Annotated in this window: 60 protein-coding genes (2 of these 60 cut by a window edge); 17 read left to right on the top strand and 43 right to left on the bottom strand. The window is 68.6% G+C overall.

Annotated elements, in window-relative coordinates; genetic code table 11:
• Both guaA and EL337_RS06110 read right to left on the bottom strand, forming a co-directional pair.
• Positions 1–545: the beginning of a glutamine-hydrolyzing GMP synthase gene (gene guaA / locus EL337_RS06115; RefSeq protein ID WP_048630158.1), read on the bottom strand. Its footprint begins 1,015 nt before the window's first position; only the first 545 of its 1,560 coding nucleotides appear in the window; its start codon is at positions 543–545; the stop codon falls past the left edge of the window.
• A 180-nt stretch (positions 546–725) separates the two neighbouring features.
• The gene (locus EL337_RS06110; RefSeq protein ID WP_048630157.1) at positions 726–1,409 is read right to left on the bottom strand and encodes a response regulator transcription factor; all 684 of its coding nucleotides are present in this window, start codon (positions 1,407–1,409) and stop codon (positions 726–728) included.
• A gap of 372 nt (positions 1,410–1,781) precedes the next feature.
• Here EL337_RS06110 and EL337_RS06105 point away from each other — a divergent pair, with 372 nt between their 5' ends.
• Entirely contained in the window at positions 1,782–3,974 is a 2,193-nt protein-coding gene (locus EL337_RS06105) for a sensor histidine kinase (RefSeq protein WP_048630156.1), read from the top strand.
• A gap of 26 nt (positions 3,975–4,000) precedes the next feature.
• Here EL337_RS06105 and EL337_RS06100 read toward each other — a convergent pair whose 3' ends face one another.
• Positions 4,001–5,737: a GMC oxidoreductase gene (locus EL337_RS06100; protein WP_048630155.1), complete on the bottom strand. Its 1,737-nt coding sequence runs from the start codon at positions 5,735–5,737 to the stop codon at positions 4,001–4,003.
• A 135-nt stretch (positions 5,738–5,872) separates the two neighbouring features.
• Between EL337_RS06100 and EL337_RS06095 the strand changes: the two genes are divergently transcribed.
• Positions 5,873–6,406, top strand: coding sequence for a TetR/AcrR family transcriptional regulator (locus EL337_RS06095; RefSeq protein WP_197724257.1), 534 nt, complete (start codon positions 5,873–5,875; stop codon positions 6,404–6,406).
• 15 nt (positions 6,407–6,421) lie between these two features.
• On the opposite strand, the gene EL337_RS06090 is transcribed toward EL337_RS06095, so the two are convergent.
• Positions 6,422–7,570, bottom strand: a complete 1,149-nt coding sequence (locus EL337_RS06090; RefSeq protein WP_048630153.1) for a GuaB3 family IMP dehydrogenase-related protein — start codon at positions 7,568–7,570, stop codon at positions 6,422–6,424.
• A 30-nt stretch (positions 7,571–7,600) separates the two neighbouring features.
• The gene (gene guaB, locus EL337_RS06085; RefSeq protein ID WP_048630152.1) at positions 7,601–9,157 is read right to left on the bottom strand and encodes an IMP dehydrogenase; all 1,557 of its coding nucleotides are present in this window, start codon (positions 9,155–9,157) and stop codon (positions 7,601–7,603) included.
• 146 nt (positions 9,158–9,303) lie between these two features.
• Here guaB and EL337_RS06080 point away from each other — a divergent pair, with 146 nt between their 5' ends.
• On the top strand, positions 9,304–9,708 hold the full coding sequence (locus EL337_RS06080) for a DUF5319 domain-containing protein (RefSeq protein WP_048630151.1): 405 nt from the start codon (positions 9,304–9,306) through the stop codon (positions 9,706–9,708).
• A 21-nt stretch (positions 9,709–9,729) separates the two neighbouring features.
• Here EL337_RS06080 and EL337_RS06075 read toward each other — a convergent pair whose 3' ends face one another.
• From EL337_RS06075 to EL337_RS06065, 3 genes are all read right to left on the bottom strand, one after another.
• Positions 9,730–10,884, bottom strand: a complete 1,155-nt coding sequence (locus EL337_RS06075; RefSeq protein ID WP_048630833.1) for an anti-sigma-D factor RsdA — start codon at positions 10,882–10,884, stop codon at positions 9,730–9,732.
• The gene (locus tag EL337_RS06070; RefSeq protein ID WP_126316502.1) at positions 10,877–11,455 is read right to left on the bottom strand and encodes a sigma-70 family RNA polymerase sigma factor; all 579 of its coding nucleotides are present in this window, start codon (positions 11,453–11,455) and stop codon (positions 10,877–10,879) included. Before EL337_RS06070 ends, EL337_RS06075 begins: the two co-directional genes overlap by 8 nt.
• A gap of 121 nt (positions 11,456–11,576) precedes the next feature.
• Positions 11,577–12,377 (bottom strand): hypothetical protein, encoded by an 801-nt coding sequence (locus tag EL337_RS06065; protein ID WP_048630150.1) that lies wholly within the window; start codon positions 12,375–12,377, stop codon positions 11,577–11,579.
• Positions 12,378–12,768: 391 nt separating this feature from the next.
• On the opposite strand from EL337_RS06065, the gene EL337_RS06060 reads away from it, so the two are divergent.
• The 4 genes from EL337_RS06060 (at position 12,769) to EL337_RS06045 (ending at position 15,212) form a co-directional block, all read left to right on the top strand.
• Positions 12,769–13,059: a WhiB family transcriptional regulator gene (locus tag EL337_RS06060; RefSeq protein ID WP_048630149.1), complete on the top strand. Its 291-nt coding sequence runs from the start codon at positions 12,769–12,771 to the stop codon at positions 13,057–13,059.
• A gap of 230 nt (positions 13,060–13,289) precedes the next feature.
• On the top strand, positions 13,290–14,207 hold the full coding sequence (locus tag EL337_RS06055) for a nitrile hydratase subunit beta (protein WP_083442900.1): 918 nt from the start codon (positions 13,290–13,292) through the stop codon (positions 14,205–14,207).
• Positions 14,152–14,850 carry a thiocyanate hydrolase subunit gamma gene (scnC, locus tag EL337_RS06050; protein WP_048630148.1) on the top strand — a complete coding sequence of 233 codons (699 nt, stop codon included), beginning with the start codon at positions 14,152–14,154 and terminating at the stop codon, positions 14,848–14,850. Before EL337_RS06055 ends, scnC begins: the two co-directional genes overlap by 56 nt.
• Complete coding sequence (locus EL337_RS06045) at positions 14,847–15,212, top strand: hypothetical protein (RefSeq protein ID WP_048630147.1); 366 nt, start codon at positions 14,847–14,849, stop codon at positions 15,210–15,212. Before scnC ends, EL337_RS06045 begins: the two co-directional genes overlap by 4 nt.
• A gap of 12 nt (positions 15,213–15,224) precedes the next feature.
• On the opposite strand, the gene EL337_RS06040 is transcribed toward EL337_RS06045, so the two are convergent.
• The 4 genes from EL337_RS06040 to EL337_RS06025 form a co-directional block, all read right to left on the bottom strand.
• A complete protein-coding gene (locus EL337_RS06040; protein WP_048630146.1) occupies positions 15,225–16,178 on the bottom strand; it encodes a DUF4349 domain-containing protein in 954 nt (317 codons plus the stop codon).
• 42 nt (positions 16,179–16,220) lie between these two features.
• A complete protein-coding gene (locus EL337_RS06035) occupies positions 16,221–17,276 on the bottom strand; it encodes a 3-deoxy-7-phosphoheptulonate synthase (protein ID WP_048630145.1) in 1,056 nt (351 codons plus the stop codon).
• A 227-nt stretch (positions 17,277–17,503) separates the two neighbouring features.
• The gene (locus tag EL337_RS06030; RefSeq protein ID WP_048630144.1) at positions 17,504–18,355 is read right to left on the bottom strand and encodes an alpha/beta fold hydrolase; all 852 of its coding nucleotides are present in this window, start codon (positions 18,353–18,355) and stop codon (positions 17,504–17,506) included.
• A gap of 4 nt (positions 18,356–18,359) precedes the next feature.
• Complete coding sequence (locus EL337_RS06025) at positions 18,360–18,728, bottom strand: Rv1352/Rv1906c domain-containing protein (RefSeq protein ID WP_048630143.1); 369 nt, start codon at positions 18,726–18,728, stop codon at positions 18,360–18,362.
• A gap of 67 nt (positions 18,729–18,795) precedes the next feature.
• On the opposite strand from EL337_RS06025, the gene EL337_RS06020 reads away from it, so the two are divergent.
• Positions 18,796–19,293 carry a hypothetical protein gene (locus tag EL337_RS06020; RefSeq protein ID WP_048630142.1) on the top strand — a complete coding sequence of 166 codons (498 nt, stop codon included), beginning with the start codon at positions 18,796–18,798 and terminating at the stop codon, positions 19,291–19,293.
• Positions 19,294–19,352: 59 nt separating this feature from the next.
• Here EL337_RS06020 and groL read toward each other — a convergent pair whose 3' ends face one another.
• Positions 19,353–20,981: a chaperonin GroEL gene (gene groL, locus EL337_RS06015; RefSeq protein ID WP_048630141.1), complete on the bottom strand. Its 1,629-nt coding sequence runs from the start codon at positions 20,979–20,981 to the stop codon at positions 19,353–19,355.
• A 90-nt stretch (positions 20,982–21,071) separates the two neighbouring features.
• Entirely contained in the window at positions 21,072–21,374 is a 303-nt protein-coding gene (gene groES, locus EL337_RS06010) for a co-chaperone GroES (RefSeq protein ID WP_048630140.1), read from the bottom strand.
• A 327-nt stretch (positions 21,375–21,701) separates the two neighbouring features.
• Between groES and EL337_RS06005 the strand changes: the two genes are divergently transcribed.
• On the top strand, positions 21,702–23,216 hold the full coding sequence (locus tag EL337_RS06005; RefSeq protein WP_048630139.1) for an HNH endonuclease signature motif containing protein: 1,515 nt from the start codon (positions 21,702–21,704) through the stop codon (positions 23,214–23,216).
• On the opposite strand, the gene EL337_RS06000 is transcribed toward EL337_RS06005, so the two are convergent.
• Genes EL337_RS06000 through EL337_RS05960 form a run of 9 tightly spaced genes read right to left on the bottom strand, consistent with a single transcriptional unit; the run spans position 23,213 to position 31,290 of the window.
• Positions 23,213–23,656, bottom strand: coding sequence for a nuclear transport factor 2 family protein (locus tag EL337_RS06000; protein ID WP_048630138.1), 444 nt, complete (start codon positions 23,654–23,656; stop codon positions 23,213–23,215). The genes EL337_RS06005 and EL337_RS06000 overlap by 4 nt on opposite strands.
• Positions 23,653–24,675 carry a tRNA (adenosine(37)-N6)-threonylcarbamoyltransferase complex transferase subunit TsaD gene (tsaD, locus tag EL337_RS05995; RefSeq protein ID WP_048630137.1) on the bottom strand — a complete coding sequence of 341 codons (1,023 nt, stop codon included), beginning with the start codon at positions 24,673–24,675 and terminating at the stop codon, positions 23,653–23,655. Before tsaD ends, EL337_RS06000 begins: the two co-directional genes overlap by 4 nt.
• Positions 24,672–25,127, bottom strand: coding sequence for a ribosomal protein S18-alanine N-acetyltransferase (gene rimI, locus EL337_RS05990; protein ID WP_048630136.1), 456 nt, complete (start codon positions 25,125–25,127; stop codon positions 24,672–24,674). The genes tsaD and rimI overlap by 4 nt, the downstream gene beginning before the upstream one ends.
• Positions 25,124–25,750, bottom strand: coding sequence for a tRNA (adenosine(37)-N6)-threonylcarbamoyltransferase complex dimerization subunit type 1 TsaB (gene tsaB, locus EL337_RS05985; protein WP_048630831.1), 627 nt, complete (start codon positions 25,748–25,750; stop codon positions 25,124–25,126). Before tsaB ends, rimI begins: the two co-directional genes overlap by 4 nt.
• Positions 25,747–26,211 carry a tRNA (adenosine(37)-N6)-threonylcarbamoyltransferase complex ATPase subunit type 1 TsaE gene (gene tsaE, locus EL337_RS05980; RefSeq protein WP_048630135.1) on the bottom strand — a complete coding sequence of 155 codons (465 nt, stop codon included), beginning with the start codon at positions 26,209–26,211 and terminating at the stop codon, positions 25,747–25,749. The genes tsaB and tsaE overlap by 4 nt, the downstream gene beginning before the upstream one ends.
• Positions 26,204–27,292: an alpha/beta fold hydrolase gene (locus tag EL337_RS05975; RefSeq protein ID WP_048630134.1), complete on the bottom strand. Its 1,089-nt coding sequence runs from the start codon at positions 27,290–27,292 to the stop codon at positions 26,204–26,206. Before EL337_RS05975 ends, tsaE begins: the two co-directional genes overlap by 8 nt.
• Positions 27,289–28,434 (bottom strand): alanine racemase, encoded by a 1,146-nt coding sequence (gene alr, locus EL337_RS05970; RefSeq protein ID WP_083442962.1) that lies wholly within the window; start codon positions 28,432–28,434, stop codon positions 27,289–27,291. The genes EL337_RS05975 and alr overlap by 4 nt, the downstream gene beginning before the upstream one ends.
• 44 nt (positions 28,435–28,478) lie before the next feature.
• Positions 28,479–29,873: a glutamate decarboxylase gene (locus tag EL337_RS05965; protein ID WP_048630132.1), complete on the bottom strand. Its 1,395-nt coding sequence runs from the start codon at positions 29,871–29,873 to the stop codon at positions 28,479–28,481.
• 10 nt (positions 29,874–29,883) lie between these two features.
• Positions 29,884–31,290, bottom strand: a complete 1,407-nt coding sequence (locus EL337_RS05960; RefSeq protein ID WP_048630131.1) for an NAD(P)H-hydrate dehydratase — start codon at positions 31,288–31,290, stop codon at positions 29,884–29,886.
• A gap of 31 nt (positions 31,291–31,321) precedes the next feature.
• Between EL337_RS05960 and EL337_RS05955 the strand changes: the two genes are divergently transcribed.
• Positions 31,322–31,696 (top strand): nuclear transport factor 2 family protein, encoded by a 375-nt coding sequence (locus EL337_RS05955; protein ID WP_048630130.1) that lies wholly within the window; start codon positions 31,322–31,324, stop codon positions 31,694–31,696.
• Positions 31,697–31,699: 3 nt separating this feature from the next.
• On the opposite strand, the gene EL337_RS05950 is transcribed toward EL337_RS05955, so the two are convergent.
• Positions 31,700–32,896: a thiolase family protein gene (locus EL337_RS05950; RefSeq protein ID WP_048630129.1), complete on the bottom strand. Its 1,197-nt coding sequence runs from the start codon at positions 32,894–32,896 to the stop codon at positions 31,700–31,702.
• An 18-nt stretch (positions 32,897–32,914) separates the two neighbouring features.
• On the opposite strand from EL337_RS05950, the gene EL337_RS05945 reads away from it, so the two are divergent.
• Positions 32,915–33,220, top strand: a complete 306-nt coding sequence (locus tag EL337_RS05945) for a Zn-ribbon domain-containing OB-fold protein (protein ID WP_048630128.1) — start codon at positions 32,915–32,917, stop codon at positions 33,218–33,220.
• Here the strand turns inward: EL337_RS05945 and EL337_RS05940 are convergent.
• The 3 genes from EL337_RS05940 to glmS form a co-directional block, all read right to left on the bottom strand.
• Positions 33,217–33,615 carry an STAS domain-containing protein gene (locus tag EL337_RS05940; RefSeq protein ID WP_232786678.1) on the bottom strand — a complete coding sequence of 133 codons (399 nt, stop codon included), beginning with the start codon at positions 33,613–33,615 and terminating at the stop codon, positions 33,217–33,219. The genes EL337_RS05945 and EL337_RS05940 overlap by 4 nt on opposite strands.
• A gap of 216 nt (positions 33,616–33,831) precedes the next feature.
• Positions 33,832–34,728 (bottom strand): alpha/beta fold hydrolase, encoded by an 897-nt coding sequence (locus EL337_RS05935; protein ID WP_048630126.1) that lies wholly within the window; start codon positions 34,726–34,728, stop codon positions 33,832–33,834.
• Positions 34,728–36,596, bottom strand: coding sequence for a glutamine--fructose-6-phosphate transaminase (isomerizing) (glmS, locus tag EL337_RS05930; RefSeq protein WP_048630125.1), 1,869 nt, complete (start codon positions 36,594–36,596; stop codon positions 34,728–34,730). The genes EL337_RS05935 and glmS overlap by 1 nt, the downstream gene beginning before the upstream one ends.
• 56 nt (positions 36,597–36,652) lie before the next feature.
• Between glmS and EL337_RS05925 the strand changes: the two genes are divergently transcribed.
• The 4 genes from EL337_RS05925 (at position 36,653) to EL337_RS05910 (ending at position 39,594) form a co-directional block, all read left to right on the top strand.
• A complete protein-coding gene (locus EL337_RS05925; protein WP_048630124.1) occupies positions 36,653–37,516 on the top strand; it encodes a dienelactone hydrolase family protein in 864 nt (287 codons plus the stop codon).
• 43 nt (positions 37,517–37,559) lie between these two features.
• On the top strand, positions 37,560–38,600 hold the full coding sequence (locus EL337_RS05920) for an LLM class F420-dependent oxidoreductase (protein ID WP_048630123.1): 1,041 nt from the start codon (positions 37,560–37,562) through the stop codon (positions 38,598–38,600).
• Positions 38,601–38,620: 20 nt separating this feature from the next.
• Entirely contained in the window at positions 38,621–39,061 is a 441-nt protein-coding gene (locus EL337_RS05915) for a PPOX class F420-dependent oxidoreductase (RefSeq protein WP_109519740.1), read from the top strand.
• A 101-nt stretch (positions 39,062–39,162) separates the two neighbouring features.
• Positions 39,163–39,594, top strand: a complete 432-nt coding sequence (locus EL337_RS05910) for a VOC family protein (protein WP_048630122.1) — start codon at positions 39,163–39,165, stop codon at positions 39,592–39,594.
• Between the two features lie 12 nt (positions 39,595–39,606).
• On the opposite strand, the gene EL337_RS05905 is transcribed toward EL337_RS05910, so the two are convergent.
• The gene (locus EL337_RS05905) at positions 39,607–40,191 is read right to left on the bottom strand and encodes a TetR/AcrR family transcriptional regulator (protein ID WP_197724184.1); all 585 of its coding nucleotides are present in this window, start codon (positions 40,189–40,191) and stop codon (positions 39,607–39,609) included.
• A gap of 46 nt (positions 40,192–40,237) precedes the next feature.
• Here EL337_RS05905 and EL337_RS05900 point away from each other — a divergent pair, with 46 nt between their 5' ends.
• Complete coding sequence (locus EL337_RS05900) at positions 40,238–41,380, top strand: acyl-CoA dehydrogenase family protein (RefSeq protein ID WP_048630120.1); 1,143 nt, start codon at positions 40,238–40,240, stop codon at positions 41,378–41,380.
• Here the strand turns inward: EL337_RS05900 and EL337_RS05895 are convergent.
• From EL337_RS05895 to adh, 9 genes are all read right to left on the bottom strand, one after another.
• Positions 41,355–41,969, bottom strand: a complete 615-nt coding sequence (locus EL337_RS05895) for a diacylglycerol-binding protein (RefSeq protein ID WP_048630119.1) — start codon at positions 41,967–41,969, stop codon at positions 41,355–41,357. The two genes, EL337_RS05900 and EL337_RS05895, sit on opposite strands and share 26 nt — an antisense overlap.
• An 11-nt stretch (positions 41,970–41,980) precedes the next feature.
• The gene (locus tag EL337_RS05890; protein WP_048630829.1) at positions 41,981–43,390 is read right to left on the bottom strand and encodes a hypothetical protein; all 1,410 of its coding nucleotides are present in this window, start codon (positions 43,388–43,390) and stop codon (positions 41,981–41,983) included.
• Between the two features lie 15 nt (positions 43,391–43,405).
• Complete coding sequence (locus tag EL337_RS05885; protein WP_048630118.1) at positions 43,406–43,711, bottom strand: type VII secretion target; 306 nt, start codon at positions 43,709–43,711, stop codon at positions 43,406–43,408.
• A gap of 42 nt (positions 43,712–43,753) precedes the next feature.
• Complete coding sequence (gene glmM / locus EL337_RS05880) at positions 43,754–45,091, bottom strand: phosphoglucosamine mutase (RefSeq protein ID WP_048630117.1); 1,338 nt, start codon at positions 45,089–45,091, stop codon at positions 43,754–43,756.
• Between the two features lie 125 nt (positions 45,092–45,216).
• Positions 45,217–45,678 carry a hypothetical protein gene (locus tag EL337_RS05875; RefSeq protein ID WP_048630116.1) on the bottom strand — a complete coding sequence of 154 codons (462 nt, stop codon included), beginning with the start codon at positions 45,676–45,678 and terminating at the stop codon, positions 45,217–45,219.
• Positions 45,679–45,990: 312 nt separating this feature from the next.
• Complete coding sequence (gene rpsI, locus EL337_RS05870; RefSeq protein WP_048630115.1) at positions 45,991–46,515, bottom strand: 30S ribosomal protein S9; 525 nt, start codon at positions 46,513–46,515, stop codon at positions 45,991–45,993.
• Positions 46,512–46,955, bottom strand: coding sequence for a 50S ribosomal protein L13 (gene rplM / locus EL337_RS05865; RefSeq protein WP_048630114.1), 444 nt, complete (start codon positions 46,953–46,955; stop codon positions 46,512–46,514). Before rplM ends, rpsI begins: the two co-directional genes overlap by 4 nt.
• 192 nt (positions 46,956–47,147) lie before the next feature.
• Positions 47,148–48,218: an alcohol dehydrogenase AdhP gene (gene adhP, locus EL337_RS05860; RefSeq protein WP_370737109.1), complete on the bottom strand. Its 1,071-nt coding sequence runs from the start codon at positions 48,216–48,218 to the stop codon at positions 47,148–47,150.
• Between the two features lie 89 nt (positions 48,219–48,307).
• On the bottom strand, positions 48,308–49,831 hold the full coding sequence (gene adh / locus EL337_RS05855) for an aldehyde dehydrogenase (RefSeq protein WP_048630113.1): 1,524 nt from the start codon (positions 49,829–49,831) through the stop codon (positions 48,308–48,310).
• A 148-nt stretch (positions 49,832–49,979) separates the two neighbouring features.
• Between adh and EL337_RS05850 the strand changes: the two genes are divergently transcribed.
• Positions 49,980–50,522, top strand: a complete 543-nt coding sequence (locus tag EL337_RS05850) for a TetR/AcrR family transcriptional regulator (RefSeq protein ID WP_232786677.1) — start codon at positions 49,980–49,982, stop codon at positions 50,520–50,522.
• On the opposite strand, the gene EL337_RS05845 is transcribed toward EL337_RS05850, so the two are convergent.
• From EL337_RS05845 to eccCa, 6 genes are all read right to left on the bottom strand, one after another.
• A complete protein-coding gene (locus EL337_RS05845; RefSeq protein ID WP_048630112.1) occupies positions 50,488–51,420 on the bottom strand; it encodes an alpha/beta hydrolase in 933 nt (310 codons plus the stop codon). The two genes, EL337_RS05850 and EL337_RS05845, sit on opposite strands and share 35 nt — an antisense overlap.
• 86 nt (positions 51,421–51,506) lie before the next feature.
• Positions 51,507–52,835 (bottom strand): helix-turn-helix domain-containing protein, encoded by a 1,329-nt coding sequence (locus EL337_RS05840; protein WP_197724182.1) that lies wholly within the window; start codon positions 52,833–52,835, stop codon positions 51,507–51,509.
• A gap of 102 nt (positions 52,836–52,937) precedes the next feature.
• Entirely contained in the window at positions 52,938–53,234 is a 297-nt protein-coding gene (locus EL337_RS05835; protein ID WP_048630111.1) for a WXG100 family type VII secretion target, read from the bottom strand.
• Positions 53,235–53,243: 9 nt separating this feature from the next.
• Positions 53,244–53,594 (bottom strand): WXG100 family type VII secretion target, encoded by a 351-nt coding sequence (locus EL337_RS05830; RefSeq protein WP_048630110.1) that lies wholly within the window; start codon positions 53,592–53,594, stop codon positions 53,244–53,246.
• A gap of 80 nt (positions 53,595–53,674) precedes the next feature.
• The gene (locus tag EL337_RS05825; RefSeq protein ID WP_048630825.1) at positions 53,675–54,802 is read right to left on the bottom strand and encodes a type VII secretion-associated protein; all 1,128 of its coding nucleotides are present in this window, start codon (positions 54,800–54,802) and stop codon (positions 53,675–53,677) included.
• Positions 54,799–54,862 carry the final stretch of a type VII secretion protein EccCa gene (gene eccCa, locus EL337_RS05820; RefSeq protein WP_197724255.1) on the bottom strand. The gene runs 3,374 nt beyond the window's last position, so the window shows 64 of its 3,438 coding nt (coding positions 3,375–3,438); the start codon falls outside the window, past its right edge — the gene reads right to left on this strand; its stop codon occupies positions 54,799–54,801. The genes EL337_RS05825 and eccCa overlap by 4 nt, the downstream gene beginning before the upstream one ends.

The following is a 54,862-nucleotide window of genomic DNA, read 5'->3' as shown; positions in this document are numbered from 1 at the left end:
TGCTGGCCGTGCGGGCTGTGCATGACCTCGGGGTGGTACTGCACACCGGCGAGTCTGCGGCCGCGATTCTCGAACGCCGCCACCGGTGCACCGGCGCTGGTGGCCACCACCTCGAACCCGTCGGGCGCCTCGGTGACCGCGTCCCCGTGGCTCATCCAGACCGGCTGCGTCTCGGGGAGGTCTGAATGCAGTTCTCCGCCCGCCACTTTCAACTCGGTGCGGCCGTATTCACTGGTGCCTGTGTGAGAGACGGTGCCGCCGAGCGCCTGCGCCATCGCCTGGAACCCGTAACAGATACCGAACACCGGCACGTCGAGGTCGAACAGCGCCGGATCCAGTTGCGGCGCCCCGTCGGCGTACACACTGGCCGGGCCACCGGAGAGGACCACCGCGCGCGGGTTGCGGGCCTTGATCTCCTCGACCGACGCGGTGTGCGGGATGACCTCCGAGTACACCCGCGCCTCACGGACGCGCCGCGCGATCAGCTGCGCATACTGCGCGCCGAAATCGACGACAAGGACGGGGCGGGGGGCTGCAGATTCCACCGGGCCAGTCTAGTTAGCCATTCGGTCAACGTGATCGCCGGAGCGCCGACCGGTCCGGCGAACCCCCTTGCCGCCGGTCCGTCACTGCAGCGCTACCGGCGACCACATTGGCTCCCCCGAGCACCCAACACGTTAGCCAGGGGTGCCTCGACTGTCTGTCGGCCGAACGAACGAATCGCATTAGTAAAGGTCATTGAGGCTGAGGATCCCGTCCTCTATGGCACGGGCCAGAAGCGCCGACTTCGTGGAGGCCGATCGCCCGACACTGGCGTACTTCGCGCGGGCCCGCTGCAGGTGCGTGCGCACAGTGGTCGGTGCGATGAAGAGGCGCTTGGCGACGAGGTCCTTGCTCTCGGTCTGGAACCACGCGACGAGGACCTGCTTCTCTCGTTCGGTGAGCTTGATGCGGCCCCCGTTGCCGTCGCTGAGCATCGCCTTCCCCATGCGCGGACCGACGTAGGGGGTACCGCTGTGTGCGGAGTGGATCGCTTCGATCAGGTGCCGCTTGCCCTCGGACTTCACCAGGTAGGTCACCGCACCGAGTTCCAGGCACGTCAGGATCACCTCGTCGGTGGTGATGTGCGAGTACACGATCACCCGCTGATCCCGGTCGGAGAGCTTCGACAACGTCTCGAAATCGGGCCTGTTGCCCTCGATCTGCAGATCGAGCAGGACCACGTCCACATCGTTGGAGGTACCGGGATATGTAGCGAAGTATTCAGCCGGCCGCATGAAACTGCCCACCAGATCGATGGGCGGGTCAGCTTCAATACACCACGCCTGGATCCCCGCATGCACGACATCGTGATCGTCGATGATCGCGATCCGGACTACCTCGTTCCGCGCATCATCTTCGCGGGACATTCCCCAGCACCTCCACCCCTGGACACTTTTCGACGCGTGTCCATCCCCAGCAGGTATTTAAGCCCAGCCCGCAACCACGCGCGAGAGGAAACCCCGGCGAAGTTGCGAACTTCGCCAACCGGCACGCGAATCGCGCGCCTGGACGTCGTATCGCGCGCCGTACCGGCGCTACCTGAACACTAGGAACCATCGCTGCGACCGGCCAAGCCCAGATCGACGATTGATACGTTTGACCGACAACTCGCCGCGGGTGCGATGAGTGCCGGTGCGGGTGGAGCAGACTAACGTATCGCTCAGAGGGCGTTGGGTTCGCTGGGGAGGACCGTGGCGACGAGCCGCACGACTGGGGGATATCCCGCCCGGGATCAGATCATGAGCCGGGCGGGTTACGTAGGCCTGCTGATGCGCAACTCCATCAACCTCGGGGTCGCCTCGATCGCGCTCGCCGATCCCGAGTCGCCGGCGCTCTCCCCCGGCACATGGCTGTTGGCCATCCTGGCGACATGGTCGCTGTATCGCGTCCTCACCCGGTCCGGCAAGGCCGCGTGGCTGGCCGTGGACTACCTCCTCGTGCTCGCGGTCTGCCTTGCCATCCCGGCATTGGTTCCCGACCCCGATTTCTACGTGTCCAACACCGCCCCCCAGGCGATCGCCGGCACGGCCGTCGTGAGTATCTGCGTGTCCGTGTCGGCGTACGCGAGTATCCCGATGACCCTGGGCATCGCCGCCGCATATGCATACGGCGCAGCCGCCGTGACCGGATGGGAGAACCTGTCTGCGGTCTCCGCGCTGCATTACTTCGTGGTCCAGTGTGCGACGGCATCCGTCATCCGGGTCATGCTCATCCGGGTGGCCGGTGCCATAGACCAGGCGCGGCATGACCGCGAGGAGGCCGAGGTTGCCGAACAGGTGAGCGACGCGGTCCGCGACTACGAACGCGAGCAGCTCGCCCTGCTGCACGACACTGCCGCCTCCACCCTGCTCATGGTCGGCCAAGGTCCGTCTCTGCCTGCGGCCAGATTGGCGGCACAGGCTCGCCGGGACCTGCACCTGCTCAACGCAGGCGCATGGGAGGCCCCGCCACCCCGGGTCGAACTCGTTGCGGCACTGCGGGACTGCGCCGCTCACCTGTCGACGCCGGTCGATTTCGACGGACGCGAGCGGCTCTGGCTGTCCGGTGAGGTCGCACATCCTGTGATCGCCGCTGCGCGCGAAGCCATGACCAACGTTGACCGGCATGCCCGCGCCTCGACGCTGCGCGTCACGGTCTCCGACACCTCAGTGCGGCTCGCAGACGACGGCATCGGGTTCGATGTCGATGTGCCACGTCGGGGTCACGGTATCGACGACTCCATCATCGGCCGGATGAAACGTGCCCGCGGACAGGCCCGCATCGCGTCCACGCCGGGCGGCGGCACGGTGACCGAGCTGTCCTGGTCCTCTTCGCCACCTCCCCCCGTCAGCCCGCCGTCCGTCGACCCGGACCGGCTCGTCGTCCGCACGCAGACCCGATACGGGCTGGCGTTGACCGTCTATGCACTGGTGAACCTCGCCGTCACCGTGCCCGCGGCCTACCCGACGGGCCCGTTCGCGACCATCGACGTCATGCTCGGCATCGTGGCCGCGCTCAGTGCCCTCGCGGCGGTACCCGGAATACTGTGGCAGCACTGGACATACGCCTGGGGCGCGGCACTCGCAATGGTGGCCGTGGCGATAGCCCAACCTGCGCTCCTGGCGGAGGACCAGCTCCTCGGGTACGCCCATTGGGCGCAGGGCGCGATCGGCTGGTGTGTGATCCCCCTGATGCTCGCCCTTCCCACCCGGGCCGGGGTTTCGATCCTGGTGGGCTACTGGGTGATCAACAGCGCGGTGATCGTCATTCGTGATCCGTCGTCAGAGATCCTCGTCAACATTGGACTCGGTAGCGCGAGCATCCTCGGCGTCCAGCTGTTCGCACTGGTGTTCAACGGCCTGATGCGCGACGCAGCCACTGCGGTGGAGGCCGAGAACGAGGCGCGCCAGCGCCTGCTCACCCGCGACCGGATCTCCCAGGCGCTGCGCACGGAGTATCAACGCCGGTACGCGGCCATCGTCGCCAACGTTGTACCGTTGCTCGACGCGCTGACCCGCGGCCAGCACGTCGACTCGACCATGCAGATGCAAGCGCGGGCCGAGTGCCGGCGACTGCGAACACTTTTCGATCAGGCCAGTACATTCGAGCACCCGCTGATGCAGCGGATGCGCCCGCTCATCGACCGCGTCGAAACCCGTCACGTGGACGTCGTCACAGACCTGACAGGCGCGCTACCCCACCTCGACGCCGAGCAGATCACCGCCTTGGTCGCCCCACTAGCCGATGTCCTCGATCATGCCGCGACCTCAGCGCGGGTGGTGATCAGCGGCGCCGGCAGCGACGTCGAAATCAGCGTCGTCGTCGACACGTTGTCCGACATCGATTCCGCACCAGGCGGCTTGGGTGACGCCGAGATCGTCATGGCTGGTCGCGAGCTGTGGTGTGTGATCAGGACTGGGAAGCAGTCGATCGGCGTGGGCGGAGCGCGGTGACGTTTACCGCGCCTTGATATCCGTTGCTACCCCGCCGTGCTGACCGGTTCGATCGGGATACGCCGCAATGCGGCCGGCGCATCCGCAGGCACGACGGGGGCGATCGGGGCGATCGGAGACAACCGTCGGTACGGCTCGCCCTGGGCCGGCCGCAGATCCTCCTCGCCCTTGTTCGGCCACAGCGCCGCAGCCCGCTCAGCCTGGGCGGTGATCGAAAGCGAGGGATTCACACCGAGATTCGCCGAGATGGCCGCCCCGTCGACGACGCTGAGTGTCGGGTAGTTGAAGACACGGTGGTAGGCATCGATGACACCGCGCTCGGGGCTGTCCCCGATCGCCGCGCCGCCGAGGAAGTGCGCGGTCAGCGGGATGTTGAACAGCTCGCCCCACGTACCTCCCGCGACGCCGTCGATCTTCTCGGCGATGCGCCGGGTCACCTCGTTGCCCACCGGAATCCAGGTCGGATTCGGCTCGCCGTGACCCTGCTTGCTGTCCAGCATCCGGAAACCTAGTTTGGTCTTGCGGGTGAAGGTGGTGATCGAGTTGTCCAGGTTCTGCATCACCAGCGCGATCATGGTCCGCTCACTCCAGCGACGCGGGTTCAGCAGTCGCAGCGTGCCTCTCGGGTCATTGCGTGCGGTGATGACGAGCTGGCGCCAGCGCGGAACGTCGGTGCCCAGCGGCCCGGCACCGTCGGTCATCAGCGTCTGCAGCAGGCCCATCGCATTGGACCCCTTGCCGTACCGGCACGGCTCGACGTGGGTGTCGGAGGTGGGGTGGATAGACGACGTGATCGCCACGCCGTGGGTCAGGTCGAGGTCGTCGGTCGCCTTCAGCCGGCCCGCGCCCACGATCGACTCGGAGTTGGTGCGGGTGAGCACGCCCAGCCTGTCGGACAGCTGGGGCAGCTTGCCCTTGTCACGCATCTTGAACAGCAGCTTCTGGGTGCCGTAGGTGCCGGCCGCCAGGATCACATGATTGGCCGTGAACGTCTTGCGGCGACGCCGCAGCTTGCCGCCGGTGCGGGCGGTCCGGACCTCCCACAACCCGTCGGCGCGCTGTTCGAAGTTGGTGACCATGGTGAGCGGGTGCACCGTGGCCCCGGCCTTCTCCGCCAACCCGAGGTAGTTCTTCAGCAGCGTGTTCTTGGCGCCGAACCGGCAGCCCGTCATGCAGGACCCGCACTCGATGCAGCCGGTGCGTTCTGGTCCCGCCCCACCGAAGTAGGGATCGGGCACGGTCTTGCCCGGCGCCTTCTCCCCGTCGGGGCCGAAGAACACGCCGACCGGCGTCGGCACGAAGGTGTCGCCGACGCCCATGTCCTCCGCGACCTCCTTCATGATGCGGTCGGCGTCGGTGAACGTCGGGTTGGTGACGACGCCGAGCATGCGCTGCGCCTGGTCATAGTGGGACATCAGCTCCGCACGCCAGTCGGTGATGTCGCGCCACTGTGGGTCGTTGAAGAACGGCTCCGACGGCACATAGAGCGTGTTGGCGTAGTTGAGCGACCCGCCGCCGACGCCCGCACCGGCGAGGATCATGACGTTGCGCAGGAGATGGATGCGCTGGATCCCGTACATGCCGAACTGCGGCGCCCACAGGAACTTGCGCAGATTCCACGAGGTCTTGGCGAAATCCTGGTCGGCATAGCGCGGGCCTGCCTCCAGCACGCCGACGCGGTAACCCTTCTCGGTCAGTCGCAGCGCGCTCACGCTGCCGCCGAACCCCGAGCCGATGATCAGCACGTCATAGTCAGGCTTCATCACCCCAGTATGAACTTACCCGTCGGTAACCAGCTAGAGAGCCGACCCTAACTTCGGCACCGATTACTGTCTGGAGCTGTGACCGACCGCATCACTGCGCGTGAGGCGAAACGCCTGCAGACCAGGGAGCGACTGATGGGCGCGGCGATCGTCGAGTTCACGCGGGCGGGCATGGCCGACGCCGACGTCGGGGCCATCGTTGGGGCGGCCGGCGTCGCCCACGGCACGTTCTATTTCCACTTCCCCACCAAGGAACACGTTCTGCTCGAGCTCGAGCGCCGTGAAGAGGCCCGCATCGCGAAGGGGTTCGCCACCTTCGCCAGGAAGCACGACGACCTGCCGTCGGTACTTCGCGAGTCGGTGCGTCTGGTGATGGACCTCGAGCACCGACTGGGCGCGCTGCTGTTCAAAGACTTTCTGGCCCTGCACTTCTCACCGACCCGGCCGCCCGCCGAACAGGGTGACGATCACCCGCTGATCGTCGGTCTGGCCGAGAAGATCGCCACGGCCCAGCAGCGCGGCGACATCGCGGCCGACGTGACTCCGATGAACAGTGCCATCTACTTCCTGCTCGGCCTGTACGCGCTGCTGATCACCACGGACGACTCGACCGGGCGGTCCGGGCTGATCGACGACTACCTGACGCGGACGTTGCGGAGCCTGCAGTAGCGCCGGTCACCGTGCTCACCTGCCGACGGTGAGCCCCACCTTCTGGAATTCCTTGAGGTCGCAGTAGCCGGCCTTGGCCATGGACCTGGCCAGGCCGCCGACCAGGTTCAGCGAGCCGAACGGGTCGTCCGACGGCCCGTTGAGCACCTGCTCCAGCGACGGCCGGTCCTCGTCGGCCACCTGCAGCAGCGCGCCCCGCGGCAGTGACGGGTGCGCCGCCGCGGCAGGCCAGAACCAGCCCCCGCCGAGTGCCTCTGCCGCCGTGGCCAACGGGGTGCCGAGCATCGCGGCGTCGGCGCCGCAGGCGATCGCCTTGGCGAGGTCGCCGGAGGTGTGGATGTCGCCGTCGGCGAGCACGTGCACGTACCGGCCGCCCGTCTCGTCGAGGTATTCGCGGCGGGCTGCGGCGGCGTCGGCGATCGCGGTGGCCATCGGGACACTGATCCCGAGCACCTCGTCGGACGTGGTGACCCCGGACGTCGAGCCGTAGCCCACGATCACCCCGGCCGCGCCGGTGCGCATCAGATGCAGTGCGGTGCGGTGGTCGAGCACGCCGCCCGCCACCACCGGCACGTCGAGCTCGGAGATGAAGGTCTTGAGGTTGAGCGGTTCACCCGCGGCGTCGTGATCCTTGGCCACCCGCTCCGCCGAGATGATGGTGCCCTGGATGACGAGCAGGTCGATGCCCGCCGCGATCAGCGTCGGGGTCAGCGCCTGCGCGTTCTGCGGGCTGACACGTACCGCCGTGGTCACCCCGGCTTCCCGGATCCGCGCGACGGCCGCCCCGAGGAGATCCAGATCTATCGGTTCGGAGTGCAGCTGCTGCAGCAGACGGGTGGACGCCGCCGGGTCGGGCTCGTTCTCGGCGAGCTCGATTACCTGGGCGATCTTGTCGGAGGCGTCGGCGTGCCTGCCCAGCAGACCCTCGCCGTTGAGTACGCCCAGCCCGCCGAGCCGACCCATCTCGATCGCGAACTCGACGGACACCAGTGCATCGGTGGGGTGCGCCAGCACCGGGATCTCGAAGCGGTAGGCGTCGAGCTGCCACGATGTGGACACGTCCTTGGACGAGCGGGTACGCCGCGACGGCACGATGTTGATGTCGCCGAGTTCGTAGGTGCGACGGGCGGTCCGGCCCATGCCGATTTCCACCATGTCTCGCATGTTCACTCCCCTGGTTGGCCCCTGCAGACCCTAGCGGGTGGTGTAGTTCGGGGCCTCGACCGTCATCGTGATGTCGTGCGGATGGCTCTCCTTGAGTCCGGCCGCGGTGATCTGGACGAACTGCGCCTGCTGCAACGCCTCGATGGTCGCCGAGCCGGTATACCCCATCGCCGCCCGCAATCCACCCGTGAGCTGGTGGATGACGGTCGACAGCGGGCCGCGGAACGGCACCCGGCCCTCGATGCCCTCGGGCACCAGCTTGTCCTCACTCAACACGTCGTCCTGGAAGTAGCGGTCCTTGGAGTAGCTGCGGGAAGGCCCGGCGCCTGCGCTGGATCGGCCCTGCATCGCGCCGAGCGACCCCATCCCGCGGTAGCCCTTGAACTGCTTGCCGTTGACCAGGATCAGGTCTCCCGGCGACTCCGCGGTTCCGGCCAGCAGCGATCCCAGCATGGCGGTCGACGCACCCGCGGCCAGCGCCTTGGCGATGTCACCGGAGTACTGCAGCCCACCGTCGGCGATCACCGGCACACCGTGCGGTGCGCACGCCGCGACGGCTTCCAGGATGGCCGTGATCTGCGGGGCACCGACACCCGCGACCACCCGGGTGGTGCAGATCGAGCCGGGGCCCACTCCCACCTTGACCGCGTCGGCACCCGCAGCCACCAGCGCGGCGGCCGCCGCACGGGTCGCGACATTGCCGCCGACCACATCCACGCGTTCGCCGACGGCGACCTTGAGCCGGTGCACCATGTCCAGAACGCCCCGGTTGTGCGCGTGTGCGGTGTCGACGACCAGCACGTCGACGCCGGCATCGGCGAGCGTCATCGCCCGGGTCCACGCATCTTCGCCGACGCCCACCGCGGCGCCCACCAGCAGGCGGCCGTCGCTGTCCTTGGTGGAGAGCGGGAACTGTTCGGTCTTGACGAAGTCCTTGACGGTGATCAGCCCGGTCAGCGTGCCGTGCCCGTCGACGATGGGCAGCTTCTCGATCTTGTTGCGGCGCAACAGACCCAGGGCCGCTTCGGCCGAGACGCCCTCCTGGGCGGTGATCAGCGGTGCCTTCGTCATCACCTCGGAGACGGGCTTGGACTGGTCGACCTCGAAGCGCATGTCCCGGTTGGTGATGATTCCCACCAGCTGCCCTGCCTTGTCGACGACGGGCAGACCGGAGATCCGGAACCGGGCGCACATGGCGTCCACCTCGGCCAGGGTGTTTTCCGGCGAGCAGGTCACCGGATCGGTGACCATTCCGGCCTCCGAGCGCTTGACCGTTTCGACCTGGCCAGCCTGCTCGGCGACAGGCAGATTGCGGTGCAGCACGCCCATGCCCCCCGCGCGCGCCATCGCGATGGCCATCCGCGACTCGGTCACCGTGTCCATGGCCGAGCTGACGAGCGGCACCCGCAGGCGGATGCGGCGGGTGAGCTGGCTCGAAGTGTCTGCTGTGGCAGGGATCACATCGGACGCTGCGGGCAGCAGGAGCACGTCGTCGAAAGTGAGCCCGAGCATCGCCACCTTGGTCGGGTCATCGCCCCCCGTGGGCACCGGGAGGGCGAGAGGGATGCTGCTTTCGGCGATCGACATGGCTGAGGCCTCCGGTAACAGATGAATCAGGCGAGCGACTGGCCTGAAAGGGACATCTTATCGGCTCGGAGCACCAGGTTTTGGTTCCCCGCGACGTGCCGGTCAAGCGCTGGCGCGATACCTGGGAGGCTGCGTAGTCTGGTGACGTGCGAGACCACCTGCCACCAGGATTGCCGCCTGACCCGTTCGCCGACGATCCGAGCGATCCGTCGGCGGCGCTCGACGCCCTGGAACCGGGTCAGCCGCTCGATCCTCAGGAGCGCACCGCGGTGGAGGCAGATCTCGCCGATCTCGCCGTGTACGAGGCCTTGCTGGCCCACAAGGGAATTCGCGGACTCGTCGTCTGCTGCGACGAATGCCAGCAGGATCACTACCACGATTGGGACATGCTGCGCGCCAACCTACTGCAGCTTCTGGTCGACGGAACGGTCCGTCCGCACGAGCCGGCCTACGATCCGGAGCCCGACTCTTACGTCACGTGGGACTACTGCCGTGGCTATGCCGACGCCTCTCTCAACGAAGCGACGTCGGAGCCCGACGGTTATCGCTGACAGCTGAACTCCCCGGGCATCTCAGCCCGGTTCGCCCGGCGCCGGAAACACCACGATCGGTGTGGTCGTCGTCGGCAACTGCAGCGTCGGTGACGGCAGCGTCTCCTCCTCGACCGTGGGCACCGCTGTCGGTGTGGGCGACGGAGTCGGCGTCGGACTCGGCGCGGCAACCGGCGTCGACGTGGTGAGCGGGGTCCGCGGCGCAGTCGTCGACTGAAGCACCACCGTCGTCGACGTCGGTGACGGCGCACGGGTCGTGGTCGTGGACGGCGGAATAGACGACGGGGAGGACGACGGCGGTCGGGTCGTCGACGGGGTGGATGTCGGCGCCGGCGTCGACGCGGACGACGGCGGGACAGACGATGTCGCACCCACCGATGTGGAGGTCTCTGACGGACCCGCGGTGGTCGTCTCCGACGGCGCCGACGTCGTCGGGGTTGCCGAGGGGGTGGTCTCCGAGGACGACGGCGTGGTCTCCGAAGACGGCGCGGAGGTCTCTGTCGACGAGGTCCCCGGATCGAGGGCCACCACCGGCACGTCGGGGAACGTCGGCAGCGGCGCGTCAGGCGGGAGCGTCGCGACAGGGTCCTGGGCCTCGACCTTGACCGTCAACTCCTGCCACTGGGTGACCAGCTCCTGCTTGCTCTCCAGGTCGCTGACCGTCGCCACCGTGGTGGTGACAGCCTCCAGCTTGGCTTGCGCCGCCTGCCAGTCGCCCTGCTCGATGAGCTGCTGTACCTGCTGCATCTCCGTCTGGGCGGCCAGGATCACCGCGTCGTCGCGGGTCTGCGCCTGCTCACCGAACAGCATGGTGCGCAGGCCGTACATCGCATCGCCCGGGCCGGATCCGGCGATCACCGCGCCGAACCCGCCGATCGCCAGCATGGCCGCGGCGACCGAGCCGACCACCGCCAAGGAGAACCGCCGGCGGGGAGCGGGTGAGGTCACCCGGTCCAGTGCGGCCGCGGCGTCCTGCGGCGTGGCCACATGCCCCATCGGGGTTTCGCGCACGTCGTCGCGCCAGCCGGCTAGCAGCTGCGCCAGCTCGGCCTCGCCCCGGTCGGTGGCGTAGACGGGTTGCTGTGACGCGAGTGCGTCGAGGAACTGGTCGGTGCGGTTGATCTCGTTGAGCGACGGGTCGCCACCGTTGGCGTTCCAGCGTCCGAAGTCAGGCATGGTCACGTCCTGTCGCCATGATCTCCGCCTTCAGCTTGGACAGCGCGCGGTGCTGGGCCACGCGCACCGCGCCTGCGGTGCTACCGACCGCGTCCGCGGTCTCTTCGGCGCTCATGCCGACGACCACGCGCAGGATGAGGATCTCCCGCTGCTTCTCGGGGAGCACCTGCAGCAGCGTCGCCATGCGCGCCGCGGACTCCGAATCGATGGCCATCTGCTCGGGCCCGGCCTCGCCGGAAAGACGTTCCGGAACCACGTCCATCGGGTCCGATTTGTTCCGTCCGGCAGCCCGGTGGGCGTCAGCAACCTTATGCGCTGCTATGCCGTACACGAAGGCCAGGAATGGTCGTCCCTGATCTTTGTAACGCGGCAGCGCCGTAATGGCGGCCAAGCACACCTCCTGAGCAACGTCATCAGCTGACAGACCGCTGCGTTCCGCGGTTCCCACCCTCGCCCGGCAGTACCGGACGACGAGGGGGCGGATGGTCTCCAGCACCTCCCGGAGTGCGTCCCGATTGCCGGCCACCGCATCAGCGACGACAGAATCGAGACGTTCTCCCGAAATTGTCATCGTGAGCAGGCTCTCCAGCGTTACGTCGGGGACACATCCCGGAGGGGAGGTGGCCGTACAAGTCGGCGCCAGTCGGCGACAACTCAGCTAAACAATAACGATCAAGGTGGGCACAACCCGGTTACCACGGACGCCACACGCCGCCCCATCTGACGACGGTCTCGGCGGACTCGTCGCGGAGCTCCCGGATCTGGGCCGCCGAGAGGCCCTCGGCGCCGATATCGGCGAGCAGACAGGCCGCCGCCCAGAGCAGCGGGACGAGCCCGTGCCGCTGGGCTTCGGACAGCGCCGCGCCGGCCTCACCGCGGGCTGCCTCGAGGTCTCCGGCGCTGCACAGCGCGGCGGCGAGGACGACCCGCGACTTCACGCTGTGGCGCACCGAGCCGAAGGCCGTCGCGAGGTGCACGCCCCGCCCGGCGTGGCCAACTGCTCCCGCGCCGTCACCGCGGAACATGGCCAGCTCCGCCGACACCCAGGCCAGCCGCACGGCCGACCGCGGCGACCCGGCACCGGCGACGACGTCGCCCGCCAGATCCAGGGCTCGCTGCGAGGCCGCGAACCGGCCGACGCCCAGGGCGTCCGCGGCCAGACCGATCAGCGCGTCGGCACCCGCCTCACCGGAACCCGCCGCCGCGGCCGCCCGGCCATCCCAGGACCGCGCGACGTCATGCCAGCCGAGCTGGCGAAGGAAGGAGGCCCGAGTGCTCAGCGCAAGCGACGACAGCGCGTCGGAGATCGGTAACCGGTGGAGCCGGTCCAGGTCGGCCAGCGCGCCTGCATAGCGCCCCTGCCCGCCGGCAGCGACCGCCCGCAACCACAGTTCGCGTGGGACTGCCGCAGGCGGCAGAGGCCACATGCCGGGATCGGCGCCGAACGCCGCGACCTCGAGGTCGTTTGCGGGGATCGCGGCACCGGTGCTCATCGGATCGCGACCGTATCAACCGGGACGCAGCCGGAAAATCGCGGTAGTTAACACTTCATAGATGGCGTGTTACGAAAACGTTTCTGACGCACCGGACAAACGTTGCTGATTGTCAGGTCTCACGCACGGTTTCACTGGAAATCACGGGTCAACGCGCGAGGTGACGGCGATGTCTATCACCAGACCCGTTGGCTACAAATCACTTCGATGAACGTGATGTAAATTTTCTGCCTGCGGTTATGCGGTTCAGCACACCGCCGGACTATTGACGGCAATTCGGAAGCCCTTCTACGTTGTGTGCACGAGTAGTCATCGGCGACTGTGCTCGGATTTGTTTCCGCGACCCACCGCATCCCATGGGCGGCGTCGGGTCTGTAGGGAGGGGTTTCCATTGCCACAGCCGCAGCAGCTTCCGGGACCGAACGCTGACATCTGGGATTGGCAGATGCAGGGTGTTTGCCGAGGCGTTGAATCGTCGATGTTCTTCCACCCCGACGGCGAGCGCGGGCGCGCCCGCGCCCAGCGCGAGATGCGCGCCAAGGAGATGTGCCGCCGGTGTCCCGTGATCGCCCAGTGCCGTTCGCACGCCCTGGCCGTCGGTGAGCCCTACGGCATCTGGGGCGGGCTGAGCGAGTCCGAACGCGAGCTACTACTCAAGCGCGGAATCCGCCGCAGCGCATAGTGCTACCGCAGAGAGCCCACCCCAGCACGTCGCCACTGGGGTGGGCTTTTTGACGTCTCGGCTTTGCGCAATCTATTGCCCAGCAAACAGCGCGGATGCTAACCTACGACGGTTGCAGAGCAATTCTGGACGTGGAAACCGTTGCGGCATGGCCTATTTGATTCAACCGTAGAGCCGTATCGAAGTCTCGGCGTTGCTCCCCTGCCGTCTCGGCATGATGGAGGACTGTCGTGAGCACCTCAGCCGAACGGGCCGAACAGTTGGCGTTGGTCGCACGACTGAAGTCCGCCTATCCAGAGCTCCCCGACGCACCCACCCCGGACATGCTCGACCACGGGCGAATCAAGGCGTATCTGAAGCCGGTTCACGATGTCGGCGGCGAGCCCGATGCGCCGATGAAATACGAGAACAAGCAGTACGAGCAGTGGGAAGAGCTGACGTACGTCATCTGCGAGGTGCTCGCCTGGCGAGGTATCTGGCTCTCCGAGGAGCGGCGCCGCATCGGCAATGTGGATGTCGGCCGTGCCGAGTACCTGGGCCTGCCGTACTACGGACGCTGGCTGCTGGCGGTCGCGCGGGTCCTGGTGGAGAAGCACCACATCGCCCTGGGTGAGCTCAGCGAGCGCATGGCCGAGGTGCAGCAGCGCTACGCAGGCGGCCTGAACGGCAAGACGATCGAGGCCCAGCCGAAGTCTGTCGGCGACGGATCCACAGTCACCCGCAACGCCCACCACATCCACGCGGTCGGCAAGGGCGATCCGCAGGTATACGCGGGTCAGGCCGGCGAGCCGAAGTTCGCGGTCGGCGAGCCGGTGACCGTGCGGGACCTTCCTGTCGTCTTCTACACGCGCACTCCGGAATATGTACGTGGCGCAACAGGGAAGATCGCCACTGTCGCCTACGAGAGCCCGGCCGCCGAGGACGAGACGTGGGACCGTCCGGACGCCACGCCGGAATGGTTCTACGTCGTCGAATTCACCATGGCCGAGCTGTGGCACGGCTACACCGGCACGTCGAGTGACACGCTGCGCACCGAGATCCCCGAACGATGGCTCGAATCGGCGAGCTGGAACCCGAAGACAGGGAGCACGCATGGCGCACGACCACGACCACGACCACGACCGGACCGTCAAGCCCATGGTCGATGAGATCACCGATTTCGAGGTCCTGGAGATCGCCCTGCGTGAATTGTGCATCGAGAAGGGCATTTTCACCGCCGAGGAACATCGTCACTTCACCGAGTTCGCCGAGCAGATCGGGCCGACGCCCGCCGCCCGCCTCGTCGCCAAGGCATGGCTCGATCCGGACTTCAGGCAGCTTGCGCTCACCGAGCCGATGACCGCCAGTAAGGAGGTCGGCGTCGACTGGATGGAGCCCACCGGCTTCGGAACCCCCAGCGACTTCACAGCTTTCGAAATTCTGGCGGACACCCCGACCGTGCACCACGTCATCGTGTGCGCGCTGTGCTCGTGCTACCCGCGGCCCATACTCGGCAACTCCCCGGAGTGGTACCGCACCCCGAACTACCGTCGCCGTCTGGTCCGTTGGCCGCGGCAGGTGCTGGCCGAGTTCGGCCTCTACCTGCCCGATGACGTCGATGTCCGGGTACAGGACTCCAACCAGAAGCACCGCTTCATGGTGATGCCCGTGCGGCCCGACGGCACGGACGGCTGGACCGAGGACCAGCTGGCCGAGATCGTCACCCGCGACTGCCTCATCGGAGTCGCGCTCCCCAAGGCCGGCGTCACCACCAACGTGATCACCGATACCCGGCCCGCGCTGCACCCATGACCGACAAGTCGCCCTCGATCGAGAATCTGGACAGTCCGTCGCTGACGGGCATCGTCGAACGCAACCAGGTGTGGTCTGTGATGGCCGCGAAGTACGGCGTCGAGAACCCCGTGCCGCCGTGGAAGACCAGCCTCGACGGACTCTGCGACGCACTCGATCAGGCCGCGTGCGGCACGGAGGTCCCGACGTTCAAGGAGCGCAGGGATGAAGAGGACGCGCTCGCCGCGTCCCGCTACCGCGAGCTGCCCTACCCCGAGAATCAGCTTGTAGCGCTTGCCCATTCACTGCTGGCTCGTGGCGTCATCACCGAGGAGGCGTTACAGCAGCGCCTGGCCGCCGTTCGCGCTCGGCTGGAAGCGTAGCCACCTGCCGCGCTACTCCTCACGTCGATCCGGGGTGGCCGGCTCCGCGACGTCGGGCTCCGCAGGACTCGCGGAGACGGGCACAGGTGCGGGGACCGGCCTGCGCATCGCCCATCGGATAACGACGATGAGAACGGCTCCGACCACGACCAGCACACCCAACCAGGGCAGCATCAGACCCAGGAGCAGGATCGCTGCGCCGGCCACCGCGACCATCGCATCCCACCCACGCTCCACCTGGCCGAAGAATCCTTCGTATTCCTTCGGCGCGGGGCCGCCGACCTGTTCTGCGTAGAAGCTGACATTGACGGTGCTGTAGGAGATCTGATCGCCCAGCGCCTCCCGCTGAGCGCGCAGGCTGTCGAGTTCGGCCTGCCGTTCCGACAGCGCACCCTCGGCCGTGATGAGCACGTCGGGATCGGCGGCGTCACGCATGATGGCGAGTAGCCGGTCCACCGACGTCTGGAGCGCTCTGATCCGCGCGTCCAGATCGACCCGCTGGGCCGTGACATCGTCGGCGGTGGTCGTCGCGGTCTCGACCGTGCCGAGCGCCTTCAGCTCGCGCATCACCCCATCGAGCTTGGCCACCGGCACCCGCAACACGATCGAGGTGACCGCGCGCCCGGTACCCGAACCCGCGTCCTCGGTGCGACTGTCGACCCGGCCGTCGGCCTGCTCGACGATGACCGCTGCCTTGTCCGCGGCAGACGACGGGTTGGGCACGGTAAGGGTCATCGACGCCGACTTGACGACGTCACGCTTCTCTACCGGCGGCGGCGCCTGCGGCGGGCCGAATTCCGGAGCCGGCCCGACGACGGAATCCGCTGCGGTACCGCCGGCTCCCGTCGGCGGCATCACCCCGGTGGCCGGAGCCTCGTTGCGCGACTGCCCGGCACACCCCGCCGCGATCCCCACGGCCGCGATGCCGGCGGCCACTACCGCAACGGGGCGTCTGATCTTGTTCATACCTGGAAATGTACTGCGAGAACGTGCCCCCGAAGCTGAGAATCAGCCGTGGTTGGCGAGCTCCCGCAGCACCAGATCGGTTGCATCCCAATCCATGCACTTGTCCGTCACGGACTGCCCGTAGGTGAGCGGGCGAGCCTCGGGTGACTGCGCACCTGCCTCCAGGAAGCTCTCCAGCATGACTCCGCTGACGGGAAGTCCGTCGCGAACCAGCTGGGCGACGCTCGTCGCGACCTGCGCCTGACGAACGTGGTCCTTGCCGGAATTGGCGTGGCTACAGTCGATCACGACCCGGCCCGGCAAGCCGGCCTTGACCAGGCTGGCCGCCGCCGCAGCCACCGATTCCGCATCCCAGTTCGGTCCGTCGGTGCCACCGCGCAGGATCACGTGGCAGTCCTGGTTGCCGGTCGTGCTCACGAGTGCACCCCGGCCCAGGTCGTTCATCCCGAAAAAGACGTGCGGGGCGGCGGCGGCATTCACACCGTCGACAGCCACCTGGACGTTGCCGTCGGTGCCGTTCTTGAACCCGATCGGCATCGACAGACCCGACGCCAGTTGACGGTGCACCTGCGACTCCGTGGTGCGGGCGCCGATCGCGCCCCACGCCACCGCATCGGCGATGTACTGCGGACTGGTGGGTTCCAGGAATTCACAGCCGACGGGCAGACCGATGTCGATGATGTCGAGCAGCAGTTGACGGGCGGTACGCAGGCCCCGCGCCACGTCGAACGTGTTGTCCATGCCGGGGTCGTTGATGAGCCCTTTCCAGCCGATCGTGGTGCGGGGCTTCTCGAAGTACACCCTCATGACCACTTTCAGCCGGTCACCGAGTTCGTCGGCGACCTTGACCAGCCGGCTGGCGTACTCCAGCGCAGCCTGGGGGTCGTGCACGGAGCACGGACCCACGACGACGAGCAGGCGCTGGTCGCGGCCCGCGAGAATGTCGGCGATCTCGTCGCGGTCGCGGGCAACCCGCTCGGCCCGCCGCCCGCCGAGCGGGAACTCGGTGAGGACGTCGTGGGGGCTGGGGATGTCGCTGAAACTGCGGATTCGCCGGTCGGACGTGACCTGCGGGGTGGCGATCTGCGCCAGATTCACGATGGTGCCTTTCTGAAATCGGGCACCTTCGAGAAGTCCGGCGCCCTTGAATGACGAAAGGCAGCGACCTGATGGTCACTGCCAGGGCTCCGGGTGGATGCGTTGCTTAGCGCTGCGCTTTATCGGCTCCGCCCGGAGCCTGGATAAAGCGCCAATAGCTGGCACGCACGCCGATGATCACGGCGTCGAGGGTATACCGGCATCGTTTGCGGCACCAAACCGGGCTGTCACACTGTGCGCAGCGCCTCGAAGATCTCCCGGTAGTACAGGTGGGCCAGGAAGTGCCCGCCCGATTTCAGGTTCAGTACCGCGCCCGGAATCCGGCGCGCGAGTTCACCCGGCCACGACGGGTCGAGCAGCTGGTCCTGTGTTCCTCCCCAGACGTCCACCGGCACCGCGATGTCCTCGGGTGCGAAACCCCACGGACGCACCATCGCCCGGTACTCCTCGACGACGCCCTGCGGCTGCCGCAGGGCTTCCTGGGACATCTGCGCGAAGGTCGAAAGACCCTGCGATTGCAGCACGTCGGCGTCCGCGGGCCCGAGGTTGCGCGCCGCAAGGCGGCCGTAGAGGCGCGGCGCGCTCCTGGCAGCGAATGCCATGCCCCGAAAGCAGAGTCGCGCGGCCCACGGCGCTCGGCGGGACAGCGCGACGAAGGTTCGATCGATCGGCGGCATCCGATCGAGTGTTCCGGGCTCCGTCAGCGGCAAGGCCCCGGCGATGATGGCGACCCGCGAAACACGTTGCGGCAGAGCGTATCCGACCGCCGCGGCATACTGGCCGCCAAGGGACCACCCCATGGCCGCAAACCGGTCGACGTCGAGCTGGTCGAGCAGCGCAGCGACGTCGTCGGCCCAATCCAGGACCGTTCGGCCCGGCTGTGGGTCAGAACGCCCGACCCCTGGCCGATCCGGCGAGATCAACCGGACCCCACACGAGCCGGCGGCGTCTGCTGCCCCGGCCACATCGAGCCGGCAGGCCAGCCCACCGTGCGCATTGAGGACGGTGAATCCGTCCGGGTCGCCAAACTCCGCATACGACAGCGTGCGGCCGTCCTGCAACCGAACCTGCTCCGCCACGGTCTCAGGTCGTCCGGATCCAGGGTTCGCAGTTACGCGATTCGAACGCCATCACCGTCGCGTTGATGGTCGCGTACATCGGACCGACGGACATGTTCGTCGCCACCACGTTGTCCTTGTTCGTATCAGGCGTGCTGTAGGTGAACCACAGGCACATGGAATCCTGCGTCGGCACGTCGTTGATCCAGACCCCGAAGATCGACGCGGAGCCGTCCGTCCGATAGAGGCCCGGGGCGATGTCGCGGCCGACGATGAAGAACCCATTGCCCGGGATCGGATTCAGTGGGTCCGCACCCGCCTGCGGCGCCGGCACCATCGCCGTCGTGCACACGACGAGCCCTGCCACTGCGTGCCGCAGACACCTCGGGCGCATACTTCCTCGCCGTCTCTCGGGTGAGCTGAGCGTAACTCTCGCCGTGAATGCAGCGATGAAAACAGTGATGTCGAATCGCACCTGTGCCGCCATGCTCACCGCCCTGGTAATCCCGGCGGTCCTCACCGTCGCTCCGGCGCACGCCGCCCCGGCGCTGCCCGGATTCTGCGCCCCGGCCACCGTCGTCGACGGAGTGTGCTCAGCGCGCCTTGAGTCGGTGACAGCCGATGTGGTCAACGGAACGATCACCGGGTCGCCCGTCGGTGGTGGCGAAGCGGTGACCCTTGCCGGACAGGCCGACGCCTACCTGCCGTCGGTGGGCACCGCCCCGCGGCCGGAGGCCGTCACGAACTGGGACACCACGATCGACCAGGTCGGCCACCTCGACGTCGACCCCTCCGACCCCAGCTGGTACGGCAACGCCAAGGCGAGAGTGTTCATGCCTCGCACGTTGAACGACCTGGCCACCCAGTTTCCCCCTGGCACCCTGGTCGTCCGGTTCGTTCCCGGCGACGCGGCGTCGGCCACGTTCGAGCTGGTGTCGATTCAGCCGACGCTTCAGTAGCGCCGACAACGAAAACACCCCCGGTCGCGGAGACCGGGGGTGTTCTTCGTGTGCTGGTTCTAGTGCGAGTGGCCGTGACCGTGGCTGTGGCCGTGGCCGTCGTCCTCGGACTCGGCCGGCTTGTCGACGATCGCCGTCTCCGTGGTGAGGATCATCCGGGCCACCGACGCCGCGTTGACCACCGCGGAGCGGGTGACCTTGACCGGGTCGATGACGCCGTCGGCGATCAGGTCGCCGTAGGTCAGGGTGGCGGCGTTGAAGCCGTGCCCTGCCGGCAACTCCGAGACCTTGTTGACGACAACGGAGCCGTCGAGCCCGGCGTTCGTGGCGATCCAGTACAGCGGTGCCGACAGCGCAGAGGAGAACACGTCGACGCCGATCGCCTCGTCACCGGACAGCCCTTCGCGGAGCTTGTCCAGCGACTTGCGGGCCTGCACCAGAGCGGACCCGCCGCCGACGACGATGCCCTCTTCGACGGCAGCCTTGGCCGCCGAGACGGCGTCCTCGACCGCTTCCTTGCGCTTCTTCAGGTCGGTTTCGGTGGCCGCGCCGACCTTGATCACCGCGACGCCGCCGGACAGCTTGGCGAGCCGCTCTTCGAGCTTCTCGCGGTCCCAGTCGGAGTCGGACGCCTCGATCTCGGCGCGCAGCTGCGACTTGCGGCCGTCGATGGCCTCCTGGGTGCCGCCGCCGTCGACGATCACCGTGCTGTCCTTGTCGACCACGACGCGACGCGCGGAACCGAGCACCTCAAGGCCGACCTCACGCAGGACCAGGCCCACGTCGGGGTTGACGACCTGGCCGCCGGTGACGACGGCGAGATCGTCGAGGAACGCCTTGCGGCGGTCACCGAAGAACGGCGCCTTGACCGCGACAGCCTTCAGGGTCTTGCGGATGGCGTTGACGACCAGGGTGGACAGCGCCTCGCCCTCGACGTCTTCAGCGACGATGAGCAACGGCTTGCCGGCCTCGGCCACCTTCTCCAGCAACGGAAGCAGATCGGGCAGCGAGCTGATCTTCTCGCGGTGCAGCAGCACCACCGCGTCTTCGAGGACCGCCTCCTGCGAATCGAAGTCGGTGACGAAGTAGGCGGACAGGAAACCCTTGTCGAAGCCGACGCCTTCGGTGACCTCGAGCTCGGTGTTCATGGTCGAGGATTCCTCGACCGTCACGACACCGTCGGTGCCGACCTTGGTCATCGCCTCGCCGACCAACTCGCCGACCTGCTCGTCACGGGACGACACGGTGGCGACCTGAGCGATGGCCTTCTTGTCGTTGACCGGGATGGCCGCGGACTGAAGGGCCTCCGAGACCGCCTCGGCCGCCTTGGCGATGCCGACGCCGAGCGAGATCGGGTTGGCGCCGGCCGCGACGTTGCGCAGGCCGGCCCTGACCATCGCCTGAGCGAGCACGGTGGCGGTGGTGGTGCCGTCACCGGCGACGTCGTTGGTCTTGGTGGCCACCGACTTCACCAGCTGCGCACCCAGGTTCTCGAAGGGATCTTCGAGGTCGATCTCTCGGGCGATGGTGACGCCGTCGTTGGTGACGGTCGGACCGCCCCAGGACTTGGCCAGCACCACGTGGCGACCGCGCGGCCCGAGCGTCACCTTGACCGCGTCGGCGAGCTTGTCGACTCCGACCTCCATGGCGCGGCGCGCGGTTTCGTTGAACTCAATTTGCTTACTCATGAATGTCTTTCCCTAGATGCGGGTATAACGCGCACCGCCCCGGACATCACCCGCGCGTGCGGGAACGTCCGGGGCGGAACACGATTCGAATTACTTGGAGACGACAGCCAGCACGTCGCGCGCAGACAGGATCAAGTACTCCTCATTGTTGTACTTGATCTCGGTGCCGCCGTACTTGCTGTAGATGACTACGTCGCCCTCCGACACGTCCAGAGGAATCCGCTTCTCGCCGTCCTCATCCCAGCGGCCGGGGCCAACTGCGACGACGGTGCCTTCCTGCGGCTTCTCTTTGGCGGTGTCGGGGATGACCAGACCGGAAGCGGTCGTGGTCTCGGCCTCGTTGGCCTGTACGAGGATCTTGTCCTCGAGTGGCTTGATGTTCACGCTCGCCACGATGGAGCCCCTTCACTCTGTTATTGCTGCGGGTGTGTGCTTACTCGGTGGCCGGGGTCCACCCTCGCGCCGTCGTCGCGGGTGTCGACACAGGGTTGATCCGACTGCCACCTAGCACTCTATACACGAGAGTGCTAGGTCCTCAAGGCTGGGTACGAATGCGTCCGCCGTAGGCGAACACGGCGCGCGACGAGGGCGCCTCCGCAGAAGCGCCCTGCCCACGTTTATCCAGTTAGCGAACGCCGACGTAGATGACGTGTCCATGGCGCGGATCTCACCGCCTCGGTTCAACCCGACTTGTCGGTAGGCACACCTAAAATCGAACACATGTTCGATCAATCTGTGCCGGAGCCCTCACAGCTGGACGGTCTGTCGGCCGCCGAACTCGTCGACGCCGCCCGCGCCTGCGCCCGCGCCGAGAACGCGGCATGCGCCCGCAAGCTGGCGGTGATGGCCGAGATCTTCGTCCGCCGCACCCGCCTGCCCGCCGCCGACCGGGAAAACTGGTGGGTCGACCCTGACGCCGCGGTGTCGGCAGAGTTGGCCGCCGCGCAGCACATCACCTCCGGGCTGGCACTTCACCAGACCCACCGCGGAGTCGCCCTACGCGACCGCCTGCCCCACGTAGCCGACCTGTTCCTGCGCGGGCTGATCAGCGACACGCTCGTTCGGATCATCGTGACCCGCACCTACTTGATCACCGACCCCGATCTCGTGGCCGCCGTCGATGCCGACCTCGCCGCCGAGATCACCAGCTGGGGACCCATGTCGCAGAAGAAGACCGTCACCGCGATCGACGCCCTCGTCGAGCGCCACGATCCGAACGGCCTGCGCATCACCTGCGATTCCGCAGCCACTCGTGACGTGCAATTCGGCTCGCCCACCGACGCTCCGGGGTACACCAGCGTGTGGGCGCGCATGCTGGCCTCCGACGCCGCGACCGCCGAACGGGTCCTGACCGAACTGGTCTACAGCGTCTGCGACGACGATCCGCGCACCGTCACCGAACGACGCAACGACGCCTATGCCGCGCTGCTCGCCGGCATCCCTGCCCTGGCCTGCCGCTGCGGCGCCGGCGACTGCGAAGCCGCCGCCCGGCCGCGGCCCCGCCGCGACACCACCGTCTACGTCATCACCGACGCCACCACACCGCCGTCTGCTCAGGCGGCCGACGAGCCCAGCCCGGAAACCGTGGCGGCCCCCGCGCCCCGGTCCACGAAGCCCTTCGCGGCGTGCACCAGGCCGGCCTTTGTCTTCGGCGCCGGCCTCACTCCCGCACCCCTGCTCGGCGAGCTCGTCTCCGACGTCGAGAGCACCCACATCCGCGACATCATCCACCCCGGGCAGTCAGGCCCCGAACCCCGCTACACCCCCTCCCGCGCGCTGGCCGACTTCATCCGCTGCCGCGACCTCACCTGCCGCTTCCCCTGGTGCGACAAGCCCGCCACCTCGGCCGACATCGACCACACCGTGCCCTACCCCGTCGGACCCACGCACCCCTCAAACCTCAAGTGCCTGTGCCGTTTCCACCACTTGCTGAAAACCTTCTGGATCGGCGCCCTCGGCTGGCGCGACCGCCAGTACCCTGACGGCACCATCATCTGGACCAGCCCCACCGGCCACACCTACACGACCTATCCGGGCAGCAGACTGCTCTTCCCAGCTCTCTGCCGACCCACCGCCACCCTCTGGGTCGGCGACCCCCCGGACATCCCCCTCAGTGACCGGCGCGGCACGATGATGCCCCGCCGCCGCCACACCCGCGCCTACAACCGCGCCCGCGCCATCGCCGCTGAACGACAACGCAACGAGGTCGCCGGCGACCACCCACCGCCCTTTTAGCGGAAGCGGCTGGGATCCATCGTCAGGTGGTCGGACACGTCGCCGACCATCTCCACATCGACCGTGCGCCCGGTGAAGAACCAGCCGCCGGCGTCGCGGCCGAACGTGTCGGCGTATCGCCCCACCACGATGGGCTGCAACGCAATTGCTTCCGTGCGCTGCACCACGCAGAAGGTGGAGCGCGCGGTCGCAGAGTCGCCATCGACATCGACGATCGGGTTGAGCACTAGGTGCCGCGTCCGCGGCGTGTTGTCGTGGTCGGGAAACCGCCGGGTGGTGGCGGCGAAGAGTTCGGCGATCGCGTCGGCTCCGGCAACACCCATGAACGTGCCACGCCCCAGCAGTTGACCGACTCCGTCGAAGTCGCCGGCGTCGATCAATTCGGCGTAGCGATACAGCAATTCGGTGACGGCCAGCTTGTCGGCCAGCGCCCCGCTCATGCAACCTGGCCCTGCACCACCGGTAACCCGGGATTGCTTGCGGCGTCCAGTGGTGACGGGGGCGCTCCCGCGGCGATCAGGTGGGCCGCGAACGAGGCGATCATCGCGCCGTTGTCGGTGCACAACCGGGGCCGTGGGATCCGCAGTGTCAATCCGGCCTCCTCGCAACGCTGTGCCGCCAACTCCCGCAGCCGCGAGTTGGCGGCCACCCCGCCGGCGATCAGCAACGTGGACACGCCCAGCTCCTTGGCCGCACGCACCGCCTTGAGGGTGAGCACGTCGGCCACGGCCTCCTGAAAGCCCGCAGCCACATCAGCTTGCGACGCGTCCGGGTGGCTCTCGACATAGCGCGCGACCGCGGTCTTGAGCCCGGAGAAGCTGAATGCGTAGGGCTCGTCGCGGGGGCCCGTCATCCCGCGGGGAAAGACGACCGCCTTCGGATCGCCCTCGCGCGCCAGTTCGTCGAGCACCCGACCACCCGGGTAGCCCAGACCTAGCAGCCGTGCGATCTTGTCGTACGCCTCCCCCGCCGCGTCGTCGACGGTCGAGCCCAACTCGATGATGGGCTGCCCCAGCGATCGCACGTGCAGCAGATTGGTGTGCCCGCCCGACACCAGCAAGCCGATACTCTCCGGCAGCGGCCCGTGGTCGAACACATCGGCGGCCAGATGCCCGCCCAGGTGGTTGACCGCGTAGAACGGCACCTGCCACGCCGCCGAATACGCCTTGGCTGCAGCGACACCCACCAGCAGCGCCCCCGCGAGACCGGGGCCTATCGTGGCCGCCACGACATCGGGCTTCTCCACACCCGCGGCTGCCAGCGCCCTGCGCATCGTCGGGCCCAGCGCCTCCAGGTGCGCGCGCGACGCGATCTCCGGCACCACACCGCCGAACCGGGCGTGCTCGTCGACGCTGGAGGCGACCTCGTCGGCCAGCAAGGTCACCGACCCGTCGTCGCCGAGGTCGGCGATTCCGACGCCCGTTTCGTCGCAGGAACTCTCGATGGCCAGGATGATCATCGCCGCTCCCGTTTCATCGTGTAGGCGTCCGCACCGCTGACGCGGTAGTACCGCTTGCGCACCCCGACCCTGGTGAACCCTTCGCTCTCATACAGCGCGATGGCAGAGGCATTGTCGGTCCGCACCTCGAGAAAGATGGTCGCGTCGTCCGCGTACTCGAACAGGCGCAGCAGCAGGTTCCTTCCGATGCCCTGCCCCTGGTAGGCGGGATCGACACCGATGGTGTGAATCTCATACTCGAACGGCTTGATTCGGCCCAGCCGGGCAATGCCCGCGTAGCCCACCAGCTTGTCGTCCACCCGCGCAGCCACATACAGATTGTGCTTTGCCGCCAGCTCTGCGAGAAATGCCCGCTCCGGCCACGGATCGTCGCCGTCGAACAGCTGCGCCTCCAATTCGGCGCAGCGCATCGCATCCGCAGGCACGAGCGGGCCGTACTGCGCCGCACTCATTTCTGCACCTGCGGCTTCGCGTCAGGGCGGCGCAGGTACAGCGGGACCAACGGCTCGGGATCGGCAGTCCAATCTGCAACTGCGCCAACAAGTCCTGCCGCCGTGGGATACACCGGCGCGAGCCGGGGCAGGTCGAACAGCACCGTGTGATCGGGCGAGCCTGCGACCGCCTCGGCGCCGGTGGGCACGTCGGCGGCGGCGCTGACGGCCGGCCCGTCAATGCGCACCGCGTCGCGGTAGCGGGCCCAGTACACCTCACGGCGCCGGGCATCGGTGACGACGAGAACGTCGCCCGTCGTCCCGACCGCGATCGCGTCCAGGCTGCACACCCCGCGGACCGGGACCCCGAGCGCATGTCCGAAAGCCGCCGCCGTCGCCATCCCGACCCGCAGCCCCGTGAACGGACCCGGACCGCACCCGACGACCACCGCGTCGAGATCACCGGCCGACACCTCCGCATCACCGAGCGCGGCAACGATATTGGGGGTCAATCGCTCGGCGTGGGCGCGCGGGTCCACGGTCACCTGCTCGGCCAGCAGTTCGACACCACCATCATCGAGAAGGACCACGCCTGCCGTGACGGCGGGCGTGGCGGTGTCGATGGCCAGGACCAGCCGTCTCACGGCCTGCTCCACTGCCAGATCGCAGTGCGGACGTCGGTGTCGGGCGCCCGCTCCAACCGAATGTCGAGGTGACTGTCCGACAGCCGTTCGGCGACACCTTCACCCCACTCGACAACCACGACGGCGTCCTCGAGATCGGTGTCCAGATCCAGCGAATCGAGCTCGGCGAGCAGATCCACCGACGCCTGGTCCAGCAGTCGATACAGATCGACGTGCACCATGGCGGGCGCACCGTCGCTGCGGGCGCGGTGCACCCGGGCCAGCACGAACGTCGGCGAGATCACCGGCCCCTCGACGTCCATCGCCTGCGCGATACCCTTGGCCAACACCGTCTTTCCCGCGCCGAGCGGCCCAGACAGCACCACGACGTCGCCTGCCCTCAGCTGCTTCCCGAGCGCCGCTCCCAGCGCGATGGTGTCCTCGGCGCTGAGCAACTCCGCCGTTCCCGAGCGGTCATCCATGGTTGCGCACCCGATCCCTGACCCGCCTCGTCAGCGCGGTCAGCTTCGACGGGGTCGCCCGCTCCACAAGTCGGACCAGTGCATCGTCGATCACCTCGGGGCGCTCCAGTTGCACCAGATGTCCTGCGCCACCGACGATCACGAGCTCAGACTTCGCCAACGCGTCAGCCATCTCCTGCGAGTACTCCATCGGCGTCAGCAGATCACGATCGCCGCACGCCACCAGGGTCTCGATCTTGTTCAGCGTCTCCAACCCCGCAGTCTCGTCGTGCACCTCGAGTGCGTGCAGGAATTCGACGAGCGTGGCGATCGGCGTGTCGTGCATCATCCGCTCGGAGAACGCCACCACGCTCGGACTGACCCCCTCGTCACCATAGGAGGCCGCGCGCAGGATCGGCCCGATCACCGAGCGTGCAGCACCCCTGCCGCGATGCACCATCTTCGGTGCGTACCGAGCGGTGAACCGGACCGCCTCCAGCGCAGGGTTTTTCAGAATCTCACCCAGCGGGGAGCGTGCGACACCCTCTGCGGCAGACGAGATCAAAGCAGCACCGACGATCCGGGTCGGATAGCGCTGCGGATACTGCCGCGCGTGCGATAGCACGGTCATCCCGCCCATCGAATGCCCCACCAACACAACGGGTCCCCGCGGTGCAATGACAGCCAGCACGCTCTCCAGATCCTGGCCCAGTTGCTCTACCGTGTACGTGTCCGGCGACGCTTCCCCGGACTGGCCGTGGCCGCGCTGATCGTAGAAGACCATCCGAACCTGCTTGCCCCAGTGCTCGGTGAGACAGGCGCGCTGAAAGTGGAACGACCCCATCCGCAGACAGAAGCCGTGGGCGAAGACGACGGTCAGCGGGGCGTTCTCCGGCCCGACCTCACGCACCGCCAGCGGGACACCGTCAGGAGTGGTCACCACGCAGCTGCGGTCAGCGTCGAGCAACTCGAAATCCTCGTCCCGGTGCGGATCGTCGGCCGACACGCGACGGCGCAGCGAGCTCGCCAGCGAGACTCCCGCAGCCGACCCGACGGCCGCCACCCCTGCCGCGCCGGCCAGCCACCCGGCGCCGCCCCTCATCGGGGGCCCCCTACGTAGGAACGCACGATCCGTCCGCGCGGGCTCGTCACGACCTCGTAGTTGATGGTCCCCAACAGCTCCGCCCAGTCCTGCGCGGTCGGTTCGCCGCCGGTGCCGGGGCCGAAGAGTATCGCGTCGTCACCCACCGCGACATCGGTCGGATGCGGGCCGAGGTCCACCACGAACTGGTCCATGCAGATACGGCCCACGTTGCGGTACCGCGTGCCGTTGATCGACACGTCGATTCGGTTGCTCAGACTTCGGAACACGCCATCGGCGTACCCGGCCGGGATGAGGGCAACCGTGGTGTCAGTCTCAGCGATCCAGCTGTGCCCGTAGGACACTCCGTCGCCCTTCTTGATCGAACGAACCAGCGCCACAGGGCATTTCACCGTCATCGCCGGACGCAGGCCCATGTCGCCGCGCTGGGGAATGGGCGTCTGACCGTACACCGCGATTCCCGGCCTGACCATGTCGAACGCCAGGTCGGGCCGTGTCAGCGCGGCCGGTGAATTACTCAGGTGCACAACGTCGTAGTGCACCCCGTGGCCGCGGGCGAACCCTGCCAGCTCGGTCAACCGGCGCGCCTGGACATCGTTGAAGGGGTGATCGGGGTCATCACCGTGCGCCAGGTGCGACATGAGGCCGCGGATCCGGACTGCGTCCTCGCTCTCGGCCCGCCGAAGCGCGTCAAGGACGGCCGGGTAGTCGGCTTCGGCGACGCCGTTGCGGCTCAACCCGGTGTCCGCTTTGACGGTGACCGTCGCGGGACGCCCCGTGCGCCGGACGGCGTCGACCACATCGGCGACCTGCTGCTGCGAGGACACCGCCACGTCGATGTCGGCCAGCAGCGCAGGCGCGAAGTCGGTGCCCGGCGGGTGCAGCCAGCACAGCACCCGCGCGGTGATGCCGTCGCGCCGCAGCGCCAGTGCCTCATCGAGGGTCGCGACACCGAGCTCCGCGGCACCCGCGGCGACCGCGGCGCGGGCCACCTGCGACGCGCCGTGGCCGTAGCCGTCGGCCTTGACCACCGCCATCACCGCGGCTGCACCGGCGTGTTCGCGCAGTACAGCCACGTTGTGGGCGATGGCGTCGAGGTCGACCACCGCGGTGGGCGACGCAGCAAGCTCGCTCTGTGTCATGTTCTCGGTGTTGATCACTGCCCGTGATTCTCCCAGGCCCGGGTTCAGTGGGCGAAATGCTCCTCGTCGGAGAAGCCGCCGATCCCCACTTTGTCCAGCTTGGCCAGCACCTCGACCAGGTCGTCCCGCATGGCTCGGGCCAGATTCGCCGAGAACCCCTCACGGACGACGATCCGCAGCACGGCGACGTCGGAGGCGTCGTCGGGCATCGTGTAGGCGGGTACCTGCCAGCCGTAGCTGCGCAGCAGCGCCGAGACGTCGAACACGGTGTACTTCGCACCCTCGACGAGCTTGAACGCCACCACCGGGATGGCCGACCCGTCCGAGATGATCTCGAACACCGGTTTGTCGTCGGCCCCGGTCATGGTCGCGAGCTCACGCGCCAGCCACTGGGCGGTGTCGGCCAGGCACCTCATCACCTGCGTATAGCCGTCCCGGCCCAGCCGCAGGAAGTTGTAATACTGACCCACCACCTGGTTACCGGGCCGGGAGAAGTTCAGCGTGAAGGTCGGCATGTCGCCGCCGAGATAGTTCACCCGGAACACCAGGTCCTCGGGCAGATGCTCAGCATTGCGCCACACGACGAACCCGATCCCGGGATAGGTCAGGCCGTACTTGTGCCCGCTGACGTTGATCGACACCACGCGCGGCAACCGGAAATCCCACACCACCAGTGGATGCAGGAACGGCACCACGAACCCGCCGCTGGCCGCGTCGACATGCACCGGGACATCGGGCTTGCCGTCGGCGGCCAGCTTGTCCAGCGCCGCGCAGATCTCGCCCACCGGCTCCAACTCGCCGGTGAACGTCGTGCCCAGGATCGCGACCACACCGATGGTGTCCTCGTCGACCGCATCCACCACCTGCTCGGGGGTGATGACGTAGCGCCCGTCCTCCATCGGCAGGTACCGCGCCTCGACGTCGAAGTAGCGGCAGAACTTCTCCCACACCACCTGCACGTTGGAGCCCATCACCAGGTTGGGAGTGCGACCCTTCCACCCGTCGCCGACCCGTTCGCGCCACCGCCACTTCATGGCCAGTCCCGCGAGCATGACGGCCTCACTGGATCCGACCGTGGACACCCCGATCGCGGTGGACGGGTCGTCGTCGCGCAGATTCTCGGCGTGGAACAGGTCGGCGACCATGCACACGCAGCGCTGCTCGATCGCGGCCGTCACCGGGTATTCGTCCTTGTCGATCATGTTCTTGTCGAACGTCTCCGACATCAGCCGGCCCGCCTCGGGATCCATCCATGTCGTGACGAACGTCGCCAGGTTCAGCCGCGAACTGCCGTCCAGCATCAACTCGTCGTGGATGAACCGGTAGGTCTGCTCCGGGTCCATCGACTCGTCCGGCAGGCGCAACGCCGGAATGGGCGAGGTGGACAGCCTGCCGGTGTAGGCAGGGCTCAGCGACGAATGGTGCGAAACGTTGGGCATGGGGTCCTTTCTAGAGGATCGAAGCCAACGCCGTTCGCAGATGGGCCAGGATGCGGGACGCCGATGTCGGCGCGGGCGCGGGCCCCGGGTCCCTGGCCGACAGATCGGCGGCACGCGCGTGGACGAAAGCCGCCGCCGCGGCCGCCTCGGCAGGCGAGCGCCCGGCGGCCAGCAGCGCACCGATCACTCCCGACAACACGTCGCCGGAGCCGGCGGTGGCGGCCCACGAGTTACCGGCGGCGTTGAGGTAGACCGAGTCGGCGCCGGGCTCGGCGATGACGGTGACGTTGCCTTTCAGCAGGACGGTGGCACCGAACCGGTCGGCCAGCCTGCGGGTGGCGGCGACGCGGTCGTCGCCGGGCGGCGACCCCGCCAACCGCTCGAACTCCCCGGCGTGCGGGGTCAGCACGGTGGGCGCGCTCCGGCCCGCCACCAGGTCGGGATGTGCGGACAGGATCGTCAACCCGTCCGCGTCGACGAGCACGGGCAGATCGGTGTCCAGCGCGAAGACCAACGCGGCCGCTGCGGTGTCGTCGGTGCCGAGCCCGGGACCCACCACCCACGCCTGCACCCGTCCCGCGGTCGAGTACGACGGTGTGGCGATGACCTCGGGCCAGTGCGAAACCACCTCTTGGGCAGCCGTTCCCGCATAGCGGACCATGCCGGAGGTGGCCGCGACCGCCGCACCGGTGCTCAAGATGGCGGCGCCCGGATAGGTCGCGGACCCGGCCATGACACCGGTGACACCCTGGGTGTACTTGTCGTCGTCGGGTCCCGGCACCGGCCAACACGCCGCGACGTCCGCAGCGTCCAGGGCCCTGAGCCCGCTCGGTGCCAGGTCCAGCCCGATGTCGACCAGTTCGACACGGCCGCAGTCACCCAGCGCGTGCACCGGTTTGCGCCCGCCGAACGTGACGGTCACCGCGGGCGTGACGTGAGCGCCCGCGGTGGCCCCGGTGTGCACGTCGACTCCGCTGGGCAGATCCACGGCGACCACCGGCGCCTCGGTGCCCGCGAAGATCGCCGCGGCATCCGGCCGCAGCGGACCGGAGCCGGAGATACCGACGACCCCGTCGATCACCAGATCCGTTTCCGCCGGCACACTTTCGACAATCCGACCACCGGCCCGCCGGAACGCGGCGAGGGCCTGACGGTGGGTGCGCTCAGGCTTCAGCAGGACCGCAGACGCGCCCGCTCCACGGCGTCGCAGGAACGTCGCCGCCCACAGCGCGTCACCACCGTTGTCGCCGGAGCCGACGACCGCGCACACCGTTCTGCCTGCCACCGTGCCGAGCTCGCGGGCGATCACGGTCGCGAGGCCGAACGCGGCCCGGCGCATCAGGACACCGTCGGGCAGCGACGCGAGCAGCGGCGCCTCCGCGTCGCGGATGGCATCGGCGCTGTAGAAGTACCGCATCGGACCCAGATTACGTGGGTATCCGAAGCACATGACGGACTCCGAGGTGACCGACGAACTGCTCCGACTCGAGCATGCCGGCTGGCAGTCGCTGTGTGACGGCACCGGCGACGCGTTCTACGGCGGCATCATGGCCGACGACGCGGTGATGGTATTGGCCAACGGCATGGTGATGGACCGCGACACCGTGATCTCGTCGCTCGGCCAGTCGCCCCCGTGGGCGCGCTACGAGATCGAGGACGTCCGGCTGGTCAAGATCAGCCCGGACACCGCCGCGCTGGTCTACACCGGCACGGGATGGCGCGACGGACAGGACGCACCGTTCGTCGGGGCCATGTCATCGGTCTATCACCGCACCGGCGACGGCTGGACGCTGGCGCTCTATCAGCAATCCGCGAAGAGCTGACCGTCACCTGCAGGTGAGCACCATGCACCCGGCGATCGGCCCGCCGCCTGCCGCGGCGACCGCGACTTCGGGGCGTCGCGCCACCTGACGAGCTCCGGCCTGGCCACGCAGCTGCAGACACGCCTCGTGCAGCAGCCAGTGGCCGTGCAGCCGCCCCGCCGACAGCTGGCCACCGTAGGTGTTCAGCGGCAGCGCACCGCCGAGCGCGATGCGCTGCGCGCCCTCGACGAACGGACCGGCCTCCCCCTCTCCGCACAGCCCGAGGGCCTCCAGCCACGCGAAGGTCAGGAACGTGAATCCGTCGTAGAGCTCCGCGACCTGGACGTCGGACGGCGCCAGGTCGGTGCGCGACCACATCTCGGCCGCGGCATCCACCGACGCCATGCGCGGATAGTCGTCGCGGTGCACCCAGCCGCCCGCACCGTAGGCCCCGCCGATCGCCTCGACGGCGACCGGGTGCGGACAGTCCGGCGCATAGTCGGAACGCGAGACCACCAGGGCCACCGACCCGTCGACCGGGACATCACAGTCGAACAGACCCAGTGGTGCCGACACCGGCCGCGCCGCAAGGTAATCGGCCATGGTCATCGGATCGCGGTAGACCGCCAGCGGGTTGAGCGCGGCATTGCGTCTGCTGTTGATCGCCAGCCATCCCAGCTGTTCCCTGGTGGTGCCGTAGCGCTCCATATGCCGACGGCAGTGCAGGGCCACCCAGTTGGACGCCGAATAGGCATGTGCGGCAAGCAGTTCCCCGATGTCGTCGATGGCCCCGATCCGCCGTCGGACACCCGGCACGCGGGGCTCGACCGGTGGCGACGTCAGCACGGTGGGCTCCACCGGCGTCGTGCGGTCACCGGTCAGTGCCCCGCCCAGCATCTGCACCGTGCGGTACACCAGCACATGGCGAGAGCCGCCCTCCCCCACGGCGCGGATGGCCGAGAGCACAGGATTGATCACCCCGCCGGTGAGCATCTCGGCACCGCGGTCGGCGGCCTCGATTCCGAGCGCCGACATCAATTGTGCAAGCGGGACATCGCCCAGCGTCGCCACACCGTCGATGTCCGACGGGGCGAGACCCGCATCGGCTATCGCCGCGCGCACGGCCTCGACGGTGAGCTCCACACCCGGTATTCCGGTGCGACGACCGATCCGCGAGATACCGATGCCGCTGATGATCGCGTTCTTCTCGAAGAGCGTCACCGGGGGTACGTTAGCCGCATGCTCGTGCCACGGTGTGCCTCTTGCCTGCTGTGGGTGTCACCGCCGCAGGCCGACTGCCCGGAGTGCGGCAGCGACCTTGCGCCCCAGCCGGTCTCCGGCCGCGGGGAGGTCTTCACCTACACGGTCAACCACCACCCGTTCAACCCGGCGATCCCGGTGCCCTACGTCATCGCGATCGTCCTTCTCGATGAACAGGACGACCTGCGAGTGGTCACCAATATCATTGACTGTGAACCTGATTCGGTCCGGATCGGGATGAGGGTCACCGCAGTGGGTGACGGCAGGGAGTTCGCGCCCACTTAAGGCAGCTGTGCGGCCATCGCGTCGTCCACCGTGGCGTACAGGTCGATGACCTCGTCGATCCGCATCATGCGGATGGGTCTACTGGTGGCGGGACCCTCGGCGACCACGCGCAGCGAGATGTCGGCGCGCGAGGTGAGCCTGTGGGTCTCGACGAGCATGCTGATTCCTGCCGAAGCCAGGAACTCCACGTCGGTGATGTCGACGATGAGAACCGACGGCGCGCCCGCCAGTGCGATATCCAGATGCGTTCCGAGGGTCGGCGCGGTGAGGGCGTCCAGGTCACCACGGACCTGCAGCACCACCACGTCGCCGTCGCGGCGCGGAATGACCCGGAAACGGCGGTCACGGCCATGGTTGTCTGCATTCATCATCGCCCCCGAGCGGCTCGTCGACATCAGCGCACCGTGTGAAACGTGCTGCTGTGTGTGTCGGTGTACTGCAGATCAGCTGGCCCCGACGCGCTCTGACACCTGGTTTCTCCGGCAAGTCATGGCATCGGCAACGTTGCTGCAGATCGATTCTTACGAGGTTTATCGCCCCCACACCCTGAACCGTTAACAAATCGGTCGGAAAAATTTCGGAAAATGTACTTGCCTCGGCAAATGCGCGGGTCACCGCGGCGTGTCGACGTCACACCAGAAGCGACGGGTCAGAGCGTCGATCTCGGCCGGATACTCGCCGCTGAGGGCGTGCGACGCGTCGGCCCACAGCTTCACCTGGCCGTGCTGCAGAAGCATGCGGGCCGCGTTGGCCGCACGGGTGGCGTCATGGACCACGCTGCGCCCGGCGAGGATCGCGAGTACCGGGATGTCGAGGTCGCGCAACTGGTCCTCGGTGAACCGCTTCGGAAACGGCTGGCGGACCACATGGTCACGGCTGCCGGCGGCGATGAGCGCCGCCACCGGATCGGAGTCGTCCACGGCGGCGCCACCCGAGATCCACTGCAGAACGCCTCGGCGCAACACGCCCGGCACCCAGGGCAGGGCAAGCGGGGCCACGGCCAGCATCGTCGGCTTCGGAATCGGCGCGAACGTCATGACCGGATCCAGAAGCGTCAACGACGCGACCCGCCCGTGGCCGCGGCGCACCGCATAGTTCACTGCCGCCCACCCACCGAACGAGACGCCCAGCAGATGGACCGGCTCCGCAGCAAGGCCACCGAGCATTTCGCCGAACCACTGTGCCTGATCCTCGGATCCGGTGATCGGACGCTGCTGCACCGACAAACCCGGCTCGCCCATCAGGTCGACCGAGAACACCGTGCGATCAGCCAGCAGGCCCGGCAGGTTCGCCTTCCACATCGGTGTGGCGGCGTTGCGGCCGGGCAACAGTACGACCGGGCGGCCGGCGGGCCCGTCGAAGCGATAAACCCGGACCGTACCGAATGTCGTTGGCACGTCCATCGATTCGTCGTAGGGCGGCAGCTCACCCAGCGCCCGTTGGTAGACCTCGACGAATCGGGCGCGCGCCGCGTCACCCCGGAAGTGTCCGATCGGCTCGCGCCGCACTACTCGACGGTGACCGACTTCGCCAGGTTGCGCGGCTTGTCGACGTCGAACCCGCGGGCCTGGGCCACCCCAGCCGAGAACAGCTGCATCGGGATGCTCGACAGCAGCGGCTGGAAAAGCGTTGACACCGCTGGCATTTCGATCAGGTGATCGGCGTACGGCCGCACGGTTTCGTCGCCTTCCTCGGCGATGACGATCGTGACCGCACCGCGGGCCTGGATCTCGCGGATGTTCGACAGCAGCTTGGAGTGCAGCGTGGCCGAGTTCTTCGGCGAGGGCATGACGACGATGACGGGAAGCCCGTCCTCGATGAGCGCAATGGGGCCGTGCTTGAGCTCACCGGCGGCGAAGCCCTCGGCGTGCATGTACGCCAGCTCCTTGAGCTTCAAGGCACCTTCGAGCGCCACCGGATAGCCGACATGACGGCCGAGGAACAGCACCGTCTGCGACGCCGCAAACTGATTCGCCAGCTGCTTCACCGGGTCCGCGGCCGACGCCAGCACCCGCGAGATCAGCTCGGGCATGGCCTCCAGGTCGTGGTACTCCCGCGCCACCTCGTCGGGGTACTTGGTGCCACGCGCCTGGGCGAGCGCGAGCCCCACAAGGTAGTTTGCGGTGATCTGGGCCAGGAACGTCTTCGTCGAAGCCACCCCGATCTCCGGCCCGGCGCGCGTGTAGAGCACCGCGTCGCACTCGCGGGGAATCTGGCTGCCGTTGGTGTTGCAGATGGCCAGCACCTTGGCCTTCTGTTCCTTGGCGTGCCGAACGGCCTCCAGCGTGTCGGCGGTCTCACCGGACTGCGAGATCGCGACGACGAGCGTGTGGCTGTCCAGCACCGGATCGCGGTACCGGAACTCGCTGGCGAGCTCGACCTCGACGGGCAGCCGGGTCCAGTGCTCGATCGCGTACTTGGCGAGAAGGCCGGAGTGATACGCCGTGCCGCACGCCACGACGAACACCTTGTCGATGTCGCGGAGCTCCTGATCGGAGAGCCGCTGCTCGTCGAGCACGATGCGCTTACCGTCGAAGTGGCCGAGCAGCGTGTCGGAGACGGCGGCGGGCTGCTCGGCGATCTCCTTGAGCATGAAGTACTCGTAGCCACCCTTTTCGGCGGCCGAGGTGTCCCAGTCGATGTGGAACTCGCGGTAGTCCTGGCTCGCGGTGCCGTCGAAGTCGGTGATCCGGTAACCGTCGGCGGTGACGACGACCGCCTGGTCCTGGCCCAGCTCGACGGCCTCGCGGGTGTGCTCGATGAACGCGGCGACGTCCGACCCGACGAACATCTCTCCGTTGCCGACGCCGAGCACCAGCGGGGTGGACCGGCGGGCGGCGACGATGGTCCCCGGATCGTCCGCGTGGGCGAACACCAGGGTGAAGTGGCCCTCCAACCGGCGCAGCACCGCCAGCACCGAGGCGGGGAAGTCTCCCGCGTGTGCGCCGTCGGCGTACTCGCGGGCGACCAGGTGCACGGCGACCTCGGTGTCGGTGTCGCTGGCGAACTCCACGCCGGCGCTCTCGAGCTCGCCGCGCAGCTCCGCGAAGTTCTCGATGATGCCGTTGTGGACGACCGCGACCTTGCCGGAGGCGTCCAGGTGCGGGTGGGCGTTGCGGTCGGTGGGCCTGCCGTGCGTGGCCCAGCGGGTGTGGCCGAGGCCGGTGGCCCCCGCGGGGCTCTCGGCACCCGCTTCGGCGAGCGCGGCCTCCAGATTGGCCAGGCGTCCTGCCTTGCGGCGGACGGTGAGGCCGCCGTGGCCGTCGAGCAGCGCGACACCGGATGAGTCGTACCCGCGGTACTCCATGCGGCGCAGCGCGTCGACGACGATGTCGCAGGCAGGACGCTGCCCGACGTAGCCGACGATTCCACACATAGCCAACCAGGGTACGGCAGGCCGCGCCCTGCACCCGGTTGAGCTACGGTCGTCAGGTGGCCAGCACGAAGAAGCTCTTTGCCGCGTTGACGCGCCGCGGACCGCACCGCGTTCTCCGCGGTGACCTGGCCTTTGCCGGCCTCCCGGGCACCGTCTACACGCCCGCGGAGGGCAAGAATCTGCCCGGCGTCGCGTTCGCTCACGATTGGATCACATCCGCGGACCGCTACCACGGGACGCTCGAGCACCTGGCGTCGTGGGGGATCGTCGCCGCGGCTCCCAACACCGAGACCGGGCTGGCGCCCTCCGTGCTCAACCTCGCCTACGACCTCGGCACGACGCTGGACATCATCGCGGGCGTGCGGCTGGGCCCCGGCCAGATCAGCGTGCACCCCGGCAAGCTCGGCATCGCAGGTCATGGCTTCGGCGGGTCGGCGGCGGTGTTCGCCGCGGCCGGCATGCCCGGCGGGCCGAACAGCCCCAAAGCAGTGGTCGCGGCCTATCCCACGGTGTCCAGTCCCCCGGCTGAACAGCCCGCGTCGGGGCTGACGGTGCCCGGCCTCATCCTCGTCGACCCCGGCGATCCGATGTCGCTGCGCTCGAATGCCGTCGAGTTGGCCCGGGCCTGGAAGACGGCCACCCTGCGCGCTACGTCCAGCACCAAGTCCGGGGGGCTCGTCGAGGGCCGGCGACTGGCACCCGTGGTCGGGCTCCCCGGCGCCGACAGGGGTACGCAGAAGATCGTCCGGGCGCTGATGACCGGCTATCTGCTGCATCTGCTGACCGGGGACCGCAAGAACGACACCTACCGGGACTTCGCCGACCCGGCGGCCGCACTGCCGAAGGCGGAGGTCATGGACCCGTTCTCCGACGACCCCGTCGACCTTGAGAACAAGGTCGTCGCACTGCTGAAGCCGTAGGACCGAGTTCCCCAACCAACCGGTTGGGTGCTATACCTGACGCATGCGGACAGGCATCTTTCTCAGCTACGCCGGCGGCTTCCTCGACGCGGTCGACGAGGTGGTCGAGTTCGAGCAGCTCGGCGTCGACATCGCGCTGGTGGCCGAGGCCTACTCCTACGACGCGATCAGTCAGCTGGGATTCCTGGCCGCGCGGACATCGCGGATCGAGTTGGGCACCGGGGTGGTCCCCATCTACACGCGCACCCCCGCGCTGATGGCGATGACCGCCGCCGGGCTGGACTACGTGTCCGACGGCCGGTTCCGGCTCGGCCTGGGCACATCCGGGCCACAGGTGGTGGAAGGCTTTCACGGCCTGCCCTTCGATGCGCCGCTGGGCCGCACCCGCGAGGTCGTCGAGATCTGCAGGCAGGTGTGGCGCCGCGAGCGGCTCAGTTACGACGGCAAGCACTATCAGCTGCCGCTGCCTGCCGAGCGCGGCACCGGGCTGGGAAAACCGCTGAAGCTGATCAACCATCCGGTACGGGAACGGATCCCGATCACCATCGCCGCCCTCGGCCCCAAGAACGTCGAGCTGACCGCCGAGATCGCCGAAGGTTGGCAGCCGGTGTTCTTCTATCCGGAGAAGGCCGGCGAGGTCTGGGGTGACGCGTTGCGCGCAGGCGCCGCCCGGCGGGATGCGGCACTGGGTCCGCTGGACGTCATGGTCAGCGCCAGCCTGGCGATCGGCGATGATGTCGATGACCGGCTGGCCTGGGCCAAACCACAATTGGCGCTCTACATCGGCGGCATGGGTGCGCGCGGCAAGAACTTCTACCACGCCCTGGCCACCCGGTACGGCTTCGGCGAGGTCGCCGACCACATCCAGGATCTCTACCTCGCGGGCAACAAGGCCGAGGCCATCGACGCCGTGCCCGACGAACTGGTCCGCCAGGTCTCGCTCGTCGGGCCCCGCGGTTTCGTCAAGGAGCGCCTCGCCGCCTTCACCGAAGCCGGCGTCACCACGATGCTGGTCCACCCGCTCTCGGGCGACCGGCGCGAGTCCGTGACGTACGTCGAGGAATTGCAGAACCTGCTGCCCTGATCCGGACGTAGGCTGGCGCCATGGCCGAGCCCACCGACGGTGTCCGACTGGACGCGGACGTCGTCGCCTTCCTGTCCGAAGGAACCCACACCGCCAAGTTGGGTTACCTTGCCGCCGACGGCAGGCCGCTGATCGCACCGGTGTGGTTCGTCGTCGACGGTCAGCAGCTGGTCTTCAACACCGGTAAGGACACCGCCAAAGGCCGCGCGCTGGTCCGCGATCCGCGGGTGGTGGTGTGCGTGGACGACGAGCGACCGCCGTTCTCGTTCGTCCAGATCCAGGGCACCGTGACCCTCGGCGAGGATCCCGACGACGTGCGCTCGACCGCGACGCGGATCGGCGGCCGCTACATGGGAGCCGAGCGCGCCGAGGAATTCGGCCGCCGCAACGGGGTGCCCGGGGAACTGGTCGTCCGGATCACACCGACCAAGGTGATCAAGGCGTTCAACGTCGCCGATTAGCCGCGCGGCCGCACGTCGGGACGGCTCACGCCATCTGTCCGAAGAGTGACGTTCACCGTGCGCCCGGGTTGCCGCAGGATGCAGCGGGTATGCCTCCGATCATGGCTTTGGTCAACAGTTCTGGAATCGCCCACGTGCGTATCACCGTCACCGACATCGGTCGGTCGAAAGAGTTCTACGACGCGGTGTTCGGTTGGCCGGCGGCCATCGACGCGTCCGACTCGGTCGACGAGCCCGGCGTGACCGAGTCCCCGGAGCAGTTCTACGGAGGCGTGGTCTACCAGACTCCGCAGGGCACGCTGTTCGGACTCCGCCCGGTGGGCGACACCCCGTTCGACTCGACGCGGACCGGGCTCGACCACCTCAGCTTCTCCGTGGCCTCGCGCAGCGATCTTGAGGACGCCGAGCGGGCCCTGGACGGCGCGGGAATCACCCACGGCGCGATCATCGATCTCGACGACGCAGGGATTGCCATCCTGTCCTTTCAGGATCCCGATGACATCAATGTCGAGCTGACCGCACCGCTGTCCTGATCCGCCGCGACGTCACGCCTGGATGCCGCCGGTGAGAATCGCGGCGAGCTCGCGATAGGCGTCGGCGTCGTCGAGGCCGGTGCTGTTGCGCACCATCCGTTGCTGGATACGCACCATCACCGTCGTGACGAGGTCGGCCGCGAACGCCGCGTGAACATCGCGAAAGTCGCCTGCGGCAACGCCTTCGGCGATCAGCTCGTGAACCCTGCGCGCCGCGATCCTGGTGTTCTTCTCGTAGATGGCGCGCGCAGGCGCGAAGGCGTCGAGATCGGCCATGAACTGATCGGACACGGGATCGAGCGCCCCACCGACCGCGGCCAGATACGTTGCGATGCGTTCGCGTGCGCCGGCGACGCCGGACACCCGCGCTTCGACCGCCGCTGTGGCGCTGCGGAAGAAGTGCACGGTGGCGGTCTGCACCAACTGCTCCTTGCTGGCGGCCAGCGTGTAGAGCGTGGATTTGGAGCACCGCAGTCGGGCTGCGATCTCGTCGAGCGTCAGGTGCGCGAACCCCTCGGCGAGAAACAGCGCAACGAGCGCGTCGAACAGCTCGGTACGTCGCTGCGTGGCGAAGGAAGGCCTGCTCACCGGCGTCATCCTACGCTGATAGTACTGATAACCGTCCTGTAGTACTGTCCAGCGTATGGCCGTGGATCGCCTTCTCCCCACCGACGAGGCTCGTGAACTGGTGGATCTGGCCCGCCAGATCGCCGACAAGGTCCTCGACCCGATCGTCGACCAGCACGAGAAGAACGAGACCTATCCCGACGGCGTGTTCGCGACGCTCGGCGAGGCCGGGCTGCTGAGCCTGCCCTACCCCGAGGAGTGGGGTGGCGGTGGCCAGCCCTACGAGGTGTACCTGCAGGTGCTCGAAGAACTCGCCGCGCGGTGGGCCGCGGTGGCAGTCGCGGTCAGCGTGCACAGCCTGTCCTGCCACCCGCTGATGAGTTTCGGCACCGACGAGCAGCGGCAGCGATGGCTTCCCGACATGCTCGGCGGATCGACCATCGGCGCCTACAGCCTGTCCGAACCGCAGGCCGGCTCCGATGCCGCCGCCCTGACCTGCAGAGCGACCGCCGTCGACGGCGGCTACCGCATCAGCGGCGCGAAGGCGTGGATCACACACGGCGGAGTCGCCGACTTCTACAATCTCTTCGCGCGCACCGGCGAAGGGTCCCAAGGCATTTCATGCTTCCTGGTCCCTAGGGGGACCGAGGGTCTGACCTTCGGCAAGCCCGAGGAGAAGATGGGCCTGCATTCGGTACCGACCACCACCGCGCACTACGACGACGCATTCCTCGACGAGGACCGCCGCATCGGAACCGAGGGACAGGGTCTGCAGATCGCGTTCAGCGCCTTGGATTCCGGGCGCCTGGGCATCGCTGCCGTCGCGGTGGGACTGGCCCAGGCCGCGCTGGACGAGGCGGTGACCTACAGCCAGGAACGAACGACGTTCGGCCGCAAGATCATCGACCACCAAGGCCTGGCGTTCTTGCTCGCGGACATGGCCGCGGCCGTGGACTCCGCCAGGGCCACCTACATCGATGCCGCCCGCCGCCGTGACGCGGGCCTGCCCTACTCGCGGCACGCGTCGGTCGCGAAGCTGACGGCCACCGACGCGGCGATGAAAGTGACCACGGATGCGGTCCAGGTGTTCGGCGGGGCCGGCTACACCCGCGACTACCGCGTCGAACGCTACATGCGCGAGGCGAAGATCACGCAGATCTTCGAGGGCACCAACCAGATTCAGCGCCTGGTGATCAGCCGGCACCTGGCGCGCGGCTGATCGTGTCGCACACCGGCGCCGCGAGCTGCGGCCGCCGGGCGACGACGAGCTCGGCCAGCAGCGCGACCACCACCCCGAACGCGAAGTACAGCGGCACGAGGAACGGGCCGACGCCGAACAATCCGTCCGACCCGGGGTTGTAGGCGAACACGCCGAGGCCGACGAGCGCGATCTCCGCGGCGGGCCCCACGATCGCGATGGCGGCCCCGCACGCCGCGGCGGCGCCGTCGCCGAACACGCACCAGGTGACGATCGCCGCGACACAGATCAGCGCGGTCGCGGGCACCACGGGCGAGCCGTGCAGCAGGGCGGTGGCCACGTACATGCCGACGACGATCGCGATACCGGCGAGGCCCTGCCGTGCCGTCACGTCGGCCCGTAGGGCCGGCAGGTGCAGCCGGAGTTCGGCCAGCGACACCGTGGCCGAGCCGACCAGCAGCGGGAACCAGAACGGGCTGCTCCACACGAACGGGACGGCGTCGGTGTAGTACACCGTCGTGCCGGTCGCGACGTGGCTGTGGTCGCCGATCAGCGCGGCGAGGCCGCCGAGCACGAACAGCCCGACCGCTTCCCGGATGCGCAGCTTCACGTCGCGTGACGCTACTCCGCAGGCTCTCCGACCTGCGGCACTTCGTCCGCGGCGATCTCACACGGGGTGCTCTCGGCGACCACCTCGGCAGGCGGCAGCGGCTCGGCCGGCGGTGGAGCCGGCGTGGGCGCGGGTACCGGGTCGCACGTGCCCGCCTGCGGCTCGGCGTCGCCGGTGGCAGCGACCTCCTCGACGGGGACCGGATCAGCCGGGACCGGGTCCGGATCGGCCGGGGATTCGTCCCCGGGCTCCCCGTCGGATTCTTCGTCGGGGTCGGCGTCGGATTCTTCGTCGAGTTCGGCGTCGACCTCCGGCTCGGGAATGTCAGGCTCGGGCAGCTCGGGAAGCTCCCCGGCGTCGCCGTTCGACAGACCGCCACCGAGCAGACCGCCCAGCGTGTCGGCGAACTGCTGGCCGAGGCCGGACAGCCCGCCGCCGACGTCGGGCATGCCCGCTCCCATCGTGCCCAGGCCGGCCGGCGGCGTGACGGGGGCCGACGTCGGCGGTAGGACGGACTCGGCCGGCGGGGCCGGCGGCGCGGGCGCCGAGGGCACGGCGGCGGGTGCCACCGGTGCGACCGGTGCTACTGCTGCAGGTGCTGCTGCCGCAGGCGTCGCGGAGGCGGCGCCGCCCCAGGATGCGGGGACGGTGGCCGGCGCACACCGCGCGTCGTCCTGACAGCCCGCGTCGCCCTGGGCCGCGGTCGCGGGCGGCGTCCACACGGGGCCCAGCGCGCCGGGAATGCCGAAGGCCGGCGCCCGTTCCGACCCGATCTCGGCCAGCGCTCGCTCGTACGCCGACGTCACCGCGGCGCCGGCCGCCTGCATCGCGGCAAGCCAGTCGACACGAACGCTGGTGTCCACGAACGGTTTCACCGCGCCTTCGATCAGCTCGCTCGCGGTGGACCGGTCTCCGACCCCCGACGTGACCGTGGCGGCCGCCGCACGCCACTGCTCCCGGGTGCCCTCGGCGCGCGCTTCGATCGCGACCGCGGCGTCGACCTTGGTGCTGACCGCCCGCCAGAGGTCCTCGCGCAGGGCGGCCAACGCCTCGGCGGCGGTGCGCGTGGCCGCCGCGACAGCTGAGGAGGCATCGCCGTGGCGCCGCAGGAATTCCTGGCCGGCGTCGCCTCCCATGCCCTGCCACGCCGCCGCGAGCTGAGCCAGTTGCCGGTCCTGCACGGCCAGCGCATCCTGCGATGCGCGCACCGCGGCGTCCAGGGCGACGCAACCGCGCTGCAGCGCACCGAGATCCATCCCGTCCTCGGTGCCGTACCAGTCGCGCACCTGCGCCGGGTGCAGCGTCAGGTCCTGGTGCTGATAGCCGAGACGCTGACAGGCCCACACGTACTGCGCGACGGTGTCGACGGCAGGCAGGCCGTGCGCCAATCGCGCTGCGACGTCGTAGTTTTCGGCGGACATGTCGGACACGCCCGGCTACCCGACCCGCCCGGCGGCATAGCTGTCGGCGTCCTGGTACTGGTCAGCCGAGACCCGCAGCGCCGCCGCGATCTCCGTGGCGGCCCGTGACCACTGCCGCAACGACGACGCCAGCTCTGCGAGCGCGCCGCGCAGCGCGTCACCGTAGGCGACGTACGCCCGGCCGGACGTCGCGGCGCCGACGTCAAGGCCGCCCAGGTGTGTGTGCGCCGCGCTGTCGAGAATCGCGGCCGCCGTGTCGTATTCGCGAGCGATCGCGCGCACCGCTGCGGTGTCGACGCGGGCCGCCTGTGCCGTTCCCATATGAGATTGGACGCCGGGCACGCCCGAACGGTTCCCGGGAACTCAGCTTTGCGCGCTCACCGATTCCGCTACGCGCACGGCCAACTGCCGGGCGGTGTCTTCGTCGGCCGCCTCCACCATGACGCGGACCAGCTGTTCGGTTCCCGAAGGCCGCAGCAGAATTCGGCCGGTATCGCCGAGTTCCTCCTCGGCCCGGGCCACCGCGTCCCGGACGGACTGAGCGTCGGCCACCGTCGCCTTGTCGGTGACTTCGACGTTGATCAGCACCTGCGGCAGCGTCCGCATCGGTGCGGCGAGGTCGGCCAGCGTGCGACGTGTCTGCGCCATCCGCGACATCAGTCGCAACCCGGTGACGATGCCGTCGCCGGTGGTGCCGAACGCGGGCAACACGAGGTGGCCGGACTGCTCGCCACCCAGCGAGTACCGACCGGCACGGAGTTCTTCGAGGACATAGCGGTCACCGACGGCGGTGGTCCGCACCTCGATGCCCGCGGACTTCATCGCTATGTGGAGTCCGAGATTGCTCATCACGGTCGCGACCAGGGTGTCGGAGGCGAGCTCCCCCGTCTCGTGCATGGCCAGCGCGAGCACGACCATGATCGCGTCGCCGTCGATGATGCGTCCCTGCGCGTCGACGGCGAGGCAGCGGTCCGCGTCCCCGTCGTGCGCGAGACCGATGTCGGCACCATAGGAGACCACCGCGGAGCGCAGCGCCTGCATGTGCGTCGAACCGCAGCCGTCGTTGATGTTGAGACCGTCGGGGTCGGCGTGGATCGGGATGACGTTCGCGCCCGCCGCACGGTAGGCCCGGGGAGCCGCGACCGACGCCGCGCCGTGCGCACAGTCGACGACGACGGTCAGCGCGTCGAGCCGGGTGGTGGCGGCCTTGCCGACGTGGCGCAGATAGCGTTCCAGGGCGTCCTCGGCGGCGATGGAACGCCCGATGGCCCCGCCGGTGGGACGGGTACCGGGACCCTGGTGCACCAGTTCCTCGATGCGGTCCTCGGTGGCGTCGTCGAGTTTGTGCCCACCCGGACCGAAGATCTTGATGCCGTTGTCGGGCATCGGGTTGTGCGATGCGGAGATCATCACGCCGAAGTCGGCGTCATAGGCGTTGGTCAGGTAGGCGACCGCGGGGGTGGGCATGACCCCGGCGCGGAGGGTGTCGACGCCCTCACTGGCGATTCCGGCAATCACGGCGGCTTCCAGCATCTCGCCGCTGGCCCGCGGATCACGCCCGACGACGGCGACACGCCTGCGGGCCTCACCCGTCCTGCCGAGCCGTCGGGCAGCCGCCGCACCCAGCGCCATCGCCAGCTCAGGGGTGAGTTCGGTGTTGGCGACGCCGCGCACTCCGTCGGTGCCGAACAGTCGAGCCATCGTGACAACCTCTCACATCTGCGGGCCCCCGAGCGAATTGCAGCCCACGCGATTATCCCCCTGTCCACCGCGAAAACGGCTCACCGCCCGCACCCGGCGTGGATGCGGGCGGTGAGTGGGCTCACTTACCCTTCGTCGCTGGGCAGCGGGACGGTGCCGCCCTCGGCCTCACCGGTGCCCTCAGGGGCGCCGAGGCCATCGCCGGTGCCGGTGTCGCTCTCGGCGCTGCCGGTGTCGGCCTCCGGTGCCGGCTCGTCGGCCGGAGCGGTCGGCGCCGTGGAGGCATTCTGCGCCAGCACGAGGTCACCGCCGGGCAGGCCCGAGCACACCGTCTGCTCGACGCCCTGGCCGTCGACCTCGGTCGCCAGCGCACTCACGTCGGTGGGCACCACGCCACAGAGGGCGCTGGCCGCGGTGGCGGCGGTGTCGGCGGAGACGCTCTCCAGAAGCGTCACGTCGCCGACGGAGAGGTTCACGAGGCCATCCGGCGCCTCGACGGGCTGCGCGGTGGCCATGCCGAGTCCAGCGGTGAACAGCAGCGATCCGCCGAGGACGGCACCCGCCGCGGCGTTCTTGACAAAGCTCATCGATAACTCCTTTGCACTCTCGGAGCCACGGCAGAAGTGGTCTGCCGGCGCCGATGGGCGCCCTGGCTCCGAATCCGACGGTCGCGCAGCCCCGCCGCAGAATTCAAGTCCCGATCCGCCGATTCGGCCCGGAAGTGAACTCCGCTAATTAACTGATCCCGCATCGCTCCAGAACACCGCGCGACGACAGTTCTCTGAGATGGCGGTGTGTGACGGGCCACAATCGGGTCGCGCGGGGCGGGCATGACCGCACAACGAGAGACGCCCGGCCGCTCGCATCGCGAGCAGACCGGGCGTCTGACGTGGAGAAGATCAGCGCTTGCTGTACTGAGGCGCCTTACGCGCCTTCTTGAGGCCGTACTTCTTGCGCTCGATGGCACGCGGGTCGCGGGTGAGGAACCCGGCCTTCTTCAGCGCGGGCCGGTCTTCCGGCTGCACGATGATCAGGGCGCGGGCGATCGCCAGACGCAGCGCGCCGGCCTGGCCGGACGGGCCGCCGCCGTCGAGGTGCGCGTAGACGTCGAAGCTGTCGACGCGATCGACGGTCACCAGCGGTGCCTTGATGAGCTGCTGGTGCACCTTGTTGGGGAAGTACGCCTCCAACGTGCGGCCGTCGAGATGGAACTGGCCGGTGCCGGGCACCAGGCGGACGCGGACGACGGCCTCCTTGCGGCGACCGACGGTCTGGATGGGCCGATCGATGATGACGGGCTCGCGCTGGGCCACCTCGGCCTCGGCGGTGACGTCAGGCTCGGCAACCTCGGTGGTCTCGACAGCCTCGGTGGTCTCGACGGCCTCGGTGGTCTCCGGGGTGTCGGTGAGTTCAGTTTCGGTCATTGCGCCACCTGCTTGATTTCGAACGGAACCGGCTGCTGCGCGGCGTGCGGATGATCCGGACCCGCATACACCTTCAGCTTCTTCTGAACCTGCCGGCTGAGCTTGGTGTGGGGCAGCATCCCGACGATCGCGTTCTCCACGACCCTGGTCGGGTGCTTGATCAGCAGCTCACCGATGGAGCGCTTGCGCAGGCCGCCGGGGTAACCCGAGTGGCGGTACGCGAACTTCTTGGTGAGCTTGTCGCCGCTGACGGCGATCTTCTCGGCGTTGATGACGATGACGAAATCGCCACCGTCGACATTGGGCGTGAATGTCGGCTTGTGCTTGCCGCGCAACAGCTTTGCTGCTTCGACGGCGAGCCGGCCGAGCACCACGTCGGTGGCGTCGATGACGTACCACGTGCGCGTGGTGTCACCCGCCTTCGGCGTGTACGTAGGCACAGCGCATACCTTCTTTTCTCGGGTTGGACCCCGGTGTTCCCGGGAGCCGGTCACAGCGTGAGCGCAGGTGTGCCTCGGCGACCGACTGTGACCCGAGGCGACCCGGCCGAAAAGGCCGGCGCACGCCAACGAGGCAGCCTACCCGCGGACATCGGCGCAGGTCAAAACGCGCACAGGCCGCAGCAGGCCTGGTCAGCGGTAGTCCAGAACCACCCTGCCGTCGATCTGCCCCTGCTCCATCCTGGCGAACACGTCGTTGATCTCGTCGAGCCCGGCGGTGTGGACGGTCGGGTGGATCAATCCCCGGGCGAAGAAATCGATGGCCTCCACCATGTCCTGGCGGGTGCCGACGATCGAGCCGCGGATCGTCAGACCCTTGAGCACGATGTCGAAGATCGGCGCGGGGAAATCCCCCGGCGGCAGCCCGACGAACACGATGGTGCCGCCGCGCCGCGCCAGCCCGATGGCCTGCCCGAACGCCTCGGGATGCACCGCGGTGACCAGCACGCCGTGCACACCGCCGGTGGCCTTCTGCACCTCGGCGACGACGTCGCCGGTGCGCGCGTTGACCGCCACCTCGGCTCCGAGGCTGGTGGCCAGCTCGAGTTTGGTGTCGTCGACGTCGATCGCGACGACCCGCAGGCCCATCGCCGTCGCGTACTGCACCGCGACGTGGCCCAGGCCGCCGATCCCGGAGATCGCGACCCACTGGCCGGGCCGGGTGTCGGTCACCTTCAGACCTTTGTAGACCGTGACACCCGCGCACAGGATCGGCGCCACCTCGACCGGGTCCAGGCCCTCGGGGATGCGCGGGGCATACGCCGCGTTGACGAGCATGTAGCTGCCGAAGCTGCCGTTGACGGTGTAGCCGCCGTTGCGCTGCTGCTCGCACAGCGTCTCCCAGCCGGTCCGGCAGTACTCGCAGTGCCCGCACGCCGACCACAGCCACGCGTTGCCGACCTTGTCGCCCACCAACAGGTCGTCGACCCCGTCGCCGACGGCCACCACGGTGCCGTAACCCTCGTGGCCGGGAATGAACGGCGGCGTCGGCTTGACCGGCCAATCACCATGTGCGGCATGCAGATCCGTGTGGCAGACGCCCGACGTCTCGAGCTTGACCAAGGCTTCGCCGTAATCCGGCTTCGGCAGTTCCAGGTTCTCGATGGTCAGCTGGGCGCCCAGCTCGGTGACGACGGCGGCGCGCATGGTGTTCTCGGTCATAGGTCCATCCCACGCCGTGGGCGCGGCGCAGGTAAGGGCCATTGGTCCACGATGTGCGCCGGGAAGACGCAGACTCGCACGGATCGAGGGAGATCCGTGCGAGTGTGCGTTCCCGTCGCGCTAGCGCGCGATCAGAAGAATCCGAGCGCCTTGTCGCTGTAGCTCACCAGCAGGTTCTTGGTCTGCTGGTAGTGGTCGAGCATCATCTTGTGGTTCTCGCGGCCGATGCCGGACTGCTTGTAGCCGCCGAACGCGGCGTGCGCGGGGTACTGGTGGTAGCAGTTGGTCCACACCCGGCCGGCCTTGATGTCGCGGCCCGCGCGGTAGGCGGTGTTGCCGTCGCGGCTCCACACCCCGGCACCCAGGCCGTACAGCGTGTCGTTCGCGATCGAGATGGCCTCGTCGTAGTCCTTGAACGAGGTGACGGCCACCACCGGGCCGAAGATCTCCTCCTGGAAGACCCGCATCTTGTTGTTACCGGTGAAGATCGTCGGCGCGACGTAGTACCCGCCGTTGAGGTCGCCACCCAGCTCGGCGCGCTCGCCGCCGGTGACCACCTGGGCGCCTTCGCTCTTGCCGATCTCGATGTAGGACAGGATCTTCTCGAGCTGGTCGTTGGACGCCTGCGCACCGATCATGGTCTCGGTGTCCAGCGGATCGCCCTGGCGCACCGCCTTGGTGCGGATGGCCGCCATCGCGAGGAAATCGTCGTAGATGTCGGCCTGGATCAGCGACCGGGACGGGCAGGTGCAGACCTCACCCTGGTTGAGGGCGAACATCGTGAAGCCCTCGAGCGCCTTGTCCTGGTAGTTGTCGTTGGCGGCCAGCACATCGTTGAAGAAGATGTTGGGGCTCTTGCCACCGAGCTCCAGCGTCACGGGGATCAGGTTCTGCGACGCGTACTGCATGATCAGCCGGCCCGTGGTGGTCTCGCCGGTGAACGCGATCTTGGAGATCCGGTTGCTCGACGCCAGCGGCTTACCGGCCTCGACGCCGAAGCCGTTGACGATGTTGACCACGCCCGCGGGCAGCAGGTCCCCGATGATCTCGAACAGGTACAGAATCGAGGCGGGCGTCTGCTCGGCGGGCTTGAGGACGATCGCGTTGCCTGCGGCGAGTGCGGGTGCCAGCTTCCAGACCGCCATCAGGATCGGGAAGTTCCACGGGATGATCTGCCCGACCACGCCGAGCGGCTCGTGGAAGTGGTAGGCGACGGTGTCGTCGTCGACCTCGGAGAGCGAACCCTCCTGCGCGCGAATACATCCCGCGAAGTACCGGAAGTGGTCCACCGCCAGCGGGATGTCGGCGTTGAGGGTCTCGCGGATCGGCTTGCCGTTGTCCCACGATTCGGCCAGGGCGATCGATTCGAGGTTCTCCTCGATGCGGTCGGCGATCTTGTTGAGGATCACGGCGCGCTCGGACGCCGACGTCTTACCCCATGCGGGTGCGGCGGCGTGCGCGGCGTCGAGGGCCTTCTCGATGTCGGATTCGTCCGAGCGGGCGACCTCGGTGAACGTCTGACCGGTGACCGGCGTCGGGTTCTCGAAGTACCGGCCGGCGGTGGGCGGCACCCACTGGCCGCCGATGAAGTTGTCGTAGCGGGGCTTGAACGACATCAGTGAGCCGTCAGCCCCCGGGCGTGCGTACACAGTCATGGTGCATCTCCTGCTCGTGTGGTGTGCGTCACTGAACCTACGCGCGCAACCGTTGCACCACAGTTGCATCGGCGGGCACTCGCGGCGGAAAATTTTCGGCATCGCCGATCGCCGCCGAAGTCCACGCCAGCAGCGTTCCCGGGACACCGTGAACACGCTGGTGGAAGCCGCTGCGCAGATGTTCTCCCGGGAGGGGTTCGCGGCCACCACCAACCGGATCGCCGAGCGCGCCGGACTGTCGATCGGGACGCTGTATCAGTACTTCCCTGACAAGTCGGCGCTGCTGCACGCCGTTGCCGAGCGGCATGTGCGCGACGCGGATCGACGCTTGACGGCCGTTTTCGCCCAGCTGCGCGCCGACGCACCGCCGTTCGACGCGACGATGCGCACCCTGCTGGACGCCGTGGTGGACCTGCACCGGGACGGCCCGCGACTGCACGCACTGCTGCACCGGATGGCGCAGCCCAGCGCCGAGCAACTGGACGAGCTGCGCGGATTCGAGGAGCGGATCTGCGACGAGGTGGCGTTCCACCTCAAGCGCTGCGACCGCGGGGGCGAGGACGTCGAGCTGACGGCGCAGACCCTTGTCCATACGATCGACGCGCAGCTGCACCGCGTGATGACCCGCCGCGGTTTCGACGTCGACGCGCTGGCCGTCACGATCGACCGGCTTGCTCCACCGCCCGCCTGAGCACGGTCCGCGTGGCGTCGCGCAGCTGGGTCAGGCCGGGTTCCTCGATCGGGAAGTGGCCGCAGTTGTCCAGCAGGACCAGCTCGGTCGGCCCGCAGATCCGGCGCAGGAAGCGGATGCTGCACTCCGGCGGTGTCCAGGTGTCGGCGGCGGGCGCGACGAGCGTGACCGGGGCGGCGTCGAATTGCTCGGGTGGGGTGCCTGCGAAATTCATCCAGCTGGACAGGAAGCCGAGCGGCACGCTGACCCCGCCGCCGCGTGGGTCGGACGCGCACAGGCGCGACAGCCGTGGGTCGGAGCTCATCGCGGCCATGTCCGCCAGCCAGCGGATCGGCAGCCGGACCCGCCCGAGCGCCGGTTCGACGGCACGGAGCACCGCCGGGGCCGGTCGACCCATCCACGCGAACCTGGTGGCAGCCGCGCGGGCATCGGGGTCCGACATGTCCAGCAGGCACGTCGCGAGCACCGCGTCGATGAGGCCGGTGCGCGCGGCCACCTGGTAGGCCAGCATGCCGCCCATGCTGGCGCCGAACAGCACCAAGGGCCGCGGGTCCGCGGCCCGTTCCGCGCGGACGAGCTCACACAGCAGCTCCACCCAGTCGCCGTAGCGGACGCCCGCCGGGTCGGGCTCGACCGTGTCGCCGTAGAGCGGAAGGTCGGGGGCGAGCAGGTCGACACCGCCGTACCGGCCGCCCGCCGCGACCGACGCCACGGGCCACAGTGCGCCGCTGTACCCGCCGCCGCCGTGGATCACCATGACGCGGACGGCGGCGTCGGGGACGACGGCACGCGCGATGTGCACGGTGCGACCCCGCCACGGCCACCACGTACTGGTCGGCGCCGTCACGTCGACCATGTCGGCGGACGGAAGGAACGACGCGTAGGCCCGGAAGTCCATGGCAACATCCTGAATTCCCATGCCGCTGTTGACAACTCGTCTTTCTATGACGGCTGAGCAGGGGCTATGGCGAACTACTCAGGTTTTCAGCCGAGTTCGAAGTCCAGGCCGGCCAGGTGGCCGCGCGCCCGGGCCCTGGCGGCCGCGGTCAGACCGGCGCTGTCGCGCAACGCTTTCCACCCGTCGCGGTCGTCGCGCCCCTCGGGCAACTCAAGCCAGCGGCGCAGCAGATCCGCGCGACCGTGCGCTCCTTCGGCGAGCACGGCGTCGCGCAACGTGGCCGACAGCTGGGTGCGCAGTCGCGCGATGGCGGGTGACACCGACTGCGTCAACAGGGGTCCGGCGTAGCGGGTCAACGCGGATTCCACGTCACCGGCGTCGAGCGCCTCGAAGACCTCGCCGATGTCGCTGGTGATCGCGGCAAGGAGCCGGTACGGCCTCGAACCGAGGTTCTCGGCGCCGATCACCTTGCGCAGCCGCGACATCTCGGCGCGCACGGTGACCACGTCGAGGTCTTTGTCGTCGAGCAACACGGCCAGGTGGTCAGCCGAGAGGCCCTCGGGGTGCCGGCTGAGCAGCACCAGGATGTCGGCGTGCCTGCCGGTCAGATGGGTGGCCTGCAGATGGCCGTAGCCGTCGGTCGTCACCCAGCGCGGCCGGTCGCCGCCGAGCACGACCAGATGCGGTTTGCGGGCGGCAGGCTCGGCGTACACACCGGTGGCCCGCAGCAGCGCGAGGTGGTTCTCGACCGCGAAGGCGGTGGCGCGGACCAGGGCCAGGGTCTGCGACGACGCCACCTCGGTGCCGCCGGTGAGATCGATGGCGCCGAGCAGGGCGCCCGTGGCCGGGTCGTGCACCGGGGCCGCGGTGCAGCTCCAGGGCTGCACCACCCGGGAGAAGTGTTCGGAGCCGAGGATCTGCACCTCGCGGTCCAGCGCCAGTGAGGTTCCCGGCGCGTTGGTGCCGGCGCCTCGCTCACTCCAGTCGGCGCCGGGCACGAAGTTCATCGCCTCGGCTTTGCGACGTGCCTTCGGATCACCTTCGACCCACAGCAGCGTTCCGTCGGCGGCGCTGACGGCGACGACGACCCCTGAGTCGACGGCGTCGTCGACGAGCAGGCGCCGGATCACCGGCAGCGCAGGCGCCAGCGGGTGCGTCTCGCGCAACCGCTCGATGGCGCTCACCGCGTCGGCGGCCCGCGCGGCGGCCAGATCGGGATTCACACCACCTGCCAGGCTGCGCTGCCAGCTCTGCGCAACGACCGGGCGCAGCGACGAATTCAGGTAGGTGGCGTCCACTTCGCCGGCCACGAACCGTTCGTGCACCGATTCCAGCGTCGACGACGACGGACGGGACGATCCCCGTCCGGCTGAGATACCTGAAGCTGCCACCTGGCGTTCCTTTGTGTCCGCCATCACACCTGCTTCCACCCTAGCCCAGGTGTGTGCGCCGAGAGTACTGTGCGGCCCCCGCTCGGCTCCCCTCCTCGCGGGGGCCGCACAGACTTGGGCGGGGCGTCAGGCGCCCCAGGCGTGAGCGGCACTGCGGTCGGTGGCGGCCACGTCATCGGACCCCTCGCGGACCGCGCCGGCCAGCCGGACGAGGATGTCGTTGAGTGCACCGGCGGCCTGTTCCCAGCGCATCTGTTCGACGCGGTAGGCCTCGGCCGCCTCGGCCGTCCACGTCGACTGCAGCGGGGCGATCTGGGCCCGCAGATCGTCGATCGCGGCGTTGAACCGCGCGGACGTCGTCTGGATCTCCTGGCGGACCGTGTATTCGATCTCGCCGAAGTCATAGGACAGCGTGTGGCTCATCGTGTACTCCTACAGGCTCGCCGCGACGGTGGCGATGCGCTGCGAGTGGCCCTCGGCGGCCTCACGCAGGATGCGTTCGTTGTCACGGATGGTCTCCGAGATGCGTTGCAGTGCCGCGTGCAACTTCAGCGATTCGGCGTTCCAGCGGTCCACCACCTCCCGGAACCGTGCCGCCGCGACACCGCCCCACACCGACGGCGGGACATTACTCATGGCGCCGATGAACGACTGCAGCATCGCGCGGATCTCGTCGTTGCGGGCGTCGGTCTTGCCTGCCACCGACACCATGAGGTCGAAGTCGGTGGCGAGCGCGGAGCCGTGAGAGGCGTAGGGCCCCGACGGTGGTGACTGTGACGGCATGGGTGGTTCCTTCCCTGGACTTTCACGCGGTATATAGATTGGACGCGGCAGCGACGAGTTCGGTTCCACCGATGTGTATTTCACTTCACGGCGTGCGCCGAAAGCACCGCCTCAAGACAGACGTCCTCGACGGCGGTGGTTGCACCCTGGCAGCCGATCGCGATCCGGGTGACACCGTCGACGACGACGGACCACCGCGTGTCACCGTCAGCCCGCCTCTCGACGTACGTCACTGCGGGCCTGCCGCCGCGCTCGGCGGTGGGGTCGAAATCGACGAACACCCCGTCGGGCTCGGATCCTATTGCCCGGCGCAGGGATTCGGCGACGTCGGCGATCGAGGTGACGCCCGGGTGCGCGGACTGCGTGACGTGCAGGGCGGGCACCCCGCCCGACGCTGCGACACGGAGCCGGGCCGAACCGGAACCGGACGTGATGCGCTCGACGCTCCACTGCGCGGGCACACGCAGCGCGACGGAGCCATCCACCAGCATTCTCGTGCCGTCGACGGACGGCCGTCCGGTCAGCGTCTGCGCCGCCCACCCCCCACCGACTGCCGCCACCGTCAGCACGGCGCCTGCCAGAACGGCGGTGCTGCGCCGACCCGGGCGGATGCGGCCGACACCGAGTCCATCGCGGGCATTGTGCTCGGCCACGGCAGCCTCGGCGGCCTGCAACAGCCGATTACCGGTGCAGTAGGTCAGCGGTATTCCGGCCCGCCGGATGGCCGCAAGGGATGCGGCCGGCAACGGCGGCACTCCGGCGGGGACGTCGAGCACCACCGCGGTCACCGTCTCCAGGTGCGCCGTGAACTCCGCGGCATCACGGGCGAACACCCGGGGTGGCGCCGGTGGTGACGCCACGGCAGCGTACTCGGTGGACAGCTCGACGAGCGTGGCATCGGTGGCGGCGAGGATCTCGGATCGCCGCCGCACCATGACATCCGAAGCGACGCCGCCTGCGGCGTCGGCGATGACACCGACGCGGCCCGTCGACCACCACGTCGGGACCACGAGCACGAGCCGGCCGGGGCGCTCGCCGGCAGCGGCGTCGAGCACGTCGCGCCACAGTCCGGACACGTCCACCGGGTGCCCGTCGAGCAGTGCGATCGGATCGTCGATGCAGTCGAGCGCGGTTGCGATCCATTGCGGCGAAACCGATCCCGGGCCGCAGACGGTCTGCGGACCGACCTCCACGACCACCGGCGTCACGGTGGCTCCACCCACCCGACCTGGACCAGCTCGTCGGGTCCGCCCCGGACGATCAGCGTG

The organism is Mycolicibacterium aurum, from assembly GCF_900637195.1.
GTDB lineage: Bacteria > Actinomycetota > Actinomycetes > Mycobacteriales > Mycobacteriaceae > Mycobacterium > Mycobacterium aurum.
Note: the sequence above shows the minus strand (reverse complement) of the source record. Positions and strands in the feature narration are given on the sequence as shown.

Excerpts from the sequence above, each read along its gene's own strand:
- EL337_RS06110 (WP_048630157.1), bottom strand. The coding sequence starts at position 1,409 with ATGTCCCGCGAAGATGATGCGCGGAACGAGGTAGTCCGGATCGCGATC.
- EL337_RS06105 (WP_048630156.1), top strand. The coding sequence starts at position 1,782 with ATGAGCCGGGCGGGTTACGTAGGCCTGCTGATGCGCAACTCCATCAAC.
- EL337_RS06100 (WP_048630155.1), bottom strand. The coding sequence starts at position 5,737 with ATGAAGCCTGACTATGACGTGCTGATCATCGGCTCGGGGTTCGGCGGC.
- EL337_RS06095 (WP_197724257.1), top strand. The coding sequence starts at position 5,873 with ATGGGCGCGGCGATCGTCGAGTTCACGCGGGCGGGCATGGCCGACGCC.
- EL337_RS06090 (WP_048630153.1), bottom strand. The coding sequence starts at position 7,570 with ATGCGAGACATGGTGGAAATCGGCATGGGCCGGACCGCCCGTCGCACC.
- guaB (WP_048630152.1), bottom strand. The coding sequence starts at position 9,157 with ATGTCGATCGCCGAAAGCAGCATCCCTCTCGCCCTCCCGGTGCCCACG.
- EL337_RS06075 (WP_048630833.1), bottom strand. The coding sequence starts at position 10,884 with ATGCCTGACTTCGGACGCTGGAACGCCAACGGTGGCGACCCGTCGCTC.
- EL337_RS06070 (WP_126316502.1), bottom strand. The coding sequence starts at position 11,455 with ATGACAATTTCGGGAGAACGTCTCGATTCTGTCGTCGCTGATGCGGTG.
- EL337_RS06065 (WP_048630150.1), bottom strand. The coding sequence starts at position 12,377 with ATGAGCACCGGTGCCGCGATCCCCGCAAACGACCTCGAGGTCGCGGCG.
- scnC (WP_048630148.1), top strand. The coding sequence starts at position 14,152 with ATGGCGCACGACCACGACCACGACCACGACCGGACCGTCAAGCCCATG.
- EL337_RS06045 (WP_048630147.1), top strand. The coding sequence starts at position 14,847 with ATGACCGACAAGTCGCCCTCGATCGAGAATCTGGACAGTCCGTCGCTG.
- EL337_RS06040 (WP_048630146.1), bottom strand. The coding sequence starts at position 16,178 with ATGAACAAGATCAGACGCCCCGTTGCGGTAGTGGCCGCCGGCATCGCG.
- EL337_RS06025 (WP_048630143.1), bottom strand. The coding sequence starts at position 18,728 with ATGCGCCCGAGGTGTCTGCGGCACGCAGTGGCAGGGCTCGTCGTGTGC.
- EL337_RS06020 (WP_048630142.1), top strand. The coding sequence starts at position 18,796 with ATGTCGAATCGCACCTGTGCCGCCATGCTCACCGCCCTGGTAATCCCG.
- groL (WP_048630141.1), bottom strand. The coding sequence starts at position 20,981 with ATGAGTAAGCAAATTGAGTTCAACGAAACCGCGCGCCGCGCCATGGAG.
- EL337_RS06005 (WP_048630139.1), top strand. The coding sequence starts at position 21,702 with ATGTTCGATCAATCTGTGCCGGAGCCCTCACAGCTGGACGGTCTGTCG.
- EL337_RS06000 (WP_048630138.1), bottom strand. The coding sequence starts at position 23,656 with ATGAGCGGGGCGCTGGCCGACAAGCTGGCCGTCACCGAATTGCTGTAT.
- tsaD (WP_048630137.1), bottom strand. The coding sequence starts at position 24,675 with ATGATCATCCTGGCCATCGAGAGTTCCTGCGACGAAACGGGCGTCGGA.
- rimI (WP_048630136.1), bottom strand. The coding sequence starts at position 25,127 with ATGAGTGCGGCGCAGTACGGCCCGCTCGTGCCTGCGGATGCGATGCGC.
- tsaE (WP_048630135.1), bottom strand. The coding sequence starts at position 26,211 with ATGGATGACCGCTCGGGAACGGCGGAGTTGCTCAGCGCCGAGGACACC.
- EL337_RS05975 (WP_048630134.1), bottom strand. The coding sequence starts at position 27,292 with ATGAGGGGCGGCGCCGGGTGGCTGGCCGGCGCGGCAGGGGTGGCGGCC.
- alr (WP_083442962.1), bottom strand. The coding sequence starts at position 28,434 with ATGACACAGAGCGAGCTTGCTGCGTCGCCCACCGCGGTGGTCGACCTC.
- EL337_RS05965 (WP_048630132.1), bottom strand. The coding sequence starts at position 29,873 with ATGCCCAACGTTTCGCACCATTCGTCGCTGAGCCCTGCCTACACCGGC.
- EL337_RS05960 (WP_048630131.1), bottom strand. The coding sequence starts at position 31,290 with ATGCGGTACTTCTACAGCGCCGATGCCATCCGCGACGCGGAGGCGCCG.
- EL337_RS05955 (WP_048630130.1), top strand. The coding sequence starts at position 31,322 with ATGACGGACTCCGAGGTGACCGACGAACTGCTCCGACTCGAGCATGCC.
- EL337_RS05945 (WP_048630128.1), top strand. The coding sequence starts at position 32,915 with ATGCTCGTGCCACGGTGTGCCTCTTGCCTGCTGTGGGTGTCACCGCCG.
- EL337_RS05940 (WP_232786678.1), bottom strand. The coding sequence starts at position 33,615 with ATGTCGACGAGCCGCTCGGGGGCGATGATGAATGCAGACAACCATGGC.
- glmS (WP_048630125.1), bottom strand. The coding sequence starts at position 36,596 with ATGTGTGGAATCGTCGGCTACGTCGGGCAGCGTCCTGCCTGCGACATC.
- EL337_RS05920 (WP_048630123.1), top strand. The coding sequence starts at position 37,560 with ATGCGGACAGGCATCTTTCTCAGCTACGCCGGCGGCTTCCTCGACGCG.
- EL337_RS05915 (WP_109519740.1), top strand. The coding sequence starts at position 38,621 with ATGGCCGAGCCCACCGACGGTGTCCGACTGGACGCGGACGTCGTCGCC.
- EL337_RS05910 (WP_048630122.1), top strand. The coding sequence starts at position 39,163 with ATGGCTTTGGTCAACAGTTCTGGAATCGCCCACGTGCGTATCACCGTC.
- EL337_RS05905 (WP_197724184.1), bottom strand. The coding sequence starts at position 40,191 with ATGACGCCGGTGAGCAGGCCTTCCTTCGCCACGCAGCGACGTACCGAG.
- EL337_RS05900 (WP_048630120.1), top strand. The coding sequence starts at position 40,238 with ATGGCCGTGGATCGCCTTCTCCCCACCGACGAGGCTCGTGAACTGGTG.
- EL337_RS05890 (WP_048630829.1), bottom strand. The coding sequence starts at position 43,390 with ATGTCCGCCGAAAACTACGACGTCGCAGCGCGATTGGCGCACGGCCTG.
- EL337_RS05885 (WP_048630118.1), bottom strand. The coding sequence starts at position 43,711 with ATGGGAACGGCACAGGCGGCCCGCGTCGACACCGCAGCGGTGCGCGCG.
- glmM (WP_048630117.1), bottom strand. The coding sequence starts at position 45,091 with ATGGCTCGACTGTTCGGCACCGACGGAGTGCGCGGCGTCGCCAACACC.
- EL337_RS05875 (WP_048630116.1), bottom strand. The coding sequence starts at position 45,678 with ATGAGCTTTGTCAAGAACGCCGCGGCGGGTGCCGTCCTCGGCGGATCG.
- rpsI (WP_048630115.1), bottom strand. The coding sequence starts at position 46,515 with ATGACCGAAACTGAACTCACCGACACCCCGGAGACCACCGAGGCCGTC.
- adhP (WP_370737109.1), bottom strand. The coding sequence starts at position 48,218 with ATGGCCCTTACCTGCGCCGCGCCCACGGCGTGGGATGGACCTATGACC.
- adh (WP_048630113.1), bottom strand. The coding sequence starts at position 49,831 with ATGACTGTGTACGCACGCCCGGGGGCTGACGGCTCACTGATGTCGTTC.
- EL337_RS05845 (WP_048630112.1), bottom strand. The coding sequence starts at position 51,420 with ATGGACTTCCGGGCCTACGCGTCGTTCCTTCCGTCCGCCGACATGGTC.
- EL337_RS05840 (WP_197724182.1), bottom strand. The coding sequence starts at position 52,835 with ATGGCGGACACAAAGGAACGCCAGGTGGCAGCTTCAGGTATCTCAGCC.
- EL337_RS05835 (WP_048630111.1), bottom strand. The coding sequence starts at position 53,234 with ATGAGCCACACGCTGTCCTATGACTTCGGCGAGATCGAATACACGGTC.
- EL337_RS05830 (WP_048630110.1), bottom strand. The coding sequence starts at position 53,594 with ATGCCGTCACAGTCACCACCGTCGGGGCCCTACGCCTCTCACGGCTCC.